Source organism: Actinokineospora spheciospongiae, from assembly GCF_003182415.1.
GTDB lineage: Bacteria > Actinomycetota > Actinomycetes > Mycobacteriales > Pseudonocardiaceae > Actinokineospora > Actinokineospora spheciospongiae.
Genome location: NZ_QHCP01000003.1, coordinates 1 through 57,671, shown reverse-complemented (window position 1 = coordinate 57,671; position 57,671 = coordinate 1). Strand labels below are relative to the sequence as shown.

General features: G+C 73.3%; 44 protein-coding genes and 4 tRNA genes (1 of these 48 running past the window's edge). 16 read left to right on the top strand and 32 right to left on the bottom strand.

Annotated elements, in window-relative coordinates:
• The 8 genes from DFQ13_RS07705 to DFQ13_RS07670 form a co-directional block, all read right to left on the bottom strand.
• On the bottom strand, nucleotides 1–125 hold the beginning of the coding sequence (locus DFQ13_RS07705; RefSeq protein ID WP_110079370.1) for an acyltransferase family protein. The gene continues 1,120 nt to the left of window position 1, outside the view; only the first 125 of its 1,245 coding nucleotides appear in the window; the start codon lies at nucleotides 123–125; the stop codon falls past the left edge of the window.
• The gene (locus DFQ13_RS07700; protein WP_110079369.1) at nucleotides 122–1,213 is read right to left on the bottom strand and encodes a Gfo/Idh/MocA family protein; all 1,092 of its coding nucleotides are present in this window, start codon (nucleotides 1,211–1,213) and stop codon (nucleotides 122–124) included. The genes DFQ13_RS07705 and DFQ13_RS07700 overlap by 4 nt, the downstream gene beginning before the upstream one ends.
• A 28-nt stretch (nucleotides 1,214–1,241) precedes the next feature.
• Entirely contained in the window at nucleotides 1,242–2,762 is a 1,521-nt protein-coding gene (locus tag DFQ13_RS07695; protein WP_052021862.1) for a sugar transferase, read from the bottom strand.
• 916 nt (nucleotides 2,763–3,678) lie between these two features.
• Nucleotides 3,679–3,752: transfer RNA gene (locus DFQ13_RS07690), tRNA-Phe, on the bottom strand.
• A 149-nt stretch (nucleotides 3,753–3,901) separates the two neighbouring features.
• Nucleotides 3,902–3,975: transfer RNA gene (locus DFQ13_RS07685), tRNA-Asp, on the bottom strand.
• A gap of 41 nt (nucleotides 3,976–4,016) precedes the next feature.
• A tRNA-Glu gene (locus DFQ13_RS07680) sits at nucleotides 4,017–4,089 on the bottom strand.
• A gap of 104 nt (nucleotides 4,090–4,193) precedes the next feature.
• Nucleotides 4,194–4,934 (bottom strand): SCO6745 family protein, encoded by a 741-nt coding sequence (locus DFQ13_RS07675; RefSeq protein WP_035281190.1) that lies wholly within the window; start codon nucleotides 4,932–4,934, stop codon nucleotides 4,194–4,196.
• Nucleotides 4,935–5,096: 162 nt separating this feature from the next.
• Nucleotides 5,097–5,342, bottom strand: coding sequence for a hypothetical protein (locus tag DFQ13_RS07670; RefSeq protein ID WP_035281188.1), 246 nt, complete (start codon nucleotides 5,340–5,342; stop codon nucleotides 5,097–5,099).
• Nucleotides 5,343–5,580: 238 nt separating this feature from the next.
• On the opposite strand from DFQ13_RS07670, the gene DFQ13_RS07665 reads away from it, so the two are divergent.
• The 4 genes from DFQ13_RS07665 (at nucleotide 5,581) to DFQ13_RS07650 (ending at nucleotide 9,102) form a co-directional block, all read left to right on the top strand.
• Complete coding sequence (locus DFQ13_RS07665; RefSeq protein ID WP_035281185.1) at nucleotides 5,581–5,877, top strand: metal-sensitive transcriptional regulator; 297 nt, start codon at nucleotides 5,581–5,583, stop codon at nucleotides 5,875–5,877.
• A 59-nt stretch (nucleotides 5,878–5,936) separates the two neighbouring features.
• Entirely contained in the window at nucleotides 5,937–6,146 is a 210-nt protein-coding gene (locus DFQ13_RS07660; protein ID WP_035281183.1) for a heavy-metal-associated domain-containing protein, read from the top strand.
• A 39-nt stretch (nucleotides 6,147–6,185) separates the two neighbouring features.
• Complete coding sequence (locus tag DFQ13_RS07655) at nucleotides 6,186–8,441, top strand: heavy metal translocating P-type ATPase (RefSeq protein WP_110079368.1); 2,256 nt, start codon at nucleotides 6,186–6,188, stop codon at nucleotides 8,439–8,441.
• Nucleotides 8,442–8,754: 313 nt separating this feature from the next.
• Nucleotides 8,755–9,102: a hypothetical protein gene (locus DFQ13_RS07650; protein ID WP_052020998.1), complete on the top strand. Its 348-nt coding sequence runs from the start codon at nucleotides 8,755–8,757 to the stop codon at nucleotides 9,100–9,102.
• A 113-nt stretch (nucleotides 9,103–9,215) separates the two neighbouring features.
• On the opposite strand, the gene DFQ13_RS07645 is transcribed toward DFQ13_RS07650, so the two are convergent.
• A complete protein-coding gene (locus tag DFQ13_RS07645) occupies nucleotides 9,216–9,419 on the bottom strand; it encodes a cold-shock protein (RefSeq protein ID WP_035281179.1) in 204 nt (67 codons plus the stop codon).
• A gap of 387 nt (nucleotides 9,420–9,806) precedes the next feature.
• On the opposite strand from DFQ13_RS07645, the gene DFQ13_RS07640 reads away from it, so the two are divergent.
• Both DFQ13_RS07640 and DFQ13_RS07635 read left to right on the top strand, forming a co-directional pair.
• Nucleotides 9,807–11,003, top strand: a complete 1,197-nt coding sequence (locus DFQ13_RS07640; RefSeq protein WP_110079367.1) for a L,D-transpeptidase — start codon at nucleotides 9,807–9,809, stop codon at nucleotides 11,001–11,003.
• A gap of 468 nt (nucleotides 11,004–11,471) precedes the next feature.
• Complete coding sequence (locus DFQ13_RS07635) at nucleotides 11,472–12,326, top strand: helix-turn-helix transcriptional regulator (protein ID WP_233427522.1); 855 nt, start codon at nucleotides 11,472–11,474, stop codon at nucleotides 12,324–12,326.
• Between the two features lie 111 nt (nucleotides 12,327–12,437).
• Here the strand turns inward: DFQ13_RS07635 and DFQ13_RS07630 are convergent, their stop codons facing one another.
• The 6 genes from DFQ13_RS07630 to DFQ13_RS35540 form a co-directional block, all read right to left on the bottom strand.
• The gene (locus tag DFQ13_RS07630; protein ID WP_035281175.1) at nucleotides 12,438–12,968 is read right to left on the bottom strand and encodes a hypothetical protein; all 531 of its coding nucleotides are present in this window, start codon (nucleotides 12,966–12,968) and stop codon (nucleotides 12,438–12,440) included.
• Nucleotides 12,965–13,744: a hypothetical protein gene (locus DFQ13_RS33645; protein ID WP_181399888.1), complete on the bottom strand. Its 780-nt coding sequence runs from the start codon at nucleotides 13,742–13,744 to the stop codon at nucleotides 12,965–12,967. Before DFQ13_RS33645 ends, DFQ13_RS07630 begins: the two co-directional genes overlap by 4 nt.
• A 998-nt stretch (nucleotides 13,745–14,742) precedes the next feature.
• Nucleotides 14,743–15,033, bottom strand: a complete 291-nt coding sequence (locus tag DFQ13_RS07620) for a hypothetical protein (protein WP_110079365.1) — start codon at nucleotides 15,031–15,033, stop codon at nucleotides 14,743–14,745.
• Nucleotides 15,030–16,343, bottom strand: a complete 1,314-nt coding sequence (locus DFQ13_RS07615) for a PPE domain-containing protein (protein ID WP_110079364.1) — start codon at nucleotides 16,341–16,343, stop codon at nucleotides 15,030–15,032. Before DFQ13_RS07615 ends, DFQ13_RS07620 begins: the two co-directional genes overlap by 4 nt.
• On the bottom strand, nucleotides 16,343–16,834 hold the full coding sequence (locus DFQ13_RS07610; protein ID WP_110079363.1) for a hypothetical protein: 492 nt from the start codon (nucleotides 16,832–16,834) through the stop codon (nucleotides 16,343–16,345). Before DFQ13_RS07610 ends, DFQ13_RS07615 begins: the two co-directional genes overlap by 1 nt.
• A 235-nt stretch (nucleotides 16,835–17,069) precedes the next feature.
• Nucleotides 17,070–17,192: a hypothetical protein gene (locus DFQ13_RS35540; protein WP_267897641.1), complete on the bottom strand. Its 123-nt coding sequence runs from the start codon at nucleotides 17,190–17,192 to the stop codon at nucleotides 17,070–17,072.
• Between the two features lie 91 nt (nucleotides 17,193–17,283).
• On the opposite strand from DFQ13_RS35540, the gene DFQ13_RS07605 reads away from it, so the two are divergent.
• Nucleotides 17,284–17,868 (top strand): PaaI family thioesterase, encoded by a 585-nt coding sequence (locus DFQ13_RS07605; RefSeq protein ID WP_035281166.1) that lies wholly within the window; start codon nucleotides 17,284–17,286, stop codon nucleotides 17,866–17,868.
• A 9-nt stretch (nucleotides 17,869–17,877) separates the two neighbouring features.
• Nucleotides 17,878–19,080: a metallophosphoesterase gene (locus tag DFQ13_RS07600; protein WP_110079362.1), complete on the top strand. Its 1,203-nt coding sequence runs from the start codon at nucleotides 17,878–17,880 to the stop codon at nucleotides 19,078–19,080.
• Between the two features lie 99 nt (nucleotides 19,081–19,179).
• Here the strand turns inward: DFQ13_RS07600 and DFQ13_RS07595 are convergent, their stop codons facing one another.
• The 10 genes from DFQ13_RS07595 to DFQ13_RS07550 all read right to left on the bottom strand — a co-directional run bounded on the left by DFQ13_RS07595 (nucleotide 19,180) and on the right by DFQ13_RS07550 (nucleotide 36,362).
• A complete protein-coding gene (locus DFQ13_RS07595; protein ID WP_233438317.1) occupies nucleotides 19,180–21,939 on the bottom strand; it encodes a serine/threonine-protein kinase in 2,760 nt (919 codons plus the stop codon).
• A gap of 674 nt (nucleotides 21,940–22,613) precedes the next feature.
• Nucleotides 22,614–23,945, bottom strand: a complete 1,332-nt coding sequence (locus tag DFQ13_RS07590; protein ID WP_325050905.1) for a glutamate ABC transporter substrate-binding protein — start codon at nucleotides 23,943–23,945, stop codon at nucleotides 22,614–22,616.
• The gene (locus tag DFQ13_RS07585; protein WP_110079361.1) at nucleotides 23,942–25,249 is read right to left on the bottom strand and encodes a hypothetical protein; all 1,308 of its coding nucleotides are present in this window, start codon (nucleotides 25,247–25,249) and stop codon (nucleotides 23,942–23,944) included. The genes DFQ13_RS07590 and DFQ13_RS07585 overlap by 4 nt, the downstream gene beginning before the upstream one ends.
• Nucleotides 25,250–25,375: 126 nt before the next feature.
• The gene (locus tag DFQ13_RS07580; protein WP_181399887.1) at nucleotides 25,376–26,524 is read right to left on the bottom strand and encodes an MFS transporter; all 1,149 of its coding nucleotides are present in this window, start codon (nucleotides 26,522–26,524) and stop codon (nucleotides 25,376–25,378) included.
• A gap of 141 nt (nucleotides 26,525–26,665) precedes the next feature.
• Nucleotides 26,666–27,328, bottom strand: coding sequence for a phosphate signaling complex protein PhoU (gene phoU / locus DFQ13_RS07575; protein WP_035281160.1), 663 nt, complete (start codon nucleotides 27,326–27,328; stop codon nucleotides 26,666–26,668).
• Between the two features lie 80 nt (nucleotides 27,329–27,408).
• Entirely contained in the window at nucleotides 27,409–32,781 is a 5,373-nt protein-coding gene (locus DFQ13_RS35535; protein WP_110079359.1) for an LCP family glycopolymer transferase, read from the bottom strand.
• A gap of 220 nt (nucleotides 32,782–33,001) precedes the next feature.
• Nucleotides 33,002–33,907, bottom strand: a complete 906-nt coding sequence (locus tag DFQ13_RS07565; protein WP_407643143.1) for a GGDEF domain-containing protein — start codon at nucleotides 33,905–33,907, stop codon at nucleotides 33,002–33,004.
• Nucleotides 33,908–34,145: 238 nt separating this feature from the next.
• Complete coding sequence (locus DFQ13_RS07560) at nucleotides 34,146–34,601, bottom strand: hypothetical protein (protein WP_035281156.1); 456 nt, start codon at nucleotides 34,599–34,601, stop codon at nucleotides 34,146–34,148.
• Nucleotides 34,601–35,770 (bottom strand): tRNA dihydrouridine synthase DusB, encoded by a 1,170-nt coding sequence (dusB, locus tag DFQ13_RS07555; protein WP_407643152.1) that lies wholly within the window; start codon nucleotides 35,768–35,770, stop codon nucleotides 34,601–34,603. Before dusB ends, DFQ13_RS07560 begins: the two co-directional genes overlap by 1 nt.
• A 34-nt stretch (nucleotides 35,771–35,804) precedes the next feature.
• On the bottom strand, nucleotides 35,805–36,362 hold the full coding sequence (locus DFQ13_RS07550; protein ID WP_110079357.1) for a hypothetical protein: 558 nt from the start codon (nucleotides 36,360–36,362) through the stop codon (nucleotides 35,805–35,807).
• Between the two features lie 110 nt (nucleotides 36,363–36,472).
• Between DFQ13_RS07550 and DFQ13_RS07545 the strand changes: the two genes are divergently transcribed.
• Nucleotides 36,473–37,255, top strand: a complete 783-nt coding sequence (locus tag DFQ13_RS07545; protein WP_052020988.1) for a 3'(2'),5'-bisphosphate nucleotidase CysQ — start codon at nucleotides 36,473–36,475, stop codon at nucleotides 37,253–37,255.
• Here DFQ13_RS07545 and DFQ13_RS07540 read toward each other — a convergent pair.
• From DFQ13_RS07540 to DFQ13_RS07525, 4 genes are all read right to left on the bottom strand, one after another.
• On the bottom strand, nucleotides 37,210–38,082 hold the full coding sequence (locus DFQ13_RS07540; RefSeq protein ID WP_110079681.1) for a phosphotransferase: 873 nt from the start codon (nucleotides 38,080–38,082) through the stop codon (nucleotides 37,210–37,212). The genes DFQ13_RS07545 and DFQ13_RS07540 overlap by 46 nt on opposite strands.
• A gap of 103 nt (nucleotides 38,083–38,185) precedes the next feature.
• The gene (locus tag DFQ13_RS07535) at nucleotides 38,186–39,214 is read right to left on the bottom strand and encodes a saccharopine dehydrogenase (protein ID WP_110079356.1); all 1,029 of its coding nucleotides are present in this window, start codon (nucleotides 39,212–39,214) and stop codon (nucleotides 38,186–38,188) included.
• A 414-nt stretch (nucleotides 39,215–39,628) separates the two neighbouring features.
• Nucleotides 39,629–39,701, bottom strand: a tRNA-Lys gene (locus DFQ13_RS07530).
• Nucleotides 39,702–40,068: 367 nt separating this feature from the next.
• Nucleotides 40,069–42,975, bottom strand: a complete 2,907-nt coding sequence (locus DFQ13_RS07525) for an AfsR/SARP family transcriptional regulator (protein ID WP_110079355.1) — start codon at nucleotides 42,973–42,975, stop codon at nucleotides 40,069–40,071.
• Between the two features lie 177 nt (nucleotides 42,976–43,152).
• Between DFQ13_RS07525 and DFQ13_RS07520 the strand changes: the two genes are divergently transcribed.
• From DFQ13_RS07520 to DFQ13_RS07510, 3 genes are read left to right on the top strand one after another with little or no spacing between them, the layout of a single operon-like run.
• The gene (locus DFQ13_RS07520) at nucleotides 43,153–44,355 is read left to right on the top strand and encodes a hypothetical protein (protein WP_110079354.1); all 1,203 of its coding nucleotides are present in this window, start codon (nucleotides 43,153–43,155) and stop codon (nucleotides 44,353–44,355) included.
• Complete coding sequence (locus tag DFQ13_RS07515) at nucleotides 44,348–44,653, top strand: hypothetical protein (protein WP_110079353.1); 306 nt, start codon at nucleotides 44,348–44,350, stop codon at nucleotides 44,651–44,653. The genes DFQ13_RS07520 and DFQ13_RS07515 overlap by 8 nt, the downstream gene beginning before the upstream one ends.
• The gene (locus DFQ13_RS07510) at nucleotides 44,653–45,585 is read left to right on the top strand and encodes a carbohydrate kinase family protein (protein WP_110079352.1); all 933 of its coding nucleotides are present in this window, start codon (nucleotides 44,653–44,655) and stop codon (nucleotides 45,583–45,585) included. The genes DFQ13_RS07515 and DFQ13_RS07510 overlap by 1 nt, the downstream gene beginning before the upstream one ends.
• Nucleotides 45,586–45,610: 25 nt before the next feature.
• On the opposite strand, the gene DFQ13_RS07505 is transcribed toward DFQ13_RS07510, so the two are convergent.
• Complete coding sequence (locus DFQ13_RS07505) at nucleotides 45,611–47,611, bottom strand: hypothetical protein (protein ID WP_146241155.1); 2,001 nt, start codon at nucleotides 47,609–47,611, stop codon at nucleotides 45,611–45,613.
• A gap of 285 nt (nucleotides 47,612–47,896) precedes the next feature.
• Between DFQ13_RS07505 and DFQ13_RS07500 the strand changes: the two genes are divergently transcribed.
• The 3 genes from DFQ13_RS07500 to DFQ13_RS07490 are packed head-to-tail and all read left to right on the top strand — an operon-like array spanning nucleotide 47,897 to nucleotide 55,505.
• Complete coding sequence (locus tag DFQ13_RS07500; RefSeq protein ID WP_110079350.1) at nucleotides 47,897–48,514, top strand: hypothetical protein; 618 nt, start codon at nucleotides 47,897–47,899, stop codon at nucleotides 48,512–48,514.
• A gap of 21 nt (nucleotides 48,515–48,535) precedes the next feature.
• Nucleotides 48,536–50,542: a flotillin family protein gene (locus DFQ13_RS07495; RefSeq protein WP_110079680.1), complete on the top strand. Its 2,007-nt coding sequence runs from the start codon at nucleotides 48,536–48,538 to the stop codon at nucleotides 50,540–50,542.
• 4 nt (nucleotides 50,543–50,546) lie between these two features.
• Entirely contained in the window at nucleotides 50,547–55,505 is a 4,959-nt protein-coding gene (locus DFQ13_RS07490; RefSeq protein ID WP_110079349.1) for a DNA repair ATPase, read from the top strand.
• On the opposite strand, the gene DFQ13_RS07485 is transcribed toward DFQ13_RS07490, so the two are convergent.
• Nucleotides 55,499–55,942: a hypothetical protein gene (locus tag DFQ13_RS07485; protein ID WP_181399886.1), complete on the bottom strand. Its 444-nt coding sequence runs from the start codon at nucleotides 55,940–55,942 to the stop codon at nucleotides 55,499–55,501. The genes DFQ13_RS07490 and DFQ13_RS07485 overlap by 7 nt on opposite strands.
• A 194-nt stretch (nucleotides 55,943–56,136) precedes the next feature.
• Nucleotides 56,137–57,342, bottom strand: a complete 1,206-nt coding sequence (locus DFQ13_RS07480) for an FAD-dependent oxidoreductase (protein WP_233438316.1) — start codon at nucleotides 57,340–57,342, stop codon at nucleotides 56,137–56,139.
• Here DFQ13_RS07480 and DFQ13_RS07475 point away from each other — a divergent pair.
• Nucleotides 57,314–57,580 carry a hypothetical protein gene (locus DFQ13_RS07475; protein ID WP_110079346.1) on the top strand — a complete coding sequence of 89 codons (267 nt, stop codon included), beginning with the start codon at nucleotides 57,314–57,316 and terminating at the stop codon, nucleotides 57,578–57,580. The genes DFQ13_RS07480 and DFQ13_RS07475 overlap by 29 nt on opposite strands.
• The last annotated feature ends 91 nt before the right edge of the window (nucleotides 57,581–57,671 follow it).

The window sequence follows — 57,671 nt, the reverse complement described above, 5'->3', positions numbered from 1 at the left end:
CGCTCGGTCACCTCGGCCGCCGGGGCGATGCGCACGGTCGGTTCACCCGCCGGGGTCGGCGCGGCGGCACCGGGTGCCCGGGTGTCCCCCGTGCCCCCGGTGCCGACCGCCCCACCCGTGGTCACAGCAGCGCGCCCTCGGGGGCCGCGGCGTTCGCGGAGCCCGCGACGTCCTCGGAGTCGAGGATGGGCAGGAACGCCCCGCCCTGGGCGAGGCTGGCGGAGGCGGCCTCCAGGATGGCGAGCACCCGCAGGCCGGAGCGGCCGTCGGTCAGCGGCGGGCGGCCCTCGGTGATGGCGGCGTGGAACTCGGCCATCACCGCGCGCAGCGCCTCCTTCTCCGGCAGCGCGGGGGCGACCATGTCACCGGTGCGGTAGGACACGATCGTCTGCTCGCGCTTCTCCTCGCCCAGCTCGGCGGCCCCGGCGCGGTCCACGCCCCGGTCGTAGACCGACAGCCGCTGGCTGGGGTTGAGGTCGTCCCAGACCACCGTGCGCTGCGAGCCGCCGATGACCATGGTGCGGATCTTCGTCGGCGACAGCCAGTTCACGTGCACGTGCGCCATGGCGCCGCCGGTCAGCTCGATGGTCAGGTGCGCCACGCAGGCGCGGCCCGCGCCGATCGGGTCCGAGCCGTGCGCGGCCACCGCCAGCGGTCGCACCCCCTCGGGCAGGATCGACAGGAAGATCGACAGGTCGTGCGGGGCCAGGTCCCAGAGCACGTCCACGTCCGGCTGCACCAGGCCCAGGTTGATCCGCACCGAGTCCAGGTACTGCACCGAGCCGATCCCGCCGCTGTGCACCAGCTCCCGCAGGTGCGCCACGGCCGGGGTGTAGCAGTAGGTGTGGTCGAGCATGAGGGTCAGCCCGCGCTCCTCGGCGGCCCGGACCAGCGCGGCGCCCTCGGCGTGGGTGGCCGCGAGCGGCTTCTCCACCAGGACGTGCTTGCCCGCCTCCAGGGCGGCCATGGCCACCGGAAGGTGCGTCCCGGCCGGGGTGGCGATGGCGACCGCGTGCACCTCGGGGTCGGCGAGCACCTCGTCGAGGGAGTCGGAGACCCGCACGGTCGAGTACTCGCCGAGGACCCGGCGGGCCCGGTCGGCGTCGAGGTCGCACAGGTACCGCAGGCGCAGCCCGGGGGTGGCCTGGGCGTTGCGCACCAGGTTCGGTCCCCAGTACCCGGCGCCGATGACGGCCAGCCCGATGGTCTGCACGTGACACTCCACTTCGGATCAGGAACTGCTAGTAGGCACCGGCGCCGCTGAACACGGCCCGGAAGGTCTTCCAGAGGATCACCGCGTCGAGGGCGAGCGACCAGTCCTCGACGTAGCGCAGGTCGAGCCGGACCGCCTCCTCCCACGGGAGGTCGGAGCGCCCGCTGACCTGCCACAACCCGGTCAGGCCCGGCTTCACCAGCAGCCTGCGGCGCACGTCGGGGGCGTAGCGGGCGGTCTCCTCCGGCAGCGGCGGGCGCGGCCCGACCAGCGACATCGGACCGGCGAGCACGTTGAACAACTGCGGCAGCTCGTCGATGGAGTAGCGGCGCAGGACCGCCCCGACCCTGGTCACCCTCGGGTCCTTGCGCATCTTGAACAGCAGGCCGTTGCCCTCGTTCTGCTCGGCGAGCTGGGTCACCATCCGGTGCGCGCCGGTGACCATGGTGCGGAACTTGACGATGGTGAACTCGCGGCCGTCCTTGCCGACCCGGCGCTGCTTGTAGAACACCGGCCCCCGGCTGTCGATCGCGATGGCGGCGGCGACGAACAGCATCACCGGCGCCAGCAGCGCCAGCAGCACGGCCGAGCCGACCTTGTCCATGGCGTCCTTGACCACCCGGCGGACCCCGGTGAACGACGGGGCGCTGACCCGCAGCAGCGGCATCCCGAGCACCGCGTCCACGTGCAGCCGCGGCCCGGCGACCTCCATCAGCACCGGGGCGACGACCATCTCCGCGCCGCTGCCCTCCAGCCGCCAGGCGAGCTGCTGCAACCGCTGCGGGGTCCAGTACTGGTCGGGGGTGACCGCGACGATGCGGTAGCCGCCGCGGCGGGCGTGCGTGGCCAGGTCGCTGAGGCGGCCGATCACCGGGACGCCGTCGACGTCGGGCAGGCCGTCGCCGAGGCCGTCGGTGGTGCAGACCGCGTCCACGCGCCAGCCCAGGTGGGCGGAGCCGCGGGTGCGGGAGATCAGGTCCTGCACGGTGTCGAGGCTGCCCGCGGCCATCACCGGCAGCAGGCAGCGGCCCTCGCGGCGGCGGCGGTGCAGGAGTTGGCGCTGGGCGTAGCGGATGGGGAACAGCAGCAGCGCGGTCGCGGGCACCACCACGAACACCCACGGCCGCAGCCGGGCGATGTCGAACAGCAGCCCGCCGAGCGCGAGCACCACGGCGGCGGCGACGAACGCCCGGCCGAGCCTGCGGAACTCCTCCGCGCCCTGCCCCAGCGCGGCGCTGTTCCACGCCCGGTTGACCATCAGCGCGGCGAGCAGCACGACGAAGGTGGTCAGCCCGACCAGGCCCACCAGCGGACCGTCCGGGTAGGCGCGGTGCTGCACGTACCCGCCGACCCCCAGCACCCCGACCACGACCGCCACCAGGTCACCGGCGATGACGCCCGCGCGGTACTTCGGCTCCCACCCGGCGACCGGGGGGAACGACGGCTCGCCCGCGGGCAGCCCAACGCGCGGCCCGCGGGCGCGCCGGGCCCCGCTCGGCGTGGGCCGCAGTGCCGCTCGGCGGCGCGAGTACCCAACTTGGTCACGCATTGTGCATCCCCCGGTTCGGGCGATCGGGCAGGACAGGACGGGCGAGAGGTCCCCGGCCCCCCACCTGGTGTGATTTCCGTGATTCGGACCAACCGCCCGCCCCCGAGGGGATCGGACGTGGTCGCGATCCCTCTTTCGTTCCCCTGCACCACGCCGTTACACACACGGTTAACGAAGAGCCCCCGAGAAACCGCCCCCACTAACTGCGCCCACCCTCAACTACACAATCCGTAGCAAACCCCGTGACGCGCACTTGACTTGATCACCCCCAACACCCCAGCTCCGCCCCACCGCCCATCCCGCGCACAACCGTCTATTCCGGACAGAAAATGTTGTGACGGAGAGTACAAGTCGTCCCGCCGATTTCCGTTCCCCCCGCCAACAACCCCCACCCCCACCCAATCTCGATCACCCATCCCCCCGCCCAGGGCGAAATCCACTCCCACAGACCACCCCACCCCCCGCAGATCACCAAATCCCCCTCAAATACCCCTTCCACCTGCACAACCCCCCCACCCTCCAACCCACCCGGTTGGCAACCAACCACCCCACCCCCCATCCCCAAACCCACCAACCCCCCACCCCCCGAACACACCCAGTCACCCAAAGTGATCCACATCACACCCCAGGTTCCCCCACCCGTCCCACCCCCATACCCCCAACTCCCCGCATTCCCCCCATCACCCCAAGTACCCCTTTAGAAACCACTCAATCCCCAAGCCGCCCCCCACCCAAAACCCAAACCCCCCCCACAACAGTGACCCACCTCACCCACCCCCAAGATCCACCCACCCCCTCCTCCAAGCGCCACTCCCCAACACCCTCCCCTTCAAGCCCCCCTCCCCAACGCCCCCACGCCCTCTCCCCCAACGCAGAACGCCCGCCCCGGAATCCCGGAACGGGCGCTCAACTCTTGTGGCCAGGGGCGGGGTCGAACCGCCGACCTACCGCTTTTCAGGCGGTCGCTCGTACCAACTGAGCTACCTGGCCGTATAAAAGTGCGAAGCACTGATCCAACACAACAGCACCACGCTGGTTCAGCAACCCCACGCACCGTGGGAGTCTGGGGGGTCGCCCCCCAGTGCAATGGCGAGCGCCCATGCTCACGCACTCCGTGAGCATGGGCGCGCCAAAGCGAGCGACCCTGACGGGACTCGAACCCGCGACCTTCGCCGTGACAGGGCGACGCGCTAACCAACTGCGCCACAGGGCCTTGCTCTACTGCTGGTGGAACCTTACCTTACCGGTGTTGCGTGCTCCCAACGGGATTCGAACCCGCGCTGCCGCCTTGAAAGGGCGGAGTCCTAGGCCGCTAGACGATGGGAGCCCAGGTGCTGCTTGCTCGGTGTCGCTGGAAGCAAGATTAGCTTAGGGCACACCGTCCAGCCACCGAAATCCGGGGTACCAAACAGGGTTTGACCTGCGCGAACCTCACTCCAGGGCGAGCAGGGCCTGGTGCAGCTCGGTGCGGTCGGCCGGGTCGAGGGCGGCGAGGAGTTCGTCGGTGCGGAGGTTGGTGGCGTCCTCGGCGGCTTCCCAGCGGACAGTGAGGTTGGGGATCGCCTTGGCGGTGGCGACGAGCCCGGTGATCGCCTCGGGGCGCCAGCCGATGAGCGGCAGCCGGTCGGGGCCCGCGCCGGGGTCGGCGACGACGGCGGCGGGCAGCGGGACGCCGCAGGCGCGGAGGGCGGCGAAGTGCAGGCCGCCGCGCAGTTCGCGGAAGAGCATCAGGGCGTGGCCGAGGCGTTCGGGGCCGTCGGTGGGGCGCGGGGCGGCGCGCAGGCCCGCGAAGAGGGGCAGGCCGCTGGCGTCGGCGGCGTCGACGACCGCCAGCAGCAGGTCGGCGGTGCGGTCGGGGGTGGTGGCGTGGGCCAGGTGGGTGCGCGACCACTGCCAGAGGGCTTCGCAGTAGGCGGCGAGGGCGGCCTCGGGCAGCAGGGTGGCGCGGGAGAGCAGCAGCTCGACCATCCTGGGCGGGAAGATGCCGAAGGTCTCGGCGGCGACCAGCGGGGTGGGGGCGCCGAGGGCGGCGGCGCGGCCGCTGAAGTAGAGGGTGTTCGCGGGTTGCCCCGCGGCGGCCTCCTGCTCGGCGAGTTCGGCTGAGGTCATGAAGGCGCCGCCGAGGCGCTGGACGACGGCGCGGGTCTCGGCGGCGACGGAGACGGCGGTCACGCGGGCAACGGTGTCACGGAATGGCCGGAATCCGCAATGGTCCACGGGGGCCAAGTCGAGGGTGTCCGCTATTCACCGGCACGCATTCGGTATAGCGCGCCGAAATGGGTTGCTCATACCGGGAACGGCGTCGGCGGACGCCGTTCCCGGGGGTGCGGGCGGTCAGCGGCGGACCGGCGGGACCCCGTCCTCGCCGTCGACCAGGCCGAGCATTTCCAGCAGCTCACGGCAGTCCCCGGCGTCCACGGCGCTGCGCGCCACGGCCAGCCTGGCCCGGCGGACCTGCTCGTCGGAGACCCGGGCGGACTCCCCGGAGCGCGGTGCGGGGACGCCGCCGGGGTACTGCCCGGCCGAGCCCATGCTGTCCTGTTGGAGAAGGAAGCTCCGGACTTCGAGTGACCCGCTCATTGTTGCCTCCCCGGCTTTTTGTCTGGCGTGAGGCTATGAGAGAAGTCGGCGTTGTCGCAGCCCCCCGGCGAGTGAACCGGTCCACACCTTGGGTTGCCTAAAGTGATCGGTTTTCCCGACGCTTTGTGACAACGACCGGTATTCTCCGACCGCCCCCTTCACCCGTTCGGCCCCATGTGCGCCGCCTCGCACACCGTCCGCTTGCGGAACCCCTACCCCCCATGGGTATCTTGGGGGCATGGAGCACGAGCACGCCCCCGGCTACAGCGCCAAGAAGGACGCCCACCTGCGCAGGCTGCGCCGGGTGGAGGGGCAGGTCCGCGGCCTGCAGCGGATGGTCGACGAGGACAGCTACTGCATCGACGTCCTCACCCAGGTCTCCGCCGCCACCAAGGCGCTGCAGGCGTTCGCCCTCGAACTGCTGGAGGAGCACATGGCGAGCTGCGTCGTGGACGCCGCCAGGGAGAGCGACGCCGCCGCCGCGGCGAAGGTGCGCGAGGCCGCCGACGCGATCGCCCGGCTCGTCCGCTCCTGACCCGCCAAGCAGCACAGAGGCAAGTCCCAGAGGCAAGCCCCCAGAGGAAGGCACCACCCGTGTCCCAGCAGACCGTCTACACCGTCACCGGCATGACCTGCGGCCACTGCGCCAGCTCGGTCACCGAGGAGCTGTCCGAGCTCCCCGGTGTCACCGACGTCGCGGTCGACCTGCCCACCGGGGCGGTCACCGTCACCAGCGCCACCGAGCTGGACCGGTCCTCGGTCGCCGCCGCGGTGACCGAGGCCGGGTACCAGCTCGCGGGCTGAGCCCTGCCCCACCAGCCCGCACCGACCCGAGGGAATCCCATGACCACCACCGAGCACGCCACCGACACCGTCGAGCTGGACATCGGCGGGATGACCTGCGCCTCCTGCGCCAACCGGGTCGAGCGCAAGCTGAACAAGCTCGACGGCGTGCGCGCCTCGGTCAACTTCGCCACCGAGCGCGCCACCGTCACCGCCCCCACCGGGTTCGCGCTGGACCGCCTGGTCGGCACGGTCGAGGCCGCGGGCTACACCGCCGCCCCGGTCGCCGAGGAGCGGCCGGACCCGGCGGAGGCGGACTCCGCCCACGACGACGAGGCCGGGGAGCTGCGCGAGCGGTTCCTGCTCGCCGCGGTGCTCGGGGTGCCGGTCGTGGTGGTCTCGATGGTGCCCGCGTGGCAGTTCCCGACCTGGCAGTGGGCGGCGCTCGCGCTGTCGGCCGTGGTGGTCGCGGTCTGCGCGTGGCCGTTCCACCGGGCCGCGGCGGTGAACCTGCGCCACGGCGCGGCCACCATGGACACGCTGGTGTCGATGGGCGTCGCGGTGGCGTTCCTGTGGTCGGTGTACGCCCTGCTGTTCGGCGGCGCGGGCGTGGCGGGCATGCGGCACGAGTTCAGCCTGCTGCCGCGCGGGGACCACGGCGCCGCCGACATCTACTTCGAAGTGGCTGTCGGCGTCACCGCGTTCCTGCTGCTGGGGCGCTGGCTGGAGGCCCGGTCGAAGCGGCGGGCCGGGGCCGCGCTGCGGGCGCTGCTGGCGATGGGCGCCAAGGACGTCGCCGTGCTGCGCGACGGGGTGGAGACCCGGGTCCCGGTGGCGCGGCTGCGGGTCGACGACCTGTTCGTGGTGCGGCCGGGGGAGAAGGTCGCCACCGACGGCGCGGTCGTCGAGGGCGCCTCCGCGGTCGACCGGTCGCTGGTCACCGGCGAGTCGGTGCCCGAGGAGGTCGGGCCGGGCTCGGCGGTCGTCGGCGGCACGCTCAACACCAGCGGGCGCCTGGTCGTGCGGGCGGCCAGGGTCGGCGCGGACACCCAGCTCGCCCAGATGGCCCGGCTGGTGGAGCAGGCGCAGACCGGCAAGGCGCGGGTGCAGCGGCTCGCCGACCGGGTCTCGGCGGTGTTCGTCCCGGTCGTGCTGGGCATCGCGCTGCTGACCCTGCTGGGCTGGTTGCTCACCGGGGCGGAGGCGGACGCGGCGGTGACCGCGGCGGTGGCGGTGCTGGTGATCGCCTGCCCGTGCGCGCTGGGCCTGGCCACGCCGACCGCGCTGCTGGTCGGCACCGGCCGGGGCGCGCAGCTCGGCATCCTGGTCAAGGGCCCGGAGGTGCTGGAGTCGACCCGCCGGGTGACGACCGTCGTGCTGGACAAGACGGGCACGGTCACCACCGGGCGGATGTCGGTGGTCGAGGTCGTCGCCGCCCACGGGGTCGACCCGGCCCGGCTGCTGCGGCTGGCGGGCGCGGTCGAGGCGGGCTCGGAGCACCCGATCGCCCGCGCGGTGGCCGCGCACGCCGCCGAGGCCGGTCCGCTGCCACCGGTCGAGGGCTTCCGCAACACCGAGGGCCTGGGCGTCACCGGCCTGGTCGACGGCGAGGACGTGGTGGTTGGCAGGCCCCGGTTGCTGGCCGGGCACGGCGTCGCCGGGATCGAGGCGCTGGCCGGGGCCAAGGCCGACGCCGAGGAGCGCGGGCACACCGTGGTCGCCGCGGCGGCGGGCGGGCGCATCCTGGGCCTGATCGCGGTGGCCGACACGGTCAAGGAGTCCAGCGCGGACGCCGTCCGCGCCCTGCGCGAACTGGGCCTGCGCCCGGTGCTGCTGACCGGCGACAACGAGCGGGTGGCGCGGGCTGTCGCGGCCCGGGTGGGCATCACCGCCGAGGCCGACGTGATCGCCGAGGTGCTGCCCGCGGAGAAGGTGGCCGCGGTGCGCGGGTTGCAGGAGGCGGGCGAGGTCGTGGCCATGGTGGGCGACGGGGTCAACGACGCGCCCGCGCTGGCCGCCGCCGACCTGGGCCTGTCCATGGGCACCGGGGCGGACGCGGCGATCGAGGCGGGTGACCTGACCCTGGTCCGCGGCGACCTGCGGCTGGCCGCGGACGCGATCCGGCTGTCGCGGCGCACGCTGCGCACCATCCGGGGCAACCTGTTCTGGGCGTTCGCCTACAACGTGGCGGGTATCCCGCTGGCGGCCCTGGGCCTGCTCAACCCGATGATCGCGGGTGCGGCGATGGCGCTGTCCAGCGTGTTCGTGGTGTCCAACAGCCTGCGGCTGCGCGGCTTCCGGGCCACCGCGGGCTGACCGCGCCCGGCGGGTGAACACCTCACCCGTCAAGGCGAAATCCGGGTGAACATTCGCTGAGAAAAATACACGTCCGGCCCTCGCCGGAAACGCGTGCGCGTGCAACAATCGACGTGCTGACACCCCCCGGTCAGCACCTGTGGAGATCCCCTCCGGCCCCCGCGCTCCTCCCCCTGGCGCGGGGGCCTCTCCCTGTCGGGGGAAGGGCATCCGCGCAGGTCAGCGTAGTGGCGCAGGCAAACCGTCCACACCGTCACACGTGGTCCAGGTCACAGGTGCGAACCCGCCGCAACCCGTTCGTTATCCTGTTCCCGTGCCTTTTCCCTCTTTCGGACGCAGCCGCCCTGACCCCAAGGCAGACGGCACCAGCTCGGGACGCCAGCGCGGCCCGCTGCGGGAGCAGGAGCAGCAGGACCTCCCCGACAACGACCTCGAGAACTACCTCGCCGCGCTGTCCCCGGACAGCGACGTGGAGACCACGGGGTCGGGCCGCCGCTTCGGCAGCGCCGAGGTGCACCAGCTCCGCCTGCCGCTGGTCGCCAACGAGCAACTGCGCGAGATCGCCGCGTACCGCAACACCTCGCCGATGGCACTGGCCCAGGAGTGGGTCATGCAGCGGCTGGAGTGGGAAGCGCAGCAGCTCAAGCAGTCGCAGTCCTGAACCCGGTCCGCCACCCCCGACACCCACACCGAGGAGCCCCGGTCCGCAGGCGGACCGGGGCTCCTCGTCGTCAGGTCGGTGCCGCTCCCGCGCGGCCGACTAACAGCAGATGACTACAGCGGGATGACGTTCGTGGCCTGCGGCCCCTTGGTGCCCTGGCCGACCTCGAACTCGACGCGCTGGTTCTCCTCCAGCGTGCGGAATCCCTTGGACTGGATCTCGGAGTAGTGCACGAAGACATCGGCACCGCCGTCGTCCTGCGCGATGAAGCCGAAGCCCTTTTCCGAGTTGAACCACTTGACAGTGCCCTGTGCCATAAACCTGCCTCCAACGCAGGAGCATTGGGGCTGCACCATGCAGCCCCGGGCCGCCCCCGGGCGATACTCCCGCCCACTACAGCGGGAAAGCAGCGCGCCCGCGTTCTCGTTCCGCGAGCGTGTAAGCACGAACACAGAAACTACGGCCTGCACGGCAAATCGTATCGAGCGAAACCCCGGCGCACTACTGCCTGATGGGCGCTCGGCTGGGCCATGCGGGTGATGTGGGTGAGCACGCTCCGCAATGGTCGCATCGCACTTCGAACGCGAGGCGAACTGCGCCGAAATTCCATTGAATGTGTTGCGTGTCACAGTGTTCCCGGTCAACTTCCGAGAGGTCCGCCACGTCGTTACAGGTGCACAGGCAATGGGGGAAGGGAAACGCACATGGACAAGCGGAGGCGCTGGTTCCCGGCGACGCTGCTGGGCGCGGGCCTGGTCGCCGCGCTGGCCCTGGGGGGCTGCACGAGCGGGGGCGCGGCATCGACCGCGGGCGGCGGCGGGGAACAACCCGCCGCGGAGCAGAGCGTGGCCAAGGCGGCCGCGGTGACCACCTCCCCGGCGGCGGGCGCGGTGGACGTCGGTCCCGGCGGGCCGGTCACGGTGACGGTGGTCGACGGCGCGCTGGAGACGGTGTCGCTGACCAACCCGGAGGGCAAGCAGGTCAAGGGCACCCTCTCGGCCGACCGCACGTCGTGGGCGGTCGCCGAGGACCTCGGCTACGGCAAGACCTACACCTGGTCGGGCTCGGCCACCGGCAACGACGGCAGGGCGGTCGCCCTGGCGGGCGCGTTCACCACGGCCAAGCCCAAGCGCCAGGTCGGCGCCAGCCTCAACACCGGCGACGGCCAGACCTACGGCGTCGCCATGCCGATCGCGGTCACCTTCGACGCGGCGGTCAAGGACAAGGTCGCGGCCGAACAGGCGCTCGCGGTGGAGACCTCGGTCCCCACCGAGGGGGCGTGGGCGTGGCTCGACGACCGCCGGGTGCACTGGCGGCCCAAGGAGTACTGGAAGCCCGGCACCCAGGTGAAGGTCACGGTCGACATCTACGGCCGCGACCTCGGCGCGGGCAGCTACGGCCGCGCCGACGTCACCTCCTCCTTCGCCATCGGCCGCTCCCAGGTCGTCAAGGCCGACACCCAGACCCACCGCGTGCTCGTCTTCCGCGACGGGGTGCAGACGGCCGACTTCCCGGCGTCGATGGGCCTGGAGTCCGACCCGGGTCGGGTCACCAAGAGCGGCACGCACGTGGTGATGAGCAAGCACTCCACCTATGCGATGACCAACCCCAAGTACGACTACGAGAACGTCGTGGTCCCCTGGGCGGTGCGCATCTCCAACAACGGCGAGTTCGTCCACGGCTACGCCCCCTCCATCCCGCAGCAGGGCAAGGCCAACGTCTCCCACGGCTGCATCAACCTCGCCCCCGCCAACGCCAAGCTGTACTTCGACTCGGTCCTGGTCGGCGACCCGGTCGAAATCACCGGCAGCAACCAGCAACTGAGCGCGGTCGACGGCGACATCTACGACTGGGCCATCACCTGGGACAAGTGGTCCACGATGTCCGCCAGCAGCAACTGATCGATCACGGGGGAGGGGTGGGCGGCCGGGTGGCCGCCCACCCCTCCCCCGTCTCGCCCCACCTCGCCCCAGGTCCCTCGCCTCGACGCCTGTCCCGACCGACCACCACGCCCCTGGTTCCTCCCCCGACATCTATCTGGAACGACCACCGCATCCCCGGTTCTCGGCCTCGACGCCTGCCTGGCCCGACCACCGCGCCCCAGATTCCCGGTGCCCCGCCTCGACCACCACCGCACCGCCGGGCCCCTTGCCTCGACACCCGTCGTGACCGATCCCCACGCCCCGGACGCCTCGCCTCGACGCCCGTCCCGTCCGTCCCCGCACCCCGGGCGCCCTGCCTCAGCACCCGTGCCCACCCACCACCGCGTCCCCGCGTTCCGTGCCCGTCTCAGCCCGCCACCGCACCGCCGGGCCCCTGCCTCGGCTGATCACCGCGCCCCCGGGCGGCGCGGTGGCTACTGTGGCCCGGTGAGCCGCTTCGCCGCGCTGTCCCCGGTGCTGGGCCATTCCCCCGCCGCGGCCCCGGCGGAGCCCGAGGAGGTCGCCGCCGGGTACCTGGTCGTGCGCTCCTCCGGGGCCACCGCCGCCCGCCAGGCCCTCGACGCCGCCCGCGGCGGCAAGACCAGGGCCGACCCGGACCGGGTGCAACTGCTCATGCGCGCCACCCTCCCGCGCCACCTGCCCCCCGCGGGCACCACCATCGGCTTCGGCGACTGCGAACTGCGGGTCCACCCCGGCGACCGCCAGGGCATGGTCCTGCTGACGGTCGCCACCCACAAGCTCTCGGTCGACTTCGGTGAGCTGCGCCCCTTGCTGTTCCGCCAGGTGCCGGTGGAGCGGGGCCTGCAATCCCTGTTCGCCACCTCGGTCGCCCACCTGCTCGCCGTCGCCGAAACCCTCGACCCGCACGGCGCCAAGGCCTACCTCCTCGGCCTGGCCGAACTGGTCCTGCGCACCGCCCTGCGCACCGAACTCGACCGCGCCGACGCCCTCGCCACCCGCCGCCGAGCGGCCACGGAGTACATCCGCGAACACCTGTCCGACCCCACCCTCACCGCCGAACGCATCGCCGAAGCCCTCTTCATCTCCCGCCGCCGCCTCTACCAACTCTTCGACGACGGCGACGGCGTCTCCGGCCGCATCAGGACCCTCAGGGTGGAACGCGCGAAAGAACTCCTCGCCGACCCAGCCCTCGGCGTCCGGGGAATCGGCGAGATCTCCCGCCAGTGCGGCTTCGCCAACGCCGCCCACTTCTCCAGAACCTTCCGCAAAGCAGTGGGCCAAACCCCCCGCGACTACCGCGACGAAGTGCTGGGCACCTAGGTCCTACAAGCCACCCCAAGAACCACCCACCCGGGCACCCGCCAACGCCAAAACCGGGCTCTCAAAACGCGGCAGGCAGAACTTGAGGCCAACCCCGGCAACGCGCAGGGCTTATGCGAAAGACACCGACGACACCAACCGCCCCAACGTGGTGGCCAACTCCAGCCACCCGCGCCCAGTCGTGGAGTGCAGGGTGAACACCGCCATCCGCCGCCCCTCCGGCTCGATCACGATCGCCTGCAACTGGCACCCGGGTTCCCCGGCCGGGATGCGGTCGGCGATCACCACCGGGTGCCCGCGCTCGGTCCGCGCCTCGGTCACGTCCTGGATGTCCGGCCCGGCCGCCGCCTCCAGGTACTCCCGCAGCTCCGCCGCGGCGCCCACCCCGTGCGGCACGTCGCTCACCACCACCAGCGCCACCAGCACCGCGGGGTCGGCGGCGGCGTGCTCGACCACGGCGACCAACCCGGCCCCGTTGGCGTGCGCCAGCTCGGCGGCCTCCACCGCGGACTGCCGCAACCCCGGGTCGTGGGCGGACTCCGGCCCACGGGCGCGCACCATCAGCGCGGCCAACTCCTCGGCGGTCTGCTCGGGACTGACCAGCGAAACCGGTGTGACGCCGGGAACAGCGGCCAGCTTCACCGCCGCGGTCCACGGGTCGGCGCCTCGACGAGGACGATCGTTTCCCGACTGACCTGCGCGGGGACCAACGCCCCCGCGAACGCCCCCGCCGCCCCGGTCGGCCGGACCCCGCTCCCGCCAGCGGGCGAGAACAGCCGGGCGAGGGCAGCGGTGGTCCCGGAAAGCCCGTCCAGCACGGGGACCACACCGCGAGCGCCAACGGGCCCGGCCGGGGCGGACACCCCCCGCAGGGCGTCCAACTCGGCAGCCGCGGCGGACGCGGTCCGCTGGTGCTCCTCCGCAAGCACACGGGCGGCCCGCAACACCTCGTCCAACCGCGACCGCAGGGCAGCGAGGGTGGACTCGGCGGTCGCGTGGTCCATCCCGGCCACCGCGGCAGCCGCGGGCGTAGCGGCCAAGTCCAGGTTGTTGCGCGCAGCGTGCACATCATCCTCGGCGGCCGAGATCCGCCCCCGCACCTTCCGGGCCTCCGCATCCAAGTCAGCCGCCGCCCGCCGGTTCCCACCCACCACCCCGGCCCACCCCGACAACACCTCAGCCGCCCGCCGCAACCGCTCCACCCGATCCTCCACACCAGACGGAACACGCCCCAGCGCCACCGCGAACCCCTCCGCCGCAGCCCCCGCCCACCCCCCGGTGACCTCCCGCGCCCGCCGCACCGCGGGCTCCACCCGCCCCAGCGCCTCAGCCGCGGCCACGAACCCCCCGGCAGCGGCCACCGCCGCATCCGGGTCGCCCGGCACCGGGTCGAACCCCAACCCGCGATAAGCGCTCACCACGCCCCCTCCCCACCCGAAACCAAACCCGGACAAGCCACCCCAACCCGCCGCCCCACACCGACAACCCGCCCCACCACACCGATTCGCCTGCCCCCAGGGCCTTTCCTGAAAGCCGGCCCCACGAACCGCCTGCCCAGCGAGCCAACGCCCGGGCAGGTGAATGTGCGCGGCCAGCCACCCACCCCACAAACCGCCAGCCCAACTACGGAAACGCCCGGGTGGGCGGACGTGCGCGGCCAGCCAGCCACCCACCAAACCACCGGCCCAGCAAGCCAACTGTCCGGGTAGGTGGAGGTGCGCGGCCAGCCGACCACCCCGAAAACCGCCAGCCCGGCTACGGCCCTGCCCGGGTGGGTGGAGGTGCTTGCCCAGCCGACCACCCACCAAACCGCCGGCCCGGCGAGCCAACTGCCCGGGTGGGTGGAGGTGCTCGGCCAGCCGGCCACCCAACAAACCGCCAGCCCGGCGAGCCAACTGCCCGGGTGGGTGGATGTGTTTGGCCGGGGGTGGCGATCATGTGACAGCCTCTCTGGGCGGTGGGGCATCTTTTCAGCCCCACCTGACACGCTGGAGCACATGATCGCCATAGGGGCCCCGGCCAAACACATCCACCCACCCGGGCACCACCCACAAACAACCGGGCTTTGCAGGACACACCCCAGGAGCCCGCCCCACCCTGAAACCTCGAACACCCCGCCGATCCCGAACAGCCCCGAGAAGACGCACACCCCCAGCGACACGCACCGCCCCGACAGCTCGCGCAGTCCCAGCACCCACTGCCCCGACAGATTGCGCACCCCCCGCAGCACCTGCCGCGCACACAGCGCCAAACCCCACTCCGGCTCCGACTCCCAGCCCAAACCCGAGCCCGAACAAGATCATCCGACCCTGGGGACCCCCCATTTCCACGTTACCGGGTGGGGGTGACGATTCCGGCGTGCCAGCGAGGGGGGTGTGGACAACTCCGGGTGGGGTGTGGACAGCCGGGGGCATGGTCAGTCGCGGAGGTGGCGGGTGAGGGCGGCGGTGGCGTCTGCCTCGGTGTCGGTGTAGGCGTTGGTGGCCGCGCGCAGGCCCGCCGCGGCTTCGGTGATGGCGGACGTGGTGGTCGTCAGGGCGCTCTGGGCTTCGGTGGTGAAGGCGGTCAGCGCTGCCGCGAGGTCCGGGGGGCCGACCGGTGTGGTCGCGGTGGCGTCGAGGCGCACCTCGGCCAGGATGTCGGCGGTGTCGCGGAGCCTGGCCGAGGCGGCGGCGAGTTCGCCGGGGTCGGCGTGGTAGCCGGTCACGCGCCGAAGACCGACGGGTAGGCGGGGGGCAGGTCGTCGAAGAAGTCGGTGCCCTCGCCGTACTTGTCCTTGTGCTCCTCGTCCTCCGCGCCGGGGGCGCCCGCGCCGCCCGCCATGCCGGGGACCATGCCGGAGGTGCCGCCGCGGCCGCCCATCGCGGACTCCGCTGCCAGGGCGCCCGCCGCTCCGCGCGCGGCCAGGCCCGCGCCCGCACCGGCGCCCGCGCCACGGCCGCCCGCGCCCGCCTCGGCGGCGCCGGGGCCACCCGCGCCGGGGGCGCCGCCGCCACCGGGACCGAAGCCGCCGGGGCCGAAGCCACCGGGACCGAAGCCGCCCGCGCCCACCGAGACACCGCCGGGGCCTCGGGTGCCGTCTGCGCCGTAACCGCCGCCCGCACCGCCGAAGCCCGTGCCTCCGTAACCGCTGCCGTGGCCGCCCGCGCCGCCCGTGCCACCGGGGCCGCCCGAGGTACCGCCGTCGAAGGACGGGGTGGTGCTGTCCCAGTCGGGGCCGCCGGGGGTCGTGGGGCCGTCGGGGTCGTGCGGCGGGGGCGGCACCGGGGACGGGGGCCTGCGGGGGGTGACCGGTGGGACGACCACCTCGGGGCGCTCGGGGAAGACCGGGGGCGCGGTGGGCTGGTTGTCCGGCTTGGGGGTGAACACCGGCAGGTCCCGCGACACCTCCTGGCTGCGGTCCGCATAGGCCCGCATGACCCGGACCGCCTCGGCCTTGGCCGCGTTGCGCTCCTCCAGCTTGGGCGCCTGGTCGTCGGTCATCTGCTTGAGCATGACCGCGCTGGCGGGGTCGCCGCCGACCTTGACGTCGTAGCCCGCCATGAAGTTGCGCTCGGCGTAGTAGTACACCGGCTCGGGCATGGCGGCCTGGGCCCGCATGATCGTGGTCGTGTAGTCCGACAGGCCCGCGCCGATCCTGGAGGCGGTGTGCCCGGCTTCGTCGGCCCACTGGGTGAGGCGGGTGTTGGACTCGGCGGCGCGCACCGCGGCCGGACCGCGCCAGGCGCCCATCAGCCCGCCCACGACCCGGCTGACCTCGCCGGTGGTGCCGGTGATCTTCTCCGCCAGCTCCGCCCAGGACCTGGCGCGCTCGCCGAGCTGCTCCGGCTTGGCCTTCATGATCATGTTGTAGAGGGTGGGGTGGGTGTAGGCGTCCCACCGGATGTGGGTGAAGTCGTTGAACTCCTTGTTGCGCTGCTGCAAGCGCTTGCGGCGCTCGGCGCGCTCCCGTTCGCTGCGGCTCGGCGGGTGGGCCTCGGAGTAGTACTCGCCCTCGCGGTCCTTGTCGTAGCGCATCAGGCCCGCTCCCCCGACTCGACGGCGGGCAGGACCGGGATGCGCTGCTCGACCTGGCGGAACGCCTCGGCCTGCGACTCGTCGGTCTGCGTGTAGGAGGCGAGGGTTTCGTTCATCGTGCGGCGCACCTCGTCGATCTCCTCGATGTAGTCGACCAGCGCGGCGACGACCCCGCTCTGCTCGTCGGCGCGGTTGAGGAAGGTCTGGCGCATCGGGCCCGCGACCGGGCCGCTGCCGTCGTGCAGCGGGTCCGACAGGGCGATGGCGTCGCGCAGCCGGGCCACCAGGTCCTCCTGGAGCTGGGCGAGCTTGCCCTCGGCGCGGCGCAGCTCGTCCGGGCTGATCTCCAGCCCGTCCATGTCCTCGCCCTCGACCCGGTGGTCACCGCGCTCGGCCGCGCGCACCCGCCCGGGCACGAGGTGGGCCTCCGGTCGGGCGCCGTGCCGCTTCGCCAGCGCCTCGGCCTCCGCCATGGTGCGAACCCGCGTCATGCTTCCTCCCACGCCGCCGCTGGAGGCCCCGCTCGAACCGCCTCCGTCAGGTAACAGACTGGCGTGGTGGCCGTCCCGGTTCCACTCCAGCCCCGTGCTTGTGCACACCTGGGCACAACGCACGCTCAGGTGGGCAATACTGCCCCGCGGGTGACGTCCGCACAATCGATCACCCCCCGTGACGGCGACCGGTCGACCCGCGGGCGGCGAGCGCAGCGGGGCGGTCACCGCGGTGTCACCTCCGGCACCGGGGCGGCGGAGCCGGTCCCGGGTCGCCGAGCACCAGCCGGGCCAGCGCGTCGGCCAGTTCCGAGCAGCGCCGCACGACCTCGACCACGTCGGTGGTGTCCTCGTCCACCGCCCCAGCCTGCGACCGGCCGGGGGCCGGGGCCAGCGGCGCTGCTCAGCCGGTCAAGGCGGGTGCGCGGGACGTAAGTTACTCTTCGGTAATGAGTCGAACCACCACCGAGGTGTGGCCGCCGGTGCCGACCGAAGCACCCCAGCGCCACCCGGAAGCGCCCGCACCGGGCGCGGACCTGCCCCAGCACTACGCCTACTGCTTCGGCTGCGGCGACGGCGTCGAGCAGGGCCTGCACATCCGCACCTCGGCCTGCGAGGGCGTCACCATCCGCTCCCGGTTCACCGTGACCGAGGCGCACCAGGGCGCCCCCGGCCTGGCCCACGGCGGACTGCTGGCCTGCGCGTTCGACGAGGCGCTCGGCGCCGCCGTCGGCAACCTGCTGCGCAAGCCCGCGGTCACGGCGAAGCTGGAGACCGAGTTCGTCCGACCGGTGCCGGTGGGCACCACGCTGTTCATCGACGCCCACCTCGACGGCGTCGCCGGGCGCAAGGTCTACGTGTCCGCCGAGGGGCGGCTCGACGCCGAGGACGGGACCGTCGCCGTCCGCGCGCGGGCGCTGTTCGTGCAGGTCAAGCTGAGCCACTTCCTGGAGAACGGCAGGCCGGAGGACCTGGCGAAGATCGCGGACAACCCCGAGCTGCTCACCCGCCGGTCGGTGGAGCTCAATCCGTAGGCTGGCGCCATGTTCTTCGCCCTCATCGGCCTGCTGGTCGTGCTGCTGCACTGGTACCTCTGGAAACGGCTGGTGCGCGACACCACCCGTTCCCGCCGGGGGCGGGTGGTCGGCACGGTAGTGCTGGGTGTGCTCGCGCTGCTGGTGGCGGCGACGCTGTCGCTGACCAGGGTGGTCGGGCCTGCGGAGGCGGCGTGGTTCTCCTGGCCGGGTTACATCTGGCTGGCGATGTTCATGTACCTGCTGCTGATACTGCTGGTCCTGGAGATCCCGAAGCTGCTGCTGCGCGGGTGGTCGCGCGCGGCGCCCGCCCCGGTCCCGGCCCGGGTCGCCGCCGGGTCCGCTGTGGAACCGGCTGCGGAGCCCACCGCGGAACCCCCGGTCGCGCCCGCGGTGGACGAGGGGCGGCGGCTGTTCCTGGCGCGGACCACGGCGGTGGTGGCCGGGGTCGCCTCGGCCGGGATCGTCGGGTCCGGGATGGTCTCGGCGCTGAGCCCGCCGCTGGTCAAGCGGGTGCCGGTGCCGGTGGGCGGGGCCGCGCTGCGCGGGTACCGGATCGCGGTCGTGTCCGACATCCACCTGGGACCCATCTCCGGGCGGGCGCACACCGAGCGCATCGTGCGGATGATCAACGAGACGCAGCCGGACCTGGTCGCCGTGGTCGGCGACCTCGCCGACGGGTCGGTCGCGGAACTGGGCGAGGCGGCGGCACCGCTACGGGACCTGGTCTCCCGCGAGGGCACGTTCTTCGTCACCGGCAACCACGAGTACTACAGCGGGTACGAGCAGTGGGTCGGGGAACTGGAACGGCTCGGGCTGAACTACCTGCACAACGAGCACACCGCGGTCGCGGGCGGGCGGTTGACGCTGGCCGGGGTGACCGACGTGACCGGCAAGGGCTTCGACGACTCCCCGGACATCCCGCGCGCGCTGCTCGGCAGGCCCGAGGGGACGCCGACCGTGCTGATGGCGCACCAGCCGGTGCAGGTCGAGGACGCGGCGGCGGCCGGGGTCGACCTGCAGTTGTCCGGGCACACGCACGGCGGGCAGATGTGGCCGTTCCACTACGCGGTGCGGGCGCAGCAGCCCGCCGTTTCCGGGTTGTCCAAAGTGGACGACACTTGGCTCTACGTGACCAACGGGGCCGGTTTCTGGGGGCCGCCGGTGCGGGTCGGGGCGCCGCCGGACATCTCGATCATCGAGTTGGGGTGAGCTGATCCGGCGGGCGCGCCTCGGAAACCCGGGACCTGTTGGTGGTGCTCGTGGCGGGACTGCGGTTGGCGGGGTGGTCGGCCGTTGTGCCGGTGAGGTTCAGGTGATCGTCCGGGGGCGGATGGAGTTGGCCTGGTCGACCAGGGCGTGGCGTTGTTCCGGGGTGCCTGCCAGGCGGGCCAGGGTGCGGTAGCAGTGTTCGAGGCCGAAGCGCAGTTCGCGTTCGGACAGTGCGCAGCCGAGGACGGTGCGGTGGTGGTTCGCCGGGTCGGCACCCGGTTTGCCCGCCCCGACCCAGCCGTGGGCGGCTTCGAGGACGTCCGCGGCGAGGCGGGTGCGGCGTTCCGCGTCCAGGGTCAGGCGCTCCAGCCGCTTGGCGGCGTCGTGGAGTTCGGGTTCGGTCACGTGCGCCTGGCCGTCCGGTTCACCTGCCCGGGCCTTGATCTTGATGGCGGCGATCTGGGCGCTGAGGTGGTGGCTGGAGGTGTCCGGGACCTGGTCCAGCACCTCGATGGCGCTGCCGCGGGCGCCCTGGGCGAGGTAGACCCTGGCCAGGCCGAAGGCGGCGCTGACCACCGAGTGGTCGGTGCGCCACACCAGCTCGTAGAACCGGGCGGCGGCGAAGTGGTCACCGGACTGCTCGTGGCTCGCGGCCAGGGCCAGCTTCGGCGCCAACTCCCCCGGCACCGCGTCGTACACCCGGTCGAAGGCGTCGCGGGCGGCCGCGGGGTTCTCCGAGACGAGGGCCACCAAGCCGTCGAACCAGTCCGGGCGCCACTCGGCCGGGTCGGTGGCGAGCCTGCGCGCGGCCACCAGTTCCGAGTGGGCCGCCCGCAGGTCGCCCTGCTCCATCCGGGCCTTGACCAGCCGCAACCTGACCTCGATGGAGTCGCGCGGTGCGCTGTTGAGGGCGGCGACCAGTTCGGCGGGCTCGGTGGCGGTGATGCTCGCCAGCACGGTCGCGGCGTGGTCGTCGGTGTCGACCAGCGGCAGCGGCAGGACGCTGGCCACCTCGGCGGGCGCCGGGGCGGGCAGCACGTCCGCGCCCTCCTCGGCCACCGAGGCGCCGAAGGAGCGGGTGTCCACGCTGAACACGGTGGACAGACCGGGCCTCGGCCTGCCGGTGCCCAGCGCCATCACCTCGCGCAGCACCCCGGTCAACTGGTCGGCCATCTCCCCGGCGGAGGTGAAGCGGCGCAACGGGTCGGCGTGCGTGGCGCGCTTGAGGACCCGGTGGTAGCTGCCGAAGAGGGCGAAGAGCGGTTCGGCGTCCGGACCGGGCAGGGTGTGCCGGTAGCGGGTGGTGTACCCGGCGAACTCGATGCTGAGCACCGCCAGCGTCCGCCCGACCGTGTAGATGTCGGAGGCGACGGTGGCGCCCTCGGTGGCCAGTTCGGGGGCGGCGTACCCGGCGGTGAAGAACAGCGGGCTCTCGTAGTCGTCGGTCTTGCGGACCGCGCCCAGGTCGATCAGCTTGAGCTGCTCGCCGGTCTGGATCACGTTGTCCGGCTTGAGGTCGCAGTAGAGCATGTCGATGCTGTGCAGGTACCCGATCGCGGGGAGGATCTCCAACCCGTAGGCGATCACCTGCCCGATCGGCAGCGGCTCCGCCCGCCCGGTCTCCCTGTGGTGCTCCAGCGCGAGCTGCCGCAGCGACTGCCCACCCACGTACTCCATGACGATGTACCCGACCAGCGACCCGGTGTTCGGGTCCGGGTGCTGCACGAAGTTGTAGATCTTCACCACGTTCGGGTGCTCGACCTCGGCCAGGAACCGCCGCTCCGCGACCACCGAGGCCATCGAGGTGGCGTCACCGGTGTCGATGAGGCCCTTGAGCACGACCCAGCGGGCGCTGACGTTGTGGTCCTTGGCCAGGTAGATCCACCCGAGACCGCCGTAGGCGATGCTGCCCAGCACCTCGTACTGGCCACCGACCAGGTCACCGCGGAACAGGCGGGGGCGGAAGTTGTACGCCTGCCCGCAGGTCCCGCACACCCCCTCCGGCGGCCCACCCCGACCGACCTCGGCACCGCAACTGTTGCAGAACCGCTTGTTCTCGGCGACCACCGGGTCGTCCAGGACAGCGCTGGCCGGGTCCTTCACCGGGACGACGGGGACCTCGACCAACCCCGCCCCGAGCCTGCCCCGGCCCGCGGCGCGGGAAGCCGTGCGCCTGCCGGTACCGGGGAACGAACCGGAGCCGGTCGAAGGCTGGGAACCGGACGGGTCGGGGGTCGGGGCGGGCTCGGGCTCCTCGACGGGGGGCGGGGGTTCGATGCTCTGGGTGAGGGTGGGGATCTCCAGGACGCTGGTGGGCTGGTCGTGGCCCCGGAAGTCGTCGTGGAAGGTGGGGCCGGGTGGGGCCGGCTGCGCGGGGCGGAACCGGTCGGGGTGGGGTGCGTTCGGCTGGGCGGACCAGGGCTGGGCCGGGTTGGACTGGCTCGGCTGGGCGGGGTGCGGCCTGCCTGCCTGCCCGGGCCGGGGCTGGCCTGACTGGGCGGCACCGGATTGGCCCGGCTGAGCGGGGTGGAACTGGCCCGGCTGGGCGGCACCGGATTGGCCCGGCTGAGCGGGGTGGAACTGGCCCGGCTGGGCGGGCTGGGCGGGGTGGGCGGAGTGGGGCTGGCCCGGCTGCTTCGGCCGAGGCCTGCCGGGGTGCTCCGGCCGAGGCGGGGGAGGCTCGATCGGGTTTCGCCTGCCGTGGCGACCGCGCTCGGAGGGGCGCGGCTGCGGATCGGTGGACTCGGCCGGGTTGGGTGGGCCGGGGCGGTTCGGGGCCGGGGCGGGGTGGTGGCCACCCGGACCGGGGGCAGGCGAGTTCGGAGCGGAGGGCGGTGAGAGCGGGCGGGACTGAGGCATACCCTGCTCAGTCGGATTCACCGGCCGAGGCTGGGACCCGGTTTGCTCCGCCGAATTCACCGGCCGAGACCGGGAACCGCTCTGCTCCGCCGGATTCACCGGCCGAGACTGAGAACCGGTCCGCTCCGCCGAGTTCGCCGGGCGGGAGTGGGACCCGCTCTGCTCCGCCGGATTCGCCGGGCGAGGCTGGGACCCGGTCTGCTCAGCCGGATTCGCCGGGCGAGGCTGGAACCCGGTCTGCTCCGCCGGGTTTGCCGGGCGGGGGTGGGGGTGCGGCTGGAATGGCGGCACTGGGCGGTGGGGGCCTGCGCCCTGGTCCGGGTGTGGGTGCCCGCTCGGGGGCTGCCTGTGCTGGGGGCCGGTGGATTCCGCCGGGTTCTGCTGCGGTGGGCGGTTGCCGGGGTACGGCGGGCGCTGGTCCTGCGGTGGGGGACCGGTGGGCTCGTCCGAGGTTGGCTGTTGCGGTCGGGGCTGTCCGGGGTGGGGCGGTGGCTGTCCACCGCTCAGCTCCGGGCCCGGGAAGGACGGCCGGGACTGCTGTCCCGGGCGCGGGTGGGCGCCGGGGGTGGGTCGGTGCTGCCCCGGGGGCTGGGCGCTCGCGGGGTCGGGGGGCGGCTGGTCCCAGGGGGGTGGGGGGAGGTGGCCGCTGTGGGGGTCCGGGTTGTGGGTCATGGTCAGTCCCGGTACCGGGCGACCGGGGGGTTGGCGGGTTGGCCGGAGCCGTCGAGCCAGCGGTTGTGGCTGGCGGTCCAGGAACCGGTGCGGATGGAGTCCTCCAGCACGGCGTTGACGAAGCGCACCATGTCCTCGCTCTGCTTGGGGATGCCGATGCCGTACGGCTCCTCGGTGAACCGCGGGCCGACCATCTTCACGTTCGGGTCCTGGGCGGCCATCCCCACCAGGATCGTGTCGTCGGTGGAGATCGCGGTGACCTGGCCCTGTTGCAGCAGCACCAGGCAGTCCGACCAGTTGTCGACGGCGAGGAGGTCCGGTGGGGCGGGGGAGTCGCGCAGCTTGGTGATGGACGTGGAGCCCTTGGCCGCGCAGACCCGCTTGCCGCCGAGTTGGTCGACGGCGGTGATGGGGGAGGACTTCTCGACCAGGACGCGCTGGCCCGCGGTGTAGTAGATGGCGGAGAAGTTGATGTCGGCCCAGCGGGCGCAGGTGGCCGTCATGGTGCGGACGACGATGTCGACGTCGCCGCGCTTGAGGGCGTCGACGCGCTCGGCGGAGGTGATGACCTTGAACTGGACGCGGTCGGGGTCGCCGAAGATGGCGGCGGCGATCTCGCGGACCCGGTCGATGTCGAAGCCGGTGAGGGCGTTGGTGGTGGGGTCCCGGAAGCCGAAGAGGAAGGTGTTCTGGTCGACGCCCGCGATGAGCCTGCCGCGGTCCTGGATGGCGCGCATGGTGGTGCCCGCGGGCATGAGGCCGGGCGTGGGCTTCCCGGCGGGCCGCAGGCTCGCCGTCGGGTCGCACGGGGGCACGGCGGCGGTCGCGCCGGTGCTGGTCGGCGGGTTGACCTCCACCCCCACCGGCTGCGGGCGCTCCACCGACCGCACGTCGACCCGGTCCACCGGGGCCGCGCCGCCCCCGCACGCGGTCACCGCCAACGCCACCGCGACCGCCAGCACCGCCACCCGCCGCATCCGCGCCCCGCTCCCCCCGACCGCCCGCACCCCGACCGCCCCACCCGACCCGCGCACCCCGACCACTCCGCCGACACCCGGCGCTCCACCGACCTCCACCGCGCCACCAACCCTCACCGCGCCACCCGTGACCACCGCGCTGTCGGTCCCCACCACACCGCCGACCCCCACTGTGCCGCCGACCTCCATCTCGCCACCGATCCCCACCGTGCCGCCGGTTCCCGCCGCACCACCCGTGCCCGCCGCGTCGTTGACCTCCACCACGCTCGCCGAGCGGGCACCACCGCCCGCGGGGGTGCTCGCGGGCGGGTCCGCCGGGGGCGGGTGGGCGGGGCCGGGTCGCGGGGTCGGGGTCATCGGTACTCGCGGAGGCGTTCGCGGATGCCCGCGGAGATGCCCGCGGCGGCGACCGTGGTCAGCAGGGCCACGCCCGCGGTGAGGCCGGTGGTGACCTGGGCGGCCCCGGTGGTCTGGGTGGCGAACTCGGCGCGGGAGGCGTCGATGGCCGTGCGCAGGTTGTCGTCGAGGGCGGCGAAGGTGGTGGCGGCGCTGTCGGGGGCTTGGCCGACCGCGACCGTGACCGCTTCCTCGTACTGGCCGTTGCCGTCGAGTTCGCGGATTCTGCGGTGGGCGCCCTGCCAGGCCGAGGCGTTGTCCACGGCCTGGCGGACGGCGTCGGTGGGGGCGAGGTCCTGGGCTTGGCGCAGGAGGTTGTCGCGGCTGTCGCCGGTGAGGGTGGCGGCGAGTTGTTGCCACTCGGCCTCGTAGCCGGGGCCGTCGCCGCGGGCGACGAGGGTGAGGGTTTCGTCGGCCCGGCACTTGAGGGCGTTGATGCGGGCGTGCACGAGGACGTCGGCCTGGGCGGAGCCGTTGCGCTGGGCGTCGTCGACCCGGTCGGCGGCCAGCAGCAGGGCGACCGACGCCCAGGCGACCGCCACGACCACCGCCGCGGTGGCCACGACCAGGCCGACGTTGAGCAGCCGGTTGGTCCTGCGGGTCAGGTGGACCTGGGCCGCGAGCAGGGCGACCAGCAGGGCCGCGGTGAGCGCGACCGGCCCCCACGGCAGCGCGCGGGCCTCGTCCTGGGCGGCTCGCAGGCGCTGGTGGTCGATGCCGTAGAGCTGTTCGGCGGCGGGGAGGATCTTCGAGCGCATCAGCCCGGACGCCTCGCGCAGGTACGCGGCGCCCGCGGGGAAGCCCTGGCGGTTGTTGGCGCGGGCGGTCTCGACGAGTCCGGTGTAGACCGGCAGCTGCCGGGACAGGGTGCTGACGTACCCGGCGGCCACCGGGTCGTCGCCCAGGTCGGAGGAGGCGGCGCCGACCGCCTCGCCCGCCGTGGCGATGTCGAGTTCGTAGCGGGCGCGCAGCTCGGGGGGTTCGACACCGCCGGAGAGGAAGGCGCTGGCCGCGGTGGCGTCGGCGTCGGAGAGGGACCGGAAGATCTGCTGGGCGACCGCGGCGAGGGGTTCGCGCTGGGTGAGGAGTTCGTCGAGGGTGTCCTGCTTGGCCTGGGTGGCGACGGCGGAGACGATGCCGGTGGCGATGGTCAGCAGCAGCAGCCCGGCCCAGATCACCGACAGCCTGCCGGGGGTGGTGGTGGCCGACCTGGCGACCCGGCGCAGGGGCGACGGCGCGGTGGTCTCCGGTGGTGCGGTGGTCACCAACCGGACTCCCCGTGGCTCGACACCCATGGCGACACAGTCAACCGCACGGGACCGGCTGCGGCGTCCGCATCCCCCCGGCGGTTACCTGGCTGTGACACCGGCTCTGAGCACACGCGTTCGAACCTAGTGGAGTGTTTTGCCCCGATCCACCGCGCGCAACGAGTGGGCGAGCCCCGCCGCGCCCAGGGCGAGCAGTGCGAACAGCCCGAAGGCCAGTCCGGGGGTGCCGAGCAGGGCGCCTGCGGCCAGCGACACGACCACGCCGCCCGCGTTGCCGGTCAGCCAGAGCAGGGCGGTGACCGTCCCGGCGGAGTCGCCCGCGGTGCGCTCGACGTGGGCCAGGGCGACCGGCAGGGCGGCCAGCAGCAGGAACCCGATCGGCAGCGCGGCGGCGAACCCGGTGGCCACCCCCGGCGCGAGCGCCGGCAGCAGGCACGCCAGCGCGGTGACCAACCCGGTGACCAGCAGCGCGGTGGGTTCCGCGGTCTTGCGCGCCGCCAGCGGTGGGATGACCGCGCAGCCGACGATCCCGGCGACGAGCATGGTCAGCATCAGCAGCCCGGACGCGTCCGCGGCGACCCCGCTGGGCTTGAGCAGCGGCTCCAGCCAGGTCGCCAGCGCCACGAAGACGCCCATGCCCGCGAACACCACGGTGGCCAGCAGCGCCACCCCCGGTTGCCGGGCGACGGCGGTCAGTGGCGGCGGTCGCCGCACCGCCACCTCGAACGGCGGTCGCCCGCGCAGGGCGAACAGCGCGGCGACGACGGTGACCAGGGTCAGCCCGGCGCCCACGGCGACGACCAGCGGCACGTCGTCGGGGATGGCGGTGCCCACGCCGATGGCGAGGATCATGCCGACGTAGGTGGCGCCCGCGCCGACGGCGATGCCCAGCGGCCGGTGCCGCGGTTCGAGGTAGGCCGCGGCGACGCGGGTGATCGCGTTGGCGGCCAGCGGCTGGGCCAGGGCGGCGAGGCCCTGCCCGAGCAGCGCCGCCCAGTAGGCGTCGACCGCGACCCTGGTCAGCGCGCCGAGGCCGAGCAGGACCGCCGCGAGCGCGAGGGCGGGCCGCAGCCGGGTGTCCAGCAGCCGCCCGGCTGGCACGCTGAGCAGCACGAACAGCAGCGGGAACAGGTTCGCCAGCCAGCCGACGGCGGCATCGGAGACGCCGAAGTGGGTCGCGGTGGCGGTGGTGATCGCGGCGTAGGCCAGCCAGCAGACCTGGGTGGAGACACCCAGTGCGGCGAACGCGACGACGACCGGCCAGCGGGACACGGGTCCGAGTATCGATCTCCGCGCTCCCCCGCACAACCCACCGCGGCCGTTGGTGCCGCGTGGCGGCCGGACTCGGTGCGGGAAAGGAAAACCGCCCCACCGGTGTCGGCGGGGCGGTTCGGGTTTGTCTGTTGTGGACTGTCAGAGGTCCTCGTCGCCCGAGCCGGGCATCCGGCCGGTGACGACGAACACGACGCGCTTGGCCACCGACACGGCGTGGTCGGCGTAGCGCTCGTAGAAGCGGCCCAGCAGCGTGACGTCCACCGCGGACGCGACGCCGTGCGGCCACTCCTTGTCCATGATCACCGAGAACAGGTGCCGGTGCAGGTCGTCCATCTCGTCGTCGGCGTCCTCGAGGGCGCGCGCGGCGGCGACGTCCTGGGTGCGGATGACGGTCTCGGCCTTGCGGGCGAGGTCGACGGCGATGCGGCCCATCTCGGCGAAGTAGCCGTGCACCGGCTCCGGCAGGACCGGGGCCGGGTGCCTGCGCCGGGCCGCCTTGGCCACGTGCAGGGCCAGGTCGCCCATCCGCTCCAGCGACTCCGCCGCGTGGATGGCCGCGAGCACCGTCCGCAGGTCGGTGGCCACCGGCGCCTGCAGGGCGAGCAGCGCGTAGGCGTGCTCCTCGCAGGACGAGCGGGCGTCGTCGATCTTCTCGTCGCCGCTGATCACCTGCTCGGCCACGGCCAGGTCGGTGTCGAGCAGGGCCCGGGTGGCGGATTCCATGGCCTCGGCCACCATCGCGCACATGCCGGCCAGTTGATCGGCGAGTTTGCCGAGTTCGAGATGGTAAGCCTCACGCATGCCGGTCAGCCTAGTTCCCCGCGCGCCCGGTTGCCCCAGCGCGGGATGAACCGAAGATGAACCCGCCACGACGAACCCGCTTACGCGCAGGTCACGTCCCCTGCGTTGATGGTCGACAGGTTGGCGGGCAGCTCCTCCTGGGCCGGTGCGCCCGCGCCGCCGGGGGCGGTGACGGTGCCGTTGAACTCCGGGCCGAGCACCAGCACCAGCGCGGCGCCCGCGCCGGGGTCCAGTTCCAGGGTCGCGCCGGGGATCGAGGACGCCAGGGTCTGCGCCTGCGCCTCGCGGCCCTTGCCGTAGCGGATCGTGGTCTTCGGCACCGACGGGCCCGCGTTGACCTGCACCACGGTGTAGCCGACGCCGGTCAGCTTCTCCGCGGTCTTCTTGGCGATGCCGTCGGTGGTGTTGCCGCCGTTGAGGACCTGGATCTTGAGCGTCTTCGGGTCGACCGGCTCGGTCTGCTGCTGGCGCAGCGGAGCAGGCTGCGGCATCGCCTGCTGCCCGCCCACGGGCTTCTCGCCGGGCAGTGCCTGCTTGTTGATGATGGCGTGGAACAGCGCCTTGTTGTCGTCCGGTAGCAGCGTCTCGTTGCCGCGGGTGTTGGAGGTGCCCACGGTCGGCACGGTGATGAAGGTGACCCGCCCCGCCTCCAGGCCCTGCAGCGACTGGCCCAGCCGCAGCAGCGAGTCCAGACCGATGTTGTCGCCGAAGGTGGACTTGGCGAACTCGCTGGTGAAGCTGGTCAGCTTGCCCGGGTCCAGCAGCACCTGGCTGGACATGGCCTTGCGCAGCAACGCCGACAGGAACCGCTGCTGGCGCTTGATCCGGCCGTAGTCGGAGGTGCTGTCGCCGACCACGTGCCTGGCGCGCACGAAGTTGAGCGCCTGGTCCCCGCGCAGCAGCACCTCGGTGCCCGCGTCCTTGACGACCCAGGTGTTGAGGGTGGTGTCGAACATGGGCTTCTCGACGCACACGTTGACGCCCTCGACCGCGTCGACCATGCCCTTGAAGCCGTCGAAGTTGATCCCGATGAACCGGGTGATGTTCAACCCGGACAGCCCCTGCACGACCTTGGTCATGCACAGCGGGCCGCCCACCTGGTAGGCGGTGTTCATCTTCGCGATCTTCTGCCCCGGCACCTGCTCACCGGTGTAGGTGTTGCTCTTGGCGTCGAACCGCTCGCAGGACGGCCGGTTGATCTCCAGGTCGCGCGGGAACGACACCAGCACGACCCGGCTGCGGTCGGCGGGCACGTGCGCCACCATCACCGTGTCCGAGCGCGCACCGGGCACCTGCTCGGCGTCGCCGACGCCCTCCTCGGCCGACGCCCCCTCCCGGCTGTCGGAACCGACCAGCAGGAAGTTCTCGTCGCCCTGCTGGGCGGCGGCGTCGGTGATCGAGGCCGAGTTCGGGTCCAGCGCGCGCACGTCGTCGATGGTGCCGTCGGTCCACTTGGCGTAGCCCCAGCCGATGCCGGTCGCCACGAACACGACCGCGGCGACCGCGATGGCGGCGAACCGGCCCGCGCGCACCTTCCGGTCGTGCGGCTGCGGCCCCCGGGTGACCACGGCCTCGGGCTCCGACTCGGCTTCCGGTTCCCGCTCGGCTTCCGGCTCGGGCTCGGCGGGGCTGTCGTCCCGGGCGGGCTCGTCGACGGCGGGGACCACCTCGGTGGGCAGGTCCGCGCCGGGCTCGGCTAGTCGGAGCGGCGGCGTCCGAACAGTCCGCGCTTCTTCGTCGGGCGCTTCCGGTCCACTTTTGGAGTCGACAAAGTCAACCACCTCCCCCGGTTCGGCACCGGGCACCTGCCCGAGCCCCGTCAGGTGGTCGTCCAACTCGTCGACGTCACCCGCGAACGGGTTCAGCTTGAGCTTCTTGGCCTTGCGGGCCTTCTCCTCCGCGGCGAGCTCGTCGTGCACGGCGGAGAACCGCGCCAGCGTGTGGTCGACCCGGCGCCGCTTCTGCACGGCCTCACCGATCGGCTCCATCTCGGTGGTGAGCCCCATCAGCTCTTCCGGCGGAACGTCCGGCGGCGGCATCATCGCGGGCCGGTCCTCCGCCCCGTCCTCCGGCTGCGGCGGCATGGACGACTGGCCGGGCTGCTGCCGGGGACCGCGCGGGGGCTGCTCGTCGAGGCCGTCGAGGCTCTCGGAGATTCGGCGCTCCCCGGTGTTCCCGGTGCCACCAGTGCTTCCCGGGACCGGAAAGGCGCCGGTGGGGCGCTGGTTCGGGCGGCCGGGAGCGGGGGGGCGCGGGTGGGCGCCGGTCGCGCCAGGCGCGCCGGGCGGTGGCGGACCGGCGGGCCTGCCGGGGCGACCGCCGTTGACCGGCAGCCCCTCGGCATCGGGCCGCGGGTAGCTGTCGGCCTCCGGGCGACGCGGACCGGATCGGCCGCCGGGGCCGGGCCTGCCGTTCGCCCCGGGCTGTCCGTTGGGACCGGGCTGGCCATCGGGACCGGGCTGCCCATCGGGACCGGGCCTGCCGTTCGCCCCGGCCTGCCCGTTGGGACCGAGCTGGCCATCAGGACCGGGCTGCCCATTGGGACCCGGCTGCCCCTTCGGGCCGGGCTGCCTGTTCGGGCCGGACTGGCCGTGGGGACCGGGCTGGCCATTCGGGCCGGGCTGCCCGTTCCGGCTGTGGGGGCCGGATTGGCCGTTCGAGCCGGGCTGGCCGTTGGGGCGCGGGTGGGCGCCGGTGCCGTTGATCGGCAGGCCCTCGGCGTCCGGGCGCGGGTAGGAGTCGCCCTCGGCCCGGCGCTGGCGGTCGACGGGCAGGCCTTCCGCGCCGGGGCGCGGGCGGTCGGGGCGGCGGAAGGCGTTGGTCAGGTTGTTCGGCCGGGGGAACGAACCGGTGCCCGCGGGCGGGGGGCCCTCGGCGTCCTCCGGGCGGGGCCGGGGGTACGACCCGGTGCCGTTGACCGGCGGGCGCGGACCGCTCTCGGCGCCGGGGTGGGGATCACCCTGCGGGCCGTTGGGGCGGGGGTGGGCACCCGTGCCGTTGGCGGGGCGGTCGGCGCGGGACCGGGGCTGCGCACCGGTGCCGTTGACCGGTATGCCCTCGGCACCCGGGCGCGGGTACGAATCACCATTCCGGCCGGGACGCGGGTAGGCGCCGGTGCCGTTCACCGGGCGATCACCGGCGCCGTGCACCGGCATGCCCTCGGCATCGGGCCGTGGGTACGAGTCGGCATCCCGACCAGGGCGCGGGTAGGCGCCGGTGCCATTCACCGGGCGATCAGCACCGTGTGCAGGCATGCCTTCGGCATCCGGACGCGGGTACGAATCACCATTCGGGCCAGGACGCGGATAGGCGCCGGTGCCATTCGCCGGACGATCAGCACCGTGCACCGGCATGCCCTCGGCACCCCGACGCGGGTACGAATCACCATTCCGGCCAGGACGCGGGTAGGCGCCGGTGCCATTCACCGGGCGATCAGCACCGTGTGCAGGCATGCCTTCGGCATCCGGGCGCGGGTACGAATCGCCGTTCCGGCGGGGGCGCTGGTGGGCGCCGGTGCCGTTCGTTGGGCGCTCGGCGTCAGGCCCCGGGTACGGATCGCCGTTCCGGGCGGGACGCGGGTGAGCACCCGTGCCGTTCGCCGGACGATCGATGCCGTTTACCGGCATGCCCTCGGCGTCCGGACGCGGGTACGAATCGCCGTTGCGGCCGGGGCTCGGGTGGGCGCCGGTGCCGGAGCGGGAGCGGGGGGTCGGGCCGGGGAAGGGCGCGACCTCGTCGGACCTGCCGCCGTCGGGGTGACCGCTGGTGTGGGGGCCGCCGTCGGGTGCTTCGGTTCCGGGTGGGAAGGCGCCCGTGGGGTTCGCGCCGGGGCTCGGGGCGTTGGTGGGGCGGCCGTTGCGGATCGGGCGGGGGTGGCTGCCGGTGGGGCGCGGACCGCCGGGGGGCGGTGGGGCGTCGTCAGCTTGGCGGGGGTCGCGGGGGAAGGACTGGTCGGCCTGGCGGGCTCGCCTGCCGCGCGGGGCGGGGCGGGCGGGGGCGTCGGGGGTCGACAGGGCGCGGGGGGCGCCGTCCTCGTCCTCGGGCAGCGCTCGGCGGCCCCGGGTGTTCTCCGGGAGCGCGCGGCGGCCGCCCTCGGGGCGGGCGCGCTTGGCGGGGCGGTCGATCGGGAAGGGCTCGCCGCCGCCCGCGGAGCGCCTGCCCGTGACGGGCGGGTCGACGAGGGCGGGATCGGCCGGGAAGGGCCCCTGGTGGGCGGGGGAGCCGCCCGCGAACCCCTCGGCGGGCTCCGGCCGGGCGCGGTGGCCGGGGGTGTCGACCTGCTCGGACCGGGAACGGCGACCAGGAGCACCCGCCTCCGCCGGGGAACGGTGGCCCGCGGCGTCGGCGGTCTCCGACTGGGAGCGGTGGCCGAGGCCGTCGCCCGCCTCGGACCGGGAGCGGTGCCCCGGGGTGGCGCCGGGCTCCGACTGGGTCCGGTGACCGGGGACGTCACCCTGCTCCGCGCGGGAGTGGTGGCCGGGAATGCCTGCTGACTCCGACCGGGAACGGTGGCCCGCGGCGTCCTGGGAGCGGTGGCCCGCGGCGTCGCCGAACTCCGACTGGGAGTGGTGGCCTGGAGCCTCGCCGAGCTCCGGCTGGGAGCGGTGACCCGGAGCGTTGCCAGGCTGCGACTGGGAGCGGTGACCCGGAGCGTCGCCGGGCTCCGGCTGGGAACGGTGGCCTGCGGCGTTGCCGGGGTGCGACTGGGAGCGGTGGCCGGGGGTGCCGTCCGGCTCCGGGTGGGAGCGGTGGCCCGGGGTGCTCGCGGATTCCGCGCGGGAGCGGTGGCCGGGGGTGCCGCGGCGGTTGGCCTCGAACTCGTCGGCGGTCGGGAAGGGGCGGCCAGCGGCGGGGGCGCCTTCCTCCTCCGGCTGGGCCATCAGCCTGCGGCGGGCGTCGTCGGACAGGGCGCGGCGGCCGGTGGGTTCGTCGGCCGGGGGCTCGGCGGCGCGGCGCCTGCCGGGGGCAGGGGGGTAGGCCGCGGCGGGCTGCTGGTGCGGGTCGCGGTCGACCGGGAAGGCGTCGCTGTCGTCCTGGCGGGCTCGGCGGGGGGCGTCCGGGACGGCGGTGCGGGTGTGGGTGGCACCGAGCAGGTCGGCCACCGTGGTCGGGATGCTGTCGTCGGTGCGCGGGCTCAGCGGCCGCTCGGCCGGGGGCTGGCCCTGGGCCCGCACGAGGATGTCCGCGGGGACGGTGGTGGTGCGGTGCCTGCGCGAGGGGGTGGCCGCGCGGCGGCCGGTCGGTTCCGGTTCGGGCGCCGGGGGGGCGACCGGGGTCAGGTTGGTGCGGGAGCCGCTGTGCCGCTCCACCAGGTCGGACACGCTCAGCCCGCCGGAGTTCTCCGCCGCGCGGCGCCTGCGCCTGGGCTCCTCGGTGGGTTCGGGGGCGCGCCGTTTGCCTCCGGGGGGCTCGCCGTGGCCTGGGGCGCCGTCGCGGTTGTGGTCGTCGGGCACCCATGCTCCTTCCGAGGTCCTGCGTTAACCGTTACCAGTTGGTTGTCAACCCGTTGCGACGTCGCGCTCGGTTGCTTACCCGATCGTGTCACAGTGCGGACGCGATAGTACGACTGACAGATCCCTGTGACGACCTCAGGACAGGCTTCTTTTCACAAACTCTGCGTGTCGTACCCACGGTTATAGTCCGATCGGCGTATCGCCCGGAAGCGTGGGGGCGTCAGCGCGCACTCGCCCTGGGCACCACCACGGCCCGGCGGCCCGCAGCGGCTCCGGCCAGGTGGGGCTTGCCGTCGAGCAGATAAGCGACAGCGTTGCGACCCGACTGCTTCGCGGTGTACAGCAGCGCGTCGGCTTCCCGGAGCTGACGCTCCGGACCGGCCGGTGTGTCCTCCGCCACGCGGACGGTGGGTTCCTGCGCCAGGCCGATGCTGACGGTCACCCGCAGCCCCAGCACCAGGCTCGACCACGGGTAGTGCTCGACCCTGGCCCGCGCGGCCTCGGCCAGCCCAACCGCGGTCACCCGGTCGACCCCGGGCAGCACCAGGACGAACTCCTCGCCGCCGTAGCGGGCGCAGAAGCCCGCCTCCGGCAGCCCCTCCTGCAGCAGCTCCACCACCCGTTGCAGCACCCGGTCGCCGACCAGGTGGCCGAAGGTGTCGTTGACCTGCTTGAACCAGTCCAGGTCGACCAGCGCGACGGCCAGCCCGTCGGCGCGGTCCTGCTCGGCGAGCAGTGTCACCAGCCGCTGGTCGAGGTAGCGGCGGTTGTAGCTGGCGGTGAGGCTGTCGCGGATGCTCTGCTCGTGCGCCTCGGCGTGCTCGCGGCGCAGCCGGTCCACCTCGCGGCGGAGCTGCTCCGGGATCTGCGGCTGCTCGCCCAGCTCGGACACCAGGTCCAGGGCGGAGCGCAGGTGCTGGTAGGCCTGCCGGTACTGGCCGCGGGAGGCCAGCAGGGCGGCGATGGACTCGTGCAGGCTGACCAGGTTGGCGGCGTCCGCGGGCGGGTCCAGGTCCGGGTTCTCGGCCCGGTCGGTGATCGCGGGGTGGCGCAGCGGGATCGTCGGCTCGTTGACCCGGTGGCCTCGCCACGGGGTGTCGTGCCGGTCCGGCTCTGAGTTGGTCACACCTCGTCCCAGAACGGTCACCGCGGTCACCTCCCTACGTAAGAATGTGTGTCGTCCTTAAAGAGGCCGCGCTTGAGCGGGCGGGACGCATGGAGGTCGTAATTCCCCCTACTGGTGGACGAGGCGCTGCTCCATCCCGGTGATCCGGCGGAGCGGTACCACCATCCACGGTCGGTGCGGGTCACCCGTTTGCCGCAATGGTGCTTCTCATCGAGGAACACCGCTTTGTGGTGGGGAACTACCGGGTGGGGCAGGGTGTGAACCCGTACGCCTTCCCGCTGAGCACCACCACGCGCTGCGACCCGATCTGCTCGGCGAGGGTCGAGCCGTCCCGCCGGATGCGCACCGACACACCGACGACGTAGGTGGTGCCGCGCGGGCGGGCGGTGGCCTCCTCCGGCTTCCACCGCGGGTCCGGCCGCAGCGTGGACAGCGCGGGCTCGATGCGCAGGGTCAGGTCGCCGAGGTCGCAGGCGCGGTCGGTGAAGTCCGGGTGCTGGGTGCGGCGCAGGAACTCCCGCTGCGCCGCCGGGCCCTCGCCCGCGGCGTCGTTGAGGTCGGTGAAGTACTGCTTCACCAGCGCCTGCTGCCCGTCGGTGCCCTGCCCGCCTGCCGGGACCGGTGAGCCCGCGACGGTCGACGTGCACGCCGTGGCCGCCGCGGCGAGCAGCACCACCCCCAGTGCCCGGCGCATCAGCCCCCCGAGTGCATCAGCTCGGCGCCCGCCGGGACGGCTGCGTCGTCCGGGTCGTCCAGCCAGCCCTCGGGCAGCACGACGCGGCCGGGGGAGCCCTGGCGCCCGCGCGGGCCCTCGGCGGCCTCCGGCGGGTACGGCGCGGTGTGGTCGAGCTGACCGATCAGGTCGTCCAGCTCGGCCAGGGTGCTGACCATCGCCAGGCTGCGGCGGATCTGCGACCCGACCGGGAAGCCGCGCAGGTACCAGGCCATGTGCTTGCGCAGCTCGCGCAGGCCCTTCTGCTCGCCGATGTGCGCGGTGAGCAGTTCGGCGTGCCTGCGCAGGATGCGCCCGACGGCGCCGAGGGTGGGCCCCTCGGGCGTCGGGGTGCCGGTGAAGGCGGCGTGCAGCTCGCCGAACAGCCACGGCCTGCCCAGGCACCCCCGGCCGACCACGACGCCGTCGCAGCCGGTCTCGGCGACCATCCGCAGGGCGTCGTCGGCGCAGAAGATGTCGCCGTTGCCCAGGACGGGGATGCCGGTCACGGCCTCCTTGAGCCGGGCGATCCTGGACCAGTCGGCCTGCCCGGAGTACCGCTGCGCGGCCGTCCTGGCGTGCAGCGCGACCGCCTGCGCCCCCTCCGCCTCGGCGATCCGCCCGGCGTCGATGTAGGTGATGTGCTCGTCGTCGATGCCCACCCGGAACTTGACCGTCACCGGGATGCCCGCGGGTTCGGCCGCGCGCACGGCGGCGGCCACGATCTCGCCGAACAGCCGCCGCTTGAACGGCAGCGCCGCGCCCCCGCCCTTGCGGGTCACCTTGGGCACCGGGCAGCCGAAGTTCATGTCGACGTGGTCGGCGAGGTCCTCGGCGACGACCATCCGCACGGCCTCGGCCATGTTGTGCGGGTCGACGCTGTAGAGCTGCAACGAGCGCGGGTGCTCGGTGGGACCGAAGGTGATCATCTCCATGGTCTTGGAGTCCCGCTCGACCAGCGCCCGGGCGGTGATCATCTCGCACACGTACAGCGAGGTGGGGCTGCCGAACTCCCGGCACAGCTGCCGGAACGCCACGTCGGTGATCCCGGCCATCGGCGCGAGGACCACGGCCGGGTCCACGGCGTACCGGCCGATCTTCAGGCTGGGACCGGTGGGGGTACTCGGAGATCCTGCGACCACGCCGCCCAGGCTAACCCCCCGCGGGCGCGGGATGGCGCGGCGGCTACCAGGTGCCCCAGTCGGAGTCCCCCGGGTCGTCGGCGGGGTCGTCAGCGGTGAGGTCGTCGGCGGTCGCGGCGGGGTCGTCGTGCAGCGAGTCGAGGAAGTCGTCGAACCGGGAGCCCGCCGGGCCGTCCTCGGCGGTGTCGGAGCCCTCGTCGGGGTCGTCCTCGGCGCCGGTGCCGTCCGAGTCGGGGGTGTCGGTGTCGGCAGGCTGGTTCTCGAAGCCGCCGTCGTCGGGCTCGTCGTCCGGTGGCGGGGGCGGGTGCGCGGTCTGGTCGGCGGGGGAGCCGCCCTGGCCGTGCGCGTTCCAGGTGCCCTCGCCGCTGGGGTCGCTGTAGGCGGACTCGGCCTTGCCGTCGTCATCGGTGTCCAGCAGTGCCGTGTCGGCCACGCCGTCGCCGTCGGAGTCCCACATGGCGTCGTCGTAGCGGCCGTCGCCGTCGAAGTCGACCGCGACGGCGTCGGGGGTGCCGTCGCCGTCCGCGTCGACGTCGGCGGCGCCGTGGTGCACGTGGGGGTCACCCTCGCCGGTGCCGAACCGGTACTCGATGTCCGCCATGCCGCTGCACTCCCGCCGATCGCGCCGTCCCCCACATAGACGTCACGGGATGACCCCGCGTTCCCCCTGGCGTTGCTACATTCGACTTTCCCCGAGCGCAGGGAGGAAGCATGACCACGGATGCCCGCCTCGCCGTCGATCTGGCGACTACAGCCGGTGACTTGTTGCTCGACCTCCGTAACCGACGACCGGCTGACCTGGGACGACGCGGAGACCTGGAGTCCAACGCCCTGATCCTCGACCGGTTGGCGGCCGAACGCCCCGGCGACATGGTGCTCTCCGAGGAGTCGGCGGACGACCCGGCCCGGGTCGAGGCCGACCGGGTGTGGATCATCGACCCGTTGGACGGCACCCGCGAGTACGCCCTCCCGGGCCGCCCGGACTGGGCCGTGCACATCGCGCTGTGGCAGCGCGGTGCCGGGCTCGTCGCCGCGGCGGTCTCCCAACCGGCCCTCGGCACGGTCTACGCCACCGACGACCCACCACCGCTGCCGCCGTCCGAGGACCGCATCCGCCTGCTGGTCAGCGCGAGCCGCCCACCGGCGTTCACCGGCGCCGTCGCCGAGACCCTGGACGCGGAGGTGCTGACCATGGGGTCGGCGGGCGCCAAGGCGATGGCGGTCCTGCGCGGCGAGGCGGACGCCTACCTGCACGCGGGCGGCCAGTGGGAGTGGGACTCGGCGGCGCCGGTCGGGGTGGTGGCCGCGGCGGGCCTGCACGCCTCCCGGGTCGACGGGTCGCCGCTGCGTTACAACCGGCCGCACCCGTACCTGCCCGACCTGGTGATCTGCCGCCCGGACCTGGCGGCGAAGCTGCTCGCCGCGATCCGCGCGACCGGCTTCGAGGACTACCCGAGCAGCGACCGCAGTGTCGCGAGTGGAGCGTCGGTGTAGTCGCCGGGCTCCGGCGACACCGCCCGGTGCCACACCAGCGCCCGCGCCACCACCGCGACCCGGCACGCCAGCTCCGCGGTGGCCACCAGGTCGGCCCGCGGGGCGAGGTCGTCGAACACCTCCAGGTAGGCGTCGCGCACCCGGTCCCGCTCCTCGGGCCCGACCTGCTGCAGGGGCACGAGGAGACTGGCGAACGGGTGCGCGACCACGGCGTCGCCCCAGTCGTAGAACCGGGGTCCGACGAGGAAGTTGTCGGCGTGCAGGTCGTTGTGGTCGAGCGAGGGCGGCACGGTCGACTCCGCCAACCGCGCGCACCACGCGCCGAAGGTGTCGGCGAACCCGGCCAACTCCGGCGAGGTCCCGATGACCCGCCGCGCCTCGGCGAAGCGCTCGGGCATCACCGGCGCCCGCATGTCCGCCACCCCCGCGGCCAGCACCCGGTCGACGTGCGGCGCCACCGCCCGCTGGAACTCCGCGTAGACCGGCAGCACGTCCACCAGGTCCGCGTCCCGCAGCGGTTCGCGGTGGGGGAGCAGCAACAGCCCCCGGTCGGGGTCGGTGGCGATCGGCGCCACCACGTGGTCCGGGGCGATCCCCGGCAGCAGTTCGTAGAGGCCCGCTTCGAACGCGGTGCCCGGCGCCGTCGCCTTGAGCCACACCGGACCGGCGTCCGTCGGCGCGGTCAGCACCACCGACCACGGCCGCACCCGGTGCCGCCGCGCGGGCCCGGTCCGCGCGCGGCCCGCCACGGCCAGCCGGTCGTCCAGCCACGACACCGCCCACTCGAACCACGCGTCCGACGACCACACCCCGGTACCCGTTTCCACCGGTTCACTGTGGCAGGTCCCCACCGGGTCCACCGAGCGGTTTTCCCCTGCCCCGCGCGGGAACCCGGCACCCGCGTGGACGGTGCCGCAGGCCGGGACCCGATCAGCCGAGGTCGGCCACGGCGGCGTCGAAGTGACCGCGCGCCCGCTCCCAGGGATCACCGTCGAAGTCGAGCAACTGCGGCGTGAGGTCCGCGGAGAAGGCGGTGCTCGCCTCCAGCGGCAGCAGCGACGGCAGGTTGTCGATGGCGATGACGTCCACCGGGTTGTCCCGGCGCAGCCCGCGCGCCGGTTCGTCCCAGTCGGTGATCCGGTCGTAGACGGGCAGCACGTTGCAGTCGGAGGTGACGTCGCAGGTCACGTCGGAGATGACCCGGAGCCGACGCCGCGCCCGGTCGAGGTCGGCGTCGGTGACGAACGGCGGCACCGGGGTGGAGGTAAGCACGGCGTTGACCAGGATGTCGTGGTCGAGCAGCGCGGCCTTGTCCAGCTCCGCGGTCTCGGCCACGTCCCACGCGGTGGCACTGATCCCGGCCACCGCGAGCGCGTCCACCGCCCCCCGACCACTGCGCCCCAGTGCACCCACGACCAGGGCCGTGGTCGGGTCCCGGTCGGCGCGGATGCTCTCGTCCAACGCGGCCCGGGTGGTCGGCCGCAACGGCGCCTCGAGTTCCCCGCGCGCGGCGAGCACCGCCAGCGCGGCCCCCACGTACCCGGCCCAGTACCCGAAGGCCGCCAACCGGCGCCCGTGCTCGTCGGTCAGGTACTCCAGGTCCAGCAGCGCCCCACCACCGGCGGCGAACCGCCCGACCAGCTCGGCGGCCCCACCCTGCCCCTTGTACGCGTGTCCGAAGTAGACGTGCCGGCGCCGCAACGCCGCGGGTTCCCCCGGCAACTCCTTCAACCCCAGCACGACAACACCACCCGGCGCGTCGACCCAACTGCCCGCACCCACCACCTCGCACCCGGCGGCGGCGTACTCCTCCACCCCGAACACCCGCCGCGGCGACTCCTCCACGGTGACCCGCACCCCGGCCTCGACCAGGCGCCGGGCGTCGGCGGGCACCACGGCCACCCGCCGCTCGGTCTCCCGGACCTCACTCCGAACCCACAACCACAGCGCGTCACCCATGCACCGAGTCTGCCGCAGCGAACGCGCCGGGGGAACTCCGGGTGATCATGCGGGCGGGGTGGAGCCGACCACGGGAACTCCCGGGTCTTTCCGGTAGTCGATTACGCGATTGCGACCGAGCGGGCGACAACCCGGTGAACGGTATTCACCATTCGACGGTGAAACCCCGGCACCGGTGAACAGGACAAAAACAAGACGGCCTGCCCGGCGCAGTTCGATCCGTCGACGCCTCGCGATCGCCACCCCGTCGACGGCCGCCGAGGGGGCCGACACCCCCTCAGGGACAGCCCGATCGCCGCCACCGGCACCAGGTGCAGCGTGGTCGCCCTTGGAGGAAGCTCGGGCTCGCGGCCCCGGACAGAACGAAACGCCCGGCACCGACGCTGTCACAGCGCCGCTGACCAGGCGAAAGAGTGGGCCGCCTGGGGCTCGAACCCAGAACCGACGGATTAAAAGTCCGCAGCTCTACCAATTGAGCTAACGGCCCAGGTGGTCAAGTGTAGCGGGGAGGCCGAGCGGGGGAGACGCGGCTTCCACCCGGTAAAGTTGATCATGTGACGGTTCAGGGTGTGGAACTTCTCACCCGGTCGAGTCGCAACTTTAACGTAGGCAAGCGCATCACCCGCATAGCGATCGAGTCTCACCTATGTGGCGGTCACCCGCCGGAGCGACCCCGGATTCGTTGAGTGAAATGCCTGGTGATTCAATTCCGCCAACAAACCCCCCGGGCGATCCGGCAACGCCGCTTCGGCCCACTGCACATAGGGATGCTCATCATGTTTCACCTCCTGATTTCCTCCGTTCCGTGCTTCGTCGACTGGTTTGGCATGGCCATCGCGCACCTCTACCGGTAGTCAGAGCGGCAGGTCGTCCACCCAGGACTCGAGGATCGCGGCCTCAGGACTGGACAGCGACCGGAGGATCGCCGCCGCACGCCGCCACGTGGTGGCGGCGTCGGTGGGCGAGCCGGAGCGGGCCTGGGCCAGGCCGAGGGTGCGCAGGGCGTCGGCCTGGAGCCGGAGGTTGGCCAGGTCCTGCGCGAACGACACCGCGCGGCGGGCCGTGTCGACCGCTTCCGGCAGCTCGCCGAGGTCGCGGTGGGCCGTGCTGAGCAGGCACAGGGTGTTCACCGTGCTCACCAGGTCCACACAGGACAGGTGCCGGGCGAGGGCGTCGCCGCCGTGGGTGATCGCCTCGGCGGGGTTGCCCTTGCTCAGGTGCAACCGGGCCACGGCACTCACCACCAGGGCTTCGCCGCGTTCGTCCCTCAGCGCGACGCGGAGCAGGCGGGCTCGCGCGTACTCCGCCAGTGCCAGGTCGTACTCCGCGCGGCGCAGGTGCAGGTCCCCCAGTCGCAGGTGGACCTGGGCGACGGACCAGGAGACCTTGTCGGGCGCCCCGCCCGGTTCCAGCAGTGTGCTCAGGGCTTGGCGGTAGGCCGCGGCCGCCTCGTCCAGCTGGTCGCGTTCGAGGTGCGTGGTGGCCAGGTTGTGCAGGGACACGGCGCGGCCGTAGCTGTTGCCGATGCGCTCGAACAGCTGGTTGGCGCGGGTGAGGTGCAGCGCGGCGGTGTGCGGGTCACCGCCCGCCAGGTAGGTCAGGCCCAGGTTGTTGAGGCAGCCCGCCTCGCCCTCGACCTCGCGGACGAGGTTCGCGGCGCGCCTGCCGAGATCGTTGACCTCGATCGCCGTGCGGGTGTCGCCGTGGCGCTGGAGCAGGTCGTTGAAAGAGGCGGCGAAGCGCCACGTGTGGTGGTGGTGCCCGCGCCGGGCCGCCAGGCGGGTCGCCTCCACCAGGTTCGAGTGCTCGGTCACCGACCACCGCAGTGCCTCGGCCGCGTCGCCGTGCACGACCGGCTCGATCGGCTCCCGGGGACCGACCGGGGGAACCCGGTGGGCGTCGAGGGTGATCAGGTCGCGGGCGGCGCCCAGCGCGTGCAGGTACCAGTCGAGCAGTTGGACGGTGGCCGTCTGGCGGTGGTCGACCCACTGCGGGCCGCCGACGCGGTCGGTGACGAACGAGTGGATCAAGTCGTGCATGCGGTAGCGGCCCGCCCGGTCCCGGTCGAGCAGGCCCGCGTCGACGACGCGGTCGAGCAGGTCGCCCGCCTCGGCCCTGGTCATGTCGCCGAGGGCCGCGGCGGCGCCCACCGAGAAGTACGGGCGCGGGTGCAGGCCGAGCAGGGTGAGCAGCCGCCGCGGCTGCTCGGCGAGGGCGTCGAGCGACCAGGAGAAGATGGTGCGGAGCGTGCCCGCGGTGTCCGGGCCGTCGCTGCCCACGTCGAGCAGGCGCGACTCCTTGCGCAGCTCGTCGACCAGGTCGCGCACGCTCACCGACGCGCGGGCGGCGATCTGCTCGGCGGCGATGAGCAGGGCCATGGGGAGCCCACCGGCGAACCTGATCAGGTCCCGCATGGCGCGGGGGTCCGCGGTGACGCGGTCCTCCAGCCGCCGGGTGAGCAGTTCCTCGGCGTCGGCGTCGCTCAGCGGCGGCACGGTGATCCGCCGTGCGCCGCGGCGCACGATGAGGCCGTTGAGGCGCTGCCTGCTGGACACGACCACCGGCGCCGAGCCGGTGAGGTCCAGCATCCGCTCGGCCTGCGCACTGCTCCTGGCGTTGTCGAGGATGAAGACCGCCCGCCGGTCGCCGATGTGCGCGCGCAGGTGCGCCAGTTGCTCGACCGGGCTGGTGGGGACGTCGACCGAACCGAGTTCGCGGAGGAACTCGACCAGCACATCCTCGCGTCCCTTGGGCGCGGAGACGGAGTAGCCGTTGAGGTCGGTGTAGAGGATCAGCGTGTCCGGCGACCGCTGTCTTCGCGCCTGCGCCCACTGCACCACGAGGGTGGTCTTGCCCACGGTCGGCGGGCCGTCGACCGCCACGATCGCGTTCGGCGCGAGCGCGTGGTCGAGCGAGCGCAGTTGCTCGCCCCGGCCGACGAAGTGCGCCTGCGCCCGCGGCAGGCCCACCACCACTCCCCTGCCGGACTGCGCTTCCACGGCGCTGGCGCGCGCGATCAGGTCGTCGTGCAACTGGCGCAACCGGGCCGAGGGTTCCGCGTCCACCTCCAGGCGGGTGCGGTGGGCGAAGGTGCGGAAGTAGGTGACGATCTCCCCGGTTCGGCCGGTCTGGTGCAGTGTTCGCATCCACTGGGCGGCAAACCGCTCGTCCAATTCGCCCAACAGGGCGGACCGCAACGACTCCTCGACGCGGTCGTGCTCGCCGAGGTCGAGCCAGATGTCGTGCAGCGCGACCCTGGCAGCGGTCTGCTCACCGCGCAACGGATCGCGCATCGTCTGCGCCCGGGGCGTGTCCAGCTCGTGCAGCGGGCGGTCGGACCACAGCCCGAGCGCCTCGGCGTACAGCTGCGCCGCCTCGCCGAGCCGTTCGCCGTCGCGCGCGGCCCTGGCCCGGTTGACCAAGTCGCGGAAGCGGAACAGGTCCACGGCGAGGCTGTCGCCGATCCGCAGCCGGTAGCCGTCCGCCGTCGTGTCGATGCCCACCCCGGGCCCGCAGACCGACAACGCGTTGCGCGCCTTGGAGATGACCGGTTGCAGGTGGCGCGGTTCCCTGCCGCTCTCCTCGCCCCACAGCACGTCGACCAGCGTCGACGCGGAGACGACGGTGTTCGGCTGGGAGAGCAGGACGGCCAGGGCGCCCCGCGTCTTGCGCACCCCGAGGTGCCGCCGCTTCCCCTTCACCACCAGCGTTGTGGGACCGAGAATGCGGAACTCCACCGGCAACGCCCCCCAGGTCGGCATCACTCCCAGGATTCGAGTGTGACCGCTGGGTGATACCGAGGCCGGTTCGATCTGGTGGAGTTACTTGATTGTTACCACCATTTCCGGACGGCAAGCGAACGGCAAGGCGGTGGCAAGTCGGCTGTTCAGTGAGCGGCACAACGTGGTCTGGTCTCATCGGTTCGAAGGGGGCGGAACATGGCAGACCAGGAGTGGGTGTCCGTACCGATCGGCATCGATGCCGGCCGGTACGCGACGCGCAGGGGGTGCAAGCAGGTGGTCGTGGCCGTGCACACGGTCGTGGCGGGGCAGCGGCTGCTCGACGTGGTCGACCTGGTGGAGCAGGACCCGCAGGTGCAGGTGGTCTACACGCGGGCCCCGGATGTCCTCGGTGGGGGCGTCGAGCGCTTCCTGCGGACGATCGGCGCGCTGGTGATCCCGTGGCAGCAGGCGATCCGGGAGCGGTTCGACCTGTGCCTGGCAGCTTCCTGCGGGGGCGTCGAGAAGCTGCACGGCCCGTTGGTGCTGCTGCCGCACGGGGCGAGCTACGGCAAGAGGTTGGACGGGAACGGGCCCGTCTACGGCCTCGACGCGCAGCGGCTCACCCATGACGGCAGGGTGTTGCCCTCCCTGCTGGTGCTCTCGCACGAGAGCCAGCGCGAAACCCTGGCGCGGCAGTGCCCCGAGGCAGTGGGCGTGGCAGAGGTGATCGGGGACCCCTGCTACGACCGGATGGCGCTCAGCGCGGGCAACCGGCAGGCCTACCGCGATGCGTTCGGCCTCGCGGCGGGCCAGGAACTGGTGGTGGTGACCTCCACGTGGGGCCCGGACTCGCTGTTCTCCCGCGACGCCGGGATCTTCTCCCGGCTGACCGGGGAGCTGGACCCGCGGCGGTTCCTGGTCGCGGCGGCGATCCACCCCGCGGTCTGGTCCGCGCACGGCCCCCGGCAAGTGCGGGCCTGGCTGGCCAGGGCGGCCGGGCTGGTGCTCGTCGAACCGGAGCGGGATTGGCGACCCGCGGTCATCGCCGCCGACCACGTCGTGGGCGACCCCAGCTCCACCATGGTCTACGCCGCCGCGGTCGGCCGATCCGTGCTCCCGGTGCCCGGCGGCGACCGAAACACCGCGGCCGGGTCCCCGCAGCACCGGATCGGCACCACCGCCCCGGCGTGGCGCACCGACCGCACCGCGCGGTCGCAGCTGCACCGGGCGGCCGCGGCGCTGGACCCGGCGCTGGGCGCGCGCGTGGTCGAGGACCTGACGTCGCGGCCCGGTGCGGCGCACCGGGTCCTGCGCGAACGGCTGTACGGGTTGCTCGACGCGCCGATGCCGGGACGGCACCGCAGGCCGGACCCCGTTCCGGTCCCGACCGCGGAACTGGGGGGTCGCCGCCATGCGTGAACCCCCGGCGAACCGGTCCGCGCTGCTGGTGGATTGGGACGGCGCGACGCGCGGCACCCGGCAGAGCGCGGACCTGCTGCTGCGCGAGGCGGGCAACCCGGTGGCGGGGTGGTCCTGGGTGCTCGACACCCTCACCGGGCATCCGGGCTGCTTGGGCTGCGGGGTGCGCAGCGACGGTGGCGACTGGTTCCTGGTGGGCCTGCGCGCCGCCCGGCCACGCGGCATCGACCGGCTCACCGCCGAGAAACTCCTCCGGACGGCGTACCTGATCGGCCTCGGCGGAGCGGAGGGGGCGTGATGGCTGACATCGTGGTCGCGGGCGTGGCAAACGTGCAGATGGTCTGTCCGCTCACCGGCGGCGTCGCGGGGCTGCTGTCGAGCAGGCGTTTGCCCGGGGGCCTCGACGTCCGGGTGTCCGGGAGCGGGTTCACCGCGGCGCACACCGCGCGAACCCTGGGCTCCCGGGTGGCGCTGGCCACCTACGTCGGCGCGGACCCGCTCGGCAGGTTGGTCGAAACCGAGCTGCGCGCGGTCGGGCTGCACGGACCGGGGGCGCGTGAGTGCGACGAGCAGCCGCGGGCGCTGGTGCTCTACGACGATGCCGGGGGCCGCCACAACACCACCGACCTGCGGTCCACGCCCCGGCTGGCCTACCCGGCCGCCAAATTCGCGTCCCTTGTGAATGAACATGGTTGCGACCTGGCGGTGCTGGGCAACATCGCCTTCACCCGGCTGCTGATCCCGGTGTTGGTGGAACGGGACATCCCGTTCATCACCGACATACACGTCGTCGACGCCGTCGACAGCGCGCACAACCGGGACTGGATGGCCGCCGCGCACGTCCTGTCCTGCTCGCACGAGGGCTTGCCGACGACACCGGAAGCCTGGGTGCGGGCGGTGTGGTCGGCGCATGGCACCGAGGTCGTCGTGGTCGGGTGCGGCGCGGGCGGGGCCGTCGTGGGCGTACGCGCCGGGCGATCGGTGTGGCGGGTGCGCCCCAGCACGCCCCGGGGCGTTCGCTACACCAGCGGGGCGGGGGACACGCTGGTCGGTTCCTTCGCGCACCACTACGCCGCGTCGGGTGATCCGGTCGACGCGCTGCGACACGCGGTGCTGACCGCAGGCTGGGCCGTCGGCGGTGGTCCGGACGAGCAGCGCCACCCGGATGCGGCTCGGTTGGCGCGGGTGCGGGCGCGGCACGGACTGCCCCCGGTGCGGCGGCTGGCCTGAGCCGGTGCCGGTGGGCCGGGCCGGTTCAGCCGGCCCGGCCCGGCCCGCCGAGCAGGTCCGCGCCCACCCCGGCGTGCCACCGGGCGGCGTCCGGATCGGCCGCCCGGGTCGCCCAGTCGGCGAGGGCGAGGTGGGCGTTCGCGGCTTCGCGGGTGGCCCCGTGCGCGGTCAGCGCCGCCAGCGCGCGGTGCAGCAACACACCCGCCTGCTGGACCTCCCCGCGGTGGAGGCGAATCCGGCCCTCGGCCAGGTCGGCTCGCGCGGCGTTGTACTCGTCCGGTGTCGCCAGCACGATCAGGGCGGCGCGGGCGGCGACCAGTCGTGCCAGGGCGGCATCGACGTCGACCTCGGTCAGCACGATGCCCAGTTCGAGCAGGAGCAGCGCCTCGCCGCGAGGTCTGTCCTGGGTGCGCACCATCGCCAGGCTGATCTCCAACTGCTCGACCGCCGCCTCGGTACGCCCCTGGTCGCGGTGGAGCAGGCCGAGGCTCTCATGCGCCTTCGCCACCGCACGCCGGTCGTCGTGGGCTTGAGCAGACGCGATCATCGCTCGCACCTGCCCCTCGGCGTCGGCCGCGCGCCCAAGTCTGCTGAACGCCCTGGCCAGGCGCCTGCGCACACCGATCTCGGCGGTCAGGTCGTCGGTCGCGAGCGCGGCGACGAGAGTGAGTTCGTAGACTTCGATCGCCTCAACGTAATGCTTGCGCACGATGAAGAAGCCCTTGAGCGCATCGCACATGTCGATCACGTGATGGTGCAGGCCGTGGGCGAGGGCCAGCCGCAGCACCGGGCCGAGGTCGCCGCGAACCCGGTCCAGCCAGTCCAGGGCACCCGCCGGGTCGCTCGCGGCGCGCGGCGGCGGCGGACCGTGGCGGCGGGCGGGCAAGACCAGGTCGCCAGCCCGGCGGACCGCGTCGCGGTACCAGTCGACCAGGGCGCGGGCGGTGCGCGCCCGCTTCGCGTCCTCGGCGGGCACCGACGACGCGTGCACGTGGGCCAGTCCGTGCAGCTGGTACCAGCCGCGGTCGACCTCGTCGGCCAGGCACGCCTCGACCAGGTCGTCGAGCGCCTCGGCGACATCCTCGACCGGCAGGTCCACCGCCGCGGCGGCCAACTCGGCGGGGACGAGGGCGCCGGGGTGCACGCCCATGACGCGGTAGACGGCCTTGGCCCGGTCGGGTAGGTCCCGGTAGGCGAGGTCGAAGGTGGCGCGCACGGAGCAGTCGTCCTCTCCCGAGAGCACGTCGAGACGGCCCCGCGCGTCGCGCAACCGGTCGGCCATCCAGGCGATCGTGCGGCGGGTCCTGGCGCGGATCAGCGCGGCGGCGACGCACAGGGCGATCGGGAGGCCGCCGCACAGCGCCACGACCTCCTCGGCCGCGCCGCGCTCCGCCGCCACCCGTTCGGCGCCGAGGTGGCCGCTGAGCAGCTCCAGCGCCCCGGCGTCGGCCAGCGGCCCGACCGCGACGACGGCCGCGCCCGAGGCCACCAGGCCCAGCAGCGGCTGGCTGGTGGTGATCATGGCGAGGCTCCCCGGGGCGGCGGGCAGCAGCACCCGGGCCTGCGCGGCGGAGACCGCGTCGTCGAGCAGGACCGCCACCGGCTCGAGCGCGGTGGTGGACCGGAACAGGGCGGTGCGCTCGGCGAGGGTGGCGGGCACCTCGTCGGCCGGGACGCCGAGCGCGCGCAGGAACCGGCCGAGCACGTCCTCGGCGGGCAGCGGCTCACCGCCGGGGTGGGTCAGCTCCGCGTGCAGCACCCCGCCCGGGAACTTCCCGGCCACCGCGCGCAGCCAGAACGCGGCGAGCGCCGAGCGGCCCACCCCGCCGGGACCGCGCAGCACGACGGCGTCGACCGTACCGAGCAGGGCGTCCAGCTCACCGAGCTCCCGCTCCCGGCCCGCGAGGTGCCGCGGCGGCCGGGGAAGCTGGTACGGGGGTGTGCGGCTCGGGGTCGGTCCGGCCAGGTAGACGTCGCCGTGGACCTCCGCGGCTTGGAGCAGGTTCCCGTTGACGGTGCCAGACATCCGGTTGTCGCTGCTGCCGGACCGCGGTCCCGCACCCGTCATGACACCCCCCGGAGCCACCTCGAATGACCGAGGATATGGCGGCGGCGGCGCCGGGAACCGAAATGTCCGCGGTTTCACCCGATTCGACGCCACCGCCTCCCCGCGTCGGCGCTCTCGGTGAACACCGCCCGGAGCGGTGCGCCTTCCGGGGGCGGCGCCCACGGGGGGTTGCGCCAAAACGCCTCCGGGGCGCCCGCCCGCCTTGTATGTTCCGGCCCAAGGGCAGCAGGGTGGAGGAGACCAGTGCGCGAGTTCGTCGTGGCCGCGTTGAGCTTCCCGGCCGCGCTGTTCACCTTCCTGCTCCTCGTCGTGGTCGGCTACTGGCTGTTCGTCGCGTTCGGTTTGTCCGATGTGGATGCTCTGGACGGGGTGGACGGGGCCGGGGCGGAGACGCTCGACGGGCTGGGGTTGGGTGGGGTGCCGATCAGCGTGGCGCTGAGCCTGGTGATCTCGCTGTCCTGGTTCGGGTGCCTGGTGGGGACCGTGCTGCTGTCCGGCAGCGGGTTCCCCGGTGTCGCGGTGGCGGCGCTGTCGGTGCTGACGCTGGTCGTGGCGGTGCTGGTGGCGCTGGTGCTGACCCGGTTGGTGGTGGTGCCGCTGCGCGGGTTGTTCGACGACCGGCTCGCGCCGACCCGCTCGGACTTCGTCGGCCTGCTCTGCGTGGTGCGGACCGGGCGGGTGGACCTGGGCTTCGGCCAGGCGGAGGTCACCGCCGCCGACGGTTCCTCGGCGATCGTGCAGGTGCGGCAGGCGGGCACCGAACCGCTGCGGGCCGGGAGCACCGCCGTCATCCACGACTACGACCCGGAGGGCGAGTTCTTCTGGGTCGCCCCGGTGGACCTCGACTTCCCGATCAACTGAAACCGCAAGGGGTTGGACCGCATGGACGCCATCTCGACCGGGCTGGGCGTGCTGCTCGGCGTGATCCTGCTCGTCGTTCTCGTCGTGCTGTTCACGATCGCCCGCATGTTCCGCAAGGTGGAGCAGGGCAAGGCGCTGATCGTGTCCAAGGTGAAGAAGGTCGACGTGACCTTCACCGGCGCGGTGGTGCTGCCGGTGCTGCACAAGGCCGAGACGATGGACATCTCGGTGAAGACGATCGAGATCCACCGGGCGGGCCGGGAGGGGCTGATCTGCCGGGACAACATCCGCGCCGACATCCGGATCACCTTCTTCGTGCGGGTGAACAAGACCGTCGAGGACGTCATCAAGGTCGCCCAGGCCATCGGCACCGACCGGGCCAGCGACGAGGCGACGCTGCAGGTGCTGTTCAACGCCAAGTTCTCCGAGGCGCTCAAGACCGTCGGCAAGCACCTGGACTTCGTCGACCTCTACACCAAGCGGCACGAGTTCCGCGACCAGATCATCAACGTCATCGGCACCGACCTCAACGGCTACAGCCTGGAGGACGCGGCGATCGACTACCTGGAGCAGACCCCGCTGTCGCAGCTCGACGCGGCGAACATCCTCGACGCCCAGGGCATCCGCAAGATCACCGAGTTGACCGCCATCGAGCACGTGCGCACCAACGAGTACACGCGCACGGAGGAGAAGGAGATCACCCGGCAGAACGTCGACGCCAGGGAGGCCATCCTGGAGTTGGAGCGGCGGCAGGCCGACGCGGAGATCAAGCAGCGGCGCGAGATCGAGACGCTGCGCGCCCGCGAGGAGGCCGAGACGCACAAGGTGCAGGCCGAGGAGCGGCTCAAGTCGCAGGCCGCGCACCTGCGCACCGAGGAGTCCCTGGGCATCCAGGGCGAGAACCAGGCGCGGGAGATCGCGGTGGCGGCGAAGAACCGGGAGCGGGTCATCGCCATCGAGACCGAGCGGATCGAGAAGGACCGGCTGCTGGAGGTCATCGCCCGCGAGCGGGAGACCGAGCTGTCGCGCATCTCCAAGGAGCGCGAGGTCGAGGGCGAGAAGCGCACGGTGGCCGAGGTGGTGCGGGAGCGGATCGCGGTGGACAAGACCGTGGCCGAGCAGGAGGAGGCGATCAAGCGCTTGCGCGTGGTCGAGGAGGCCGAGCGGCTGCGCGAGTCGACCATCATCGCCGCCGAGGCGCAGGCGCAGGAGAACCTGGTCAAGGACATCAAGGCCGCCGAGGCAGCGGAGACCGCCGCCAAGCACCGGGCGCGCGAGGAGCTGACCCTGGCCGAGGCGCGCCAGCAGAGCGCCGAGCTGGACACCCGGGCCAAGATCCGCCTCGCCGAGGGCGCGCAGGCCGAGGCCGCGGCGAAGGGCCTGGCCGAGGTGCAGGTGCGCGAGCGCGACGCCGCCGCCATCGAGAAGGTGGGCCGGGCGGAGGCCGCGGTGGCGCGGGAGAAGGCGCTGGTCGAGGCCGAGTCGATCAAGGAGAAGCTCAAGGGCGAGGCCGAGGGCCTGGCGGACAAGGCGGGCGCGATGGCCGCCATGGACGCCGCCACCCGCGACCACGAGGAGTACCGGCTGCGGGTGGAGACCGACAAGGAGGTCCGGCTCGCGGGCATCTCCGCCCAGCGGGACGTGGCCGAGCGGCAGGCGCAGGTGCTGGCCGCCGGGCTGGAGAAGGCCGACATCGACATCGTCGGCGGCGACACCATGTTCTTCGACCGGGTGGTCGGCGCGGTCGGCCTGGGCAAGGCCGTGGACGGGTTCGTGGACCACTCGGACGTGGCGCGGTCGCTGGCCGGGCCGTGGTTGGACGGGTCGGGCAGCTTCACCGACGACCTGCGCGGCGTCCTCGGTTCGATCGACACCGACGACGTGCGGAACCTGACCGTGTCGGCGGTGCTGCTGCGGCTGATCGACACCAACGGGCCGGAGGCGGGCAAGCTCAAGGAGCTGCTGACGCACGCGCGCAGGCTCGGCGTGGCCGACCAGTCGGTGGCCGCCCTCGCCGCCGCGAAGTAGCCCCGTGACCAGCACCGAAGCCCCCGCGGGCGCGCCCGCCGCACCGAGCCTGGACGCCGGGACCTACGAGGTCCTGCGGGCCCGGCTCGGCGAGCAGGCCGCCGAGCTGGCCCGCCGGGCCGAGGCGCTCAACGCCGAGCGCCTGGCCGTGTTCGGCGGGGCGGACCTGCGGCTGATCGGCACCGAGCGCATCCGGACCGAGAACAACTGCGTGCCGCGCGACATCACTGCCGTGCCCGCAGGCGCTGGAGGCAACAGCACCGCGGGTGGGCTGATGTTGTTCGGGTACAACGTGTTCATCGGGTTGAAGCCGGAGACCTCGGTCGACGACGTGTTCTCGCTGCACCGGTTCACCCGCGACGGCGAGGCGTTCCGGTTCGAGGCGGGCACCGCCGAGGACGTGCCCGGGCTGCTGTCCGACGAGGGCTTCCGGCGCGACTTCACCGAGCTGTACCGCTACTACCGCGAGACCCGGCTGCTGCAACTGCGGCACGTCGACGGCAAGCTGCTGGCCGTCTTCCAGACCGGGCCGCGCACCGAGGACACCAAGGTCCTGCGCTGGAAGGTCGCCCCGGACGGCACCGTGGCCTACGAGGACAACCGGGGCGAGCGCGACCACGTGTTCCCGGCCTCGCACGACTTCGAGTGGGTGCCGACCACGCGCGACGACCACGTGCTGGGCCGGTTCCCGCACATCTCGATCCTGGGCAAGGTGTTCGTCGAGACCGTGCACGGCGACCTCACGGTCAAGGTGGAGAACAACACCGAGACCGGTGAGGGCGTCTACAGCGAACCGGTCGCCGAGCCGTTGCAGAGCCTGGCCGACGCGGACGTGCTCCACGCCGAGGTCGGGTCGCTGATCCTGCTCAAGGTCCGCCCCTACAACGAGACCGACTGGCGGCACCTGGTCTTCGACACCCGCACCCGCGGTGTGGTCCGCCTCGACGGGATCGGCCAGGCGTGCCGCCGCCTGCCCGAGGACCAGGGGATCATCTTCCCCGGCGGCTACCACCTGGCCACCGGCGCGCACAAGACGTTCGACACCGACGTGGCCGGCCTGGAGTACGAGCGGGTCATCCGCTCCCCCAACGGCGAGGACGTGCTCTACGCGTTCCACGCCCGCGAGGACGGCCGCACGCTGCTGCTGCCCTACAACGTGATCCGCAAGCAGGTGGCCACCCCGATCGTCTGCCACGGGTACTCGCTGTTCGCCGACGGCACGCTGGTGGTGTTCCGGGCGGCGTCGGAGGAGCCGACCCGGGTGCACCCGATGCAGGTGTGGCAGACGCCGTTCCTGTCCGACACGCACGCCGCCGCGCAGCCGGTGGGCGACGGGCCGCTGGACCGGGTGGGCAACGCCGACCTGGTGCGCGGCATCTCCGACGCGCTGTCGGTGGCCCAGCTCGTGGGCGAGATGGCGCCGTCGACCCCGGTGTTCGAGGCGCTGATCGCCACCTGCGCGCGGGTGTTCGACCACTACCACTGGCTCGGCGACCCGGGGTTGCACGACCTGCGCACGCCGCTGTCGGAGGTCCGCGCGACCGCCGAGCAGGTGCTCGACGAGTTCGAGGCGGTGCAGGCGCTGACCCGGCAGGCCGCCGAGGCGCTGGCGGCCGAGGCCGAGGCGGTGGCGGCCCTGGTGCGGGTGGTGCGCGCCGAGGCGCCGAGGTCCGCCGACGCGTGGGTGGGCACCCTCGCCGGGCTGCGCCGGGCGCAGGGCCGGGTGGTGGGGCTGCGCGACACCCGGTACGTCGACCTGTCCGCTGTGGACTCGCTGGCCGAGGAGCTGGCGGCGGAGCTGGGGGCGGCGGGCAGGCGGGCGGTGGAGTTCCTGCGCGGGCCGGACGCGTTCACCGGGTACCACGAGCGGGTCGACCGGCTCGTGGCCGACGCGGCGGGCATCGCCACCGCCGCCGCGGCGGCGCCGGTGCACGAGCGGCTGGCCGAGCAGGCGGCGGGGCTGGAGGTGCTGACCGAGGTCGTGGGCACCCTGGACATCGCCGACGCCACCACGCGGACCGGCATCCTGGAGCAGGTCGGCGAGGTCCTGGGCGGGGTCAACCGGGCCCGCGCCACCCTGGTGGCCCGGCGCGCGGAGCTGCTGGCCACCGAGGGCCGGGCCGGGTTCGCCGCCGAGTTCGCCCTGTTCGGGCAGTCGGTGACCGGGGCGCTGGCGGTCGCCGACACCCCGGACCGGTGCGACGCGCAGCTCGGGCGGCTGCTGCTGTCGCTGGAGGACCTGGAGTCGCGCTTCGCCGAGTTCGACGACTTCCTGGCCCGGCTGGGGGAGAAGCGGACCGAGGTCTACGAGGCGTTCTCCGCGCGCAAGCAGTCGCTGCTCGACGAGCGGGCGCGTCGCGCCGACCGGCTGGTGGACTCGGCCGAGCGGGTGCTGGGCAGCGTCCGGCGCCGGGTGTCGTCGCTGGCGACGCTGGAGGAGGTCAACACCTACTTCGCCGCCGACCCGATGGTGGCCAAGCTGCGCTCGGTCGTCGACGACCTGCGCGCGCTCGGCGACCAGGTGCGGGCCGAGGAGCTGCTGGGCCGGGTCAAGGCGGCCCGGCAGGAGGCCGGGCGGGCGCTGCGCGACCGGCTGGACCTCTACGGCGACGGCGGCGACACGCTGCGCTTCGGCGCGCACGCGTTCGCCGTCAACACCCAGCCGCTCGACCTGACGGTGGTGCCGCACGACGGCGGGATGGCCTTCGCCGTCACCGGGACCGACTACCGGGCACCGGTCGACTCCCCGGGGTTCGCCGCGACGCGGGAGTTCTGGGAGCAGGTGGTCGTCTCCGAGACGCCCGGGGTGTACCGGGCCGAGCACCTGGCCGCGTCGATCCTGGCCGAGGCCGACCACGAAGCGCTGCACGCCGCCGCGGTCACCGAGGACGGGCTGCTCGACCTGGTCCGGCGCACCGCCGAGGCCCGCTACGACGAGGCCTACGAGCGCGGGGTGCACGACCACGACGCCGCGCTGATCCTGGCGGCGCTGCTGCGGCTGCACACCGCCGCCGGGCTGCTGCGCTTCCCGCCGGACGCCAGGGCCGCCGCCCAGCTCTACCGGGTGTTCGGCGCGGACGAGCAGGCGTGGCGGCGGTGGACCGTGCGGGCGGCGTCGCTGGTCCGGGCGCGGGCCGCGTTCGGCACCGTGCCCGCGCTGGCCGGGCTGCACCGTGAGCTGGGCGCGGCGATCGGCGGGTTCCTCACCGCCGAGGGGCTGCCCGCGGTCGACTTGGCCGCCGCAGGGGAGTACCTGGTGGAGGAGCTGGCTTCCGGGCCGGAGTTCGCCACCGGCGCCACTGCGGTGTCCATAGTGGATCGCTTCCACGCCTCGCTCGGCGCGGAGTCGGCTCGCCGGTTCGCCGAGGACCTGGCCGCCCTGGCCGACGGCGACCGGCTCGCGGCCCGGTTCGAGCTGGTCACCGCCTGGTACGAGGCGTTCGCCACGACCACCGAGGTGTCCGCGGTCGACCTGCCCGAGGCGGTGGCCCTCGAGCTGACCGGCGACGCGCTGAGCAGGCAGGAGTCCTCAGCGGCGCTGACGGCCACGGTCGACGGGCTGCTCGGCGCGCACCCGCGGATCACCGACCGGTCGCTGACCCTGCGGCTGGACGAGTTCCTGGCCCGTACCGCCGCCTTCCGCACCAACCGGGTGCCCGCGTTCCGCGCCTACCAGCGCACCCGCACCGAACTGGTGGCCCAGGAGAAGCGGCGGCTGCGGCTCGACGAGTTCGCGCCGAAGGTGATGAGCGCGTTCGTCCGCAACCGCCTGCTCGACGAGGTCTACCTGCCGCTGATCGGCGACAACCTGGCCAAGCAGCTCGGCGCGGCGGGCGAGGGCAAGCGGACCGACCAGATGGGCCTGCTGCTGCTCATCTCCCCGCCCGGCTACGGCAAGACCACGCTGATGGAGTACGTGGCGAACCGGCTCGGCCTGGTCTTCGTCAAGGTCAACGGCCCCGCCCTGGGCCACGCGGTCACCTCGATCGACCCGGCCGACGCCCCCGACGCCACCGCCCGGCAGGAGGTGGAGAAGATCAACTTCGCGTTGGAGTTGGGCAACAACGCCCTGCTCTACGTCGACGACATCCAGCACACCAACCCGGAGCTGCTGCAGAAGTTCATCTCCCTGTGCGACGCCCAGCGCCGGATGGAGGGCGTCTGGAACGGCCGCACCCGCACCTACGACCTGCGCGGCAAGCGGTTCGCGGTGTGCATGGCGGGCAACCCGTACACCTCCACCGGCCAGCGCTTCCGGGTCCCGGACATGCTCGCCAACCGCGCCGACGTCTGGAACCTGGGCGACGTGCTCTCCGGCCGGGAGGAGCTGTTCGCCCTCAGCTACGTGGAGAACGCCCTCACCTCCAACCCGGTGCTGGCCCCGCTGTCCACCCGCGACCGCGGCGACATCGGCCTGTTCGTCCGCATGGCCCGCGGCGACGACTCGGTGCGCCCGGACCAACTGGCGCACCCGTACTCCGCGGTCGAGGTGGAGCGCGTCGTGTCCGTGCTGGCGAAGCTGCTGCGGGTGCAGGAGGTCGTGCTGGCCAACAACCGGGCCTACATCGCCTCCGCCGCCCAGGCCGATTCGTCGCGCACCGAACCGCCGTTCGGCCTCCAGGGCTCCTACCGCAACATGAACAAGCTGGCCGAGCGCATCGTGCCGGTGATGAACGACGCCGAACTCGAAGCCCTCCTCGACGACCACTACCGCGGCGAGGCCCAAACCCTCACCAGCGGCGCCGAGGCCAACCTGCTCAAGCTCGCCGAACTGCGCGGGCGCCTCACCCCCGCCCAGGCGGCGCGCTGGGCCGAGGTCAAGTCCGCCTACCTGCGCGAACGCGCCCTCGGCGGCGACGGCGCCGACGCGGTGAGCCGGGCCGTCGGCGCGGTCGGCCTGCTCGCCGACCGGGTGGGCGCGGTGGAGGCCGCGATCACCCGGGCGACGACCGGGGCTCAGTAGGGGCGGTACCCGGTGGCCACCCGCTTGCGCGTGTAGGCGAAGGTCGGCGGCAACAGCGCGCACACCACCATCGCCAACGCCACCAGCAGACCGAGGACGGGCACCAACGGCATGACCCCGTAGGTCAGGGCCATGACAACGCCGATCCCAGCCTGCACCACGACGATGAACCCGCCCACCGCCAGCAGGATCGCCCCGGCGGTCTTGCGCGCCAGCAACAGGATCGCCCCGATCAGGATCAGCAGGCTCGACACCACCTCGGTGACGAGCGCGACGCCCACGGGGCCGTAGAAGCACGACTCCCCGCACCCGCCCACCAGCGGCTGCACCAACAACACGATCGACCACGCCGAAGCCCCCAGGCACAGGAACCCGAACACCACCGCGAGGACGGCGGTGATCCCACTCGGCTGCGGCTGGTACCCGGGATGGGGCATCGGATGACCCGGCGGCGGATACGGCCCACCCTGCGGGTAGGGCGGCGGGTACGGCCCCGGCGGGTACGGCTGCTGGGGGTACGGCTGCGGCTGGTGGCCGGGTGGCGGGTACCCCATCGGCGGGTACGGCGGTTGCTGGCTCACCTACCCATCCTGGCAGGCCCGACCACCCCCATCGGGCCGAACGCGCGGGTTCAGCGGGCCGGGGCCTCCCAGGGGGTCTCGCGGTCGTAGAGCCAGCGCAGGTCCGGGTCGGGCATGAGCCGGAAGACCAGCGGCAGCAGCAGTTTCGCCACCCGGCCCACGCCCTTCTGGTCGCCGTTGCGCTTGCCGTGCGCCACGACCTTCTCCACCCGGGCGCGCCGGGCGCCCTCGTAGGCGGTCAGCGCGGCCTCGACGGGCAGGTCGCGCAGGCAGCGGGCCAGCTCGACGGCGTCCTCGACGGCCATCGACGCACCCTGGCCCGCGGCGGGTGAGGTGGCGTGCGCGGCGTCACCGATGATCACCATCCGGTCCCGGTGCCAGGTCGGCACCCGGGGGAAGTCGTAGGTGTTCCACGGCAGCATCGGTGACTCGGTCCCGCCGATGACCCGCCGCGGCAGGTCACCGTCGTCGGCGAACAGGTCGAGCAGGCGCGACTTCCACTCCCCCGGCGAGATCGCCGCCAGTTCGGCGGGGGACAGCTCGCGCCGCTGCGGGACGTTGCAGAACCACCACACCTCGCCACCGGGCGCGCCGACCACGCCGAGGAAGGCGCGCTTGCCGAACATCATCCGGGTGACGCCCGGTTCGGTGTCGATGTCGACGCCGCGCACGTACCCCCCGGTGTTGACCAGCGGCACGTACCGGGCGTCCGGCGCGCCCGGGTCGATCAGCGTGCGCACCACCGACCGCAGGCCGTCGGCGCCGACCAGCAGGTCACCCCGGTCGGTGCTGCCGTCGGCGAACCGGGCGGTCACCCCGTCGGCGTCGGGGTCCGCACCGACCAGGCGCTTGCCGTACTCGATCAGGATGCCGCGGCGCACGGCCTCGTCGCGCAGGCGGGCGTAGAGGTCCCCGCGGTTGAGGGTGATCGAGGTCAGGCCGTCCGTGCGCGCCCCGACCAGGCTGAACTCGCGCAGCCGCCGGTGCTCGCCGAGGAACAGGCGGATGGTCGGCGTCGCGAAGCCCGCCTCGCCGACCACCTCGTGCAGGTCCAGGACGCGCAGGGCGTCCATGCCGTTGGGGGCGAGGTTGAGGAACGCGCCCACCCCGTCCGCGCCGCGGTCGTAGGCCTCGTGGACCACGGCCTCCACACCCGCCCGCTGCAACGCCATCGCCACCACCTGGCTGCGCGAGATGCTGTCCACCCCCGCCGCGGAGTACCCGGACATGCCCGCCGCCCTCGCCTCGATGCTCATCCTCACCCCGGAGGACGTCGCCACCTGCCTGACCACCCGACGCGGCCTGGTCGAGGCCGAGATCGCCGCGACCGAGGCGGAGATGGCGCCGCTGCCGCGCATCTTCGTGCTGGAGGACGAATACGCACTGGCCCTGCGGCGCGCCGAGGCCGAGTGGCTGCGGTCCGTTGTGGACGACCTGCGCTCCGGCGCGCTGTGGTGGGACCTGTCCTTGGTGAAGGGGTTCGCGGGCCCCTAGGGCCTGTCCTCAAAGCCAGAGTGTGAGGGTGGCCAGGTCGATCATGGCCTGGTAGGACAGGGCGGTCTTGTCGTAGCGGGTGGCGATGCCC

Bases quoted from the DNA above. Each gene is read 5' to 3' on its own strand.
- DFQ13_RS07695 (WP_052021862.1), bottom strand. From the start codon at position 2,762: ATGCGTGACCAAGTTGGGTACTCGCGCCGCCGAGCGGCACTGCGGCCC.
- DFQ13_RS07670 (WP_035281188.1), bottom strand. From the start codon at position 5,342: ATGAGCGGGTCACTCGAAGTCCGGAGCTTCCTTCTCCAACAGGACAGC.
- DFQ13_RS07665 (WP_035281185.1), top strand. From the start codon at position 5,581: ATGGAGCACGAGCACGCCCCCGGCTACAGCGCCAAGAAGGACGCCCAC.
- DFQ13_RS07655 (WP_110079368.1), top strand. From the start codon at position 6,186: ATGACCACCACCGAGCACGCCACCGACACCGTCGAGCTGGACATCGGC.
- DFQ13_RS07645 (WP_035281179.1), bottom strand. From the start codon at position 9,419: ATGGCACAGGGCACTGTCAAGTGGTTCAACTCGGAAAAGGGCTTCGGC.
- DFQ13_RS07640 (WP_110079367.1), top strand. From the start codon at position 9,807: ATGGACAAGCGGAGGCGCTGGTTCCCGGCGACGCTGCTGGGCGCGGGC.
- DFQ13_RS07615 (WP_110079364.1), bottom strand. From the start codon at position 16,343: ATGCGCTACGACAAGGACCGCGAGGGCGAGTACTACTCCGAGGCCCAC.
- DFQ13_RS07610 (WP_110079363.1), bottom strand. From the start codon at position 16,834: ATGACGCGGGTTCGCACCATGGCGGAGGCCGAGGCGCTGGCGAAGCGG.
- DFQ13_RS07605 (WP_035281166.1), top strand. From the start codon at position 17,284: ATGAGTCGAACCACCACCGAGGTGTGGCCGCCGGTGCCGACCGAAGCA.
- DFQ13_RS07600 (WP_110079362.1), top strand. From the start codon at position 17,878: ATGTTCTTCGCCCTCATCGGCCTGCTGGTCGTGCTGCTGCACTGGTAC.
- DFQ13_RS07595 (WP_233438317.1), bottom strand. From the start codon at position 21,939: ATGCCTCAGTCCCGCCCGCTCTCACCGCCCTCCGCTCCGAACTCGCCT.
- DFQ13_RS07590 (WP_325050905.1), bottom strand. From the start codon at position 23,945: ATGACCCCGACCCCGCGACCCGGCCCCGCCCACCCGCCCCCGGCGGAC.
- phoU (WP_035281160.1), bottom strand. From the start codon at position 27,328: ATGCGTGAGGCTTACCATCTCGAACTCGGCAAACTCGCCGATCAACTG.
- DFQ13_RS07560 (WP_035281156.1), bottom strand. From the start codon at position 34,601: ATGCGCCGGGCACTGGGGGTGGTGCTGCTCGCCGCGGCGGCCACGGCG.
- DFQ13_RS07550 (WP_110079357.1), bottom strand. From the start codon at position 36,362: ATGGCGGACATCGAGTACCGGTTCGGCACCGGCGAGGGTGACCCCCAC.
- DFQ13_RS07545 (WP_052020988.1), top strand. From the start codon at position 36,473: ATGACCACGGATGCCCGCCTCGCCGTCGATCTGGCGACTACAGCCGGT.
- DFQ13_RS07535 (WP_110079356.1), bottom strand. From the start codon at position 39,214: ATGGGTGACGCGCTGTGGTTGTGGGTTCGGAGTGAGGTCCGGGAGACC.
- DFQ13_RS07525 (WP_110079355.1), bottom strand. From the start codon at position 42,975: ATGCCGACCTGGGGGGCGTTGCCGGTGGAGTTCCGCATTCTCGGTCCC.
- DFQ13_RS07520 (WP_110079354.1), top strand. From the start codon at position 43,153: ATGGCAGACCAGGAGTGGGTGTCCGTACCGATCGGCATCGATGCCGGC.
- DFQ13_RS07515 (WP_110079353.1), top strand. From the start codon at position 44,348: ATGCGTGAACCCCCGGCGAACCGGTCCGCGCTGCTGGTGGATTGGGAC.
- DFQ13_RS07510 (WP_110079352.1), top strand. From the start codon at position 44,653: ATGGCTGACATCGTGGTCGCGGGCGTGGCAAACGTGCAGATGGTCTGT.
- DFQ13_RS07505 (WP_146241155.1), bottom strand. From the start codon at position 47,611: ATGTCTGGCACCGTCAACGGGAACCTGCTCCAAGCCGCGGAGGTCCAC.
- DFQ13_RS07495 (WP_110079680.1), top strand. From the start codon at position 48,536: ATGGACGCCATCTCGACCGGGCTGGGCGTGCTGCTCGGCGTGATCCTG.
- DFQ13_RS07485 (WP_181399886.1), bottom strand. From the start codon at position 55,942: ATGCCCCATCCCGGGTACCAGCCGCAGCCGAGTGGGATCACCGCCGTC.
- DFQ13_RS07475 (WP_110079346.1), top strand. From the start codon at position 57,314: ATGCCCGCCGCCCTCGCCTCGATGCTCATCCTCACCCCGGAGGACGTC.
- DFQ13_RS07480 (WP_233438316.1), bottom strand. From the start codon at position 57,342: ATGAGCATCGAGGCGAGGGCGGCGGGCATGTCCGGGTACTCCGCGGCG.